Here is a 56,938-nt window from a genome sequence, read left to right as displayed (position 1 = left end):
CCACGTCCGGCTGCTGGGGACGGTGACGGACCCGTCGGCCGCCGGCCGGCTGCCGGAGGTCGGGGTGCTACACCTGGGGGCATGAGTGAAGATCTTCAGACCTTGCAGCGCCGGCTGGCCGACTTCGCGGCGGCCCGCGACTGGGAGCAGTACCACACGCCGAAGAACCTCGCCGCGGCGCTCAGCGTCGAGGCGGCCGAACTGGTCGAGATTTTCCAGTGGCTGACTCCGGAGCAGTCCGCCAAGATCATGACCGACCCGGCGTCCGCGGCGCGGGTCGAGGACGAAGTGGCGGATGTGCTGGCGTACTTGCTCCAGTTCTGCGGCGTCCTGGGCATCGACGCGGCGGCCGCGCTCGCCGCGAAGATCGAGCGCAATGAGGAACGATTCCCCGCGAATCGACCCAGCCGTCACTCTCCGGAGTGATGGATCTCGCAAACTCGCCTTAGTTGTCCACAGATTTGCGAATTACTCTAGCGCTTTCGGCGGTTCCAGTTCACTCTGGGTAGTGGCAGGTGTGCGCAAGGCAGTGGACGAGGGCGAGGGAAGGGGTCGTGCATGGATGCGGTGCGAATCATCGCGGCCAGTCGGCACGGTCTGGCCCAGGCGCGGACGGTCCAGGACATCGTCATAGAGGCGTGGCAGGCGCAGGCCCTGGCGGAGGCGGTCGGCAGCCTCCTGGCGATATCGGGACCGTTCGAGGTGCGGGCCAAGGCGCGGAGACTGGGCGAGGCAGGAGGCCGGTCGGGCGCAGCGGTGCTGTGTCCGGTACCGAGATCGTACGGCCCCAGGGCGGCCCAGCTGTCCGAAGTCCAGGACAGCAAGGTCGCGTTGACGGACCTGTGTGGCCTGCTGGCCGAGGTGTGCGAGGCACTGGTGAGCGTCGTCTGCGCGGCGGAGGAGGACGGGCTGTACTGGACCTGCGTGGAGGCGATGGACGCCGCCGACGAGTCCCGCGACCGAGCCGCCGCGATCCTGAAGCAACTCCTCGTCCGCGACCGCCCCCACGACCGCGACCTGGCCTGACGAGCAGCCGCTTGCCCACACCTGGGCGCATTGTTGGTGGGTGGTGGTGCGGGGGGTGAGGGGAGGGGAGGGGGAAGATGGGGGGATGGATCTGCGAATTTTCACCGAGCCTCAGCAAGGCGCCGACTACGACACCCTTCTCACCGTCGCCAAGGCCACCGAGGACCTCGGCTTCGACGCGTTCTTCCGGTCGGATCATTATCTGCGGATGGGCACGGTGGACGGGCTGCCCGGGCCCACCGACGCCTGGATCACGCTCGCCGGTCTCGCCCGCGAGACGAAGCGCATCCGCCTCGGCACGCTGATGACCGCCGGTACGTTCCGGCTGCCCGGCGTGCTCGCCATCCAGGTCGCCCAGGTGGACCAGATGTCCGGCGGCCGGGTCGAGCTGGGCCTGGGCGCGGGCTGGTTCGAGGAGGAGCACAAGGCGTACGGCATCCCGTTCCCCAAGGAGAAGTTCGCGCGGCTGGAGGAGCAGCTCGCGATCGTCACGGGACTGTGGGAGACGCCGGTCGGCGAGGAGTTCTCGTACGACGGGACGTACTACCAGCTCGAGAAGTCCCCGGCGCTGCCGAAGCCCGCGCAGCGCAAGGTGCCGGTGCTGGTCGGCGGGCACGGTGCGACGCGTACGCCGCGGCTGGCCGCGCGGTACGCCGACGAGTTCAACATCCCCTTCGCCTCCCTCGAGGACACCCGGCGGCAGTTCGGCCGGGTGCGGGCGGCGGCCGAGGCGGTCGGCCGCAAGGGCGACGACCTGGTGTACTCCAACGCGCTGGTCGCCTGCGTGGGCAAGGACGACGCCGAGGTGGCGCGCCGCGCCGCGGCCATCGGGCGGGACGTGGCGGAGCTGAAGGCGAACGGCCTGGCGGGTTCGCCGGCCGAGGTGGTCGACAAGATCGGCCGGTACGCGGAGGCCGGGGCCTCCCGCTTCTACCTCCAGCTGCTGGACCTCGACGACCTGGACCACCTGGAGATCATCTCCTCGCAGGTGCAGAGCCAGCTGAGCTGATCGCCGGTACCGGTACGGCGCCGGCTGAGCTGATCGCCGGTGCCAGTACGGAGCCGGCTGGGCTGATCGATGGAGGGCTGCGCGGTGCGGCCCTTGCCCCCAGGGGCCGCGCCGCACCCACCTTCCCCGATATCGAGTGATCATCGTCGAATCCGGCCAGGATGGAGGGATGGGATTCCATGTCGACTCAGAGGTCGGTCACCTCCGCCGGGTCATCCTGCACCGTCCCGACCTGGAGCTGAAGCGGCTCACCCCGTCCAACAAGGACGCGCTGCTCTTCGACGACGTGCTGTGGGTGCGGCGCGCGCGGGCCGAGCACGACGCCTTCGCCGACACCCTGCGCGACCGTGGCGTCGAGGTACACCTCTTCGGGGACCTGCTGGCGGAGAGCCTGCGCATCCCCGAGGCGCGGGCGCTGGTCCTGGACCGGGTCTTCGACGAGAAGGAGTACGGGCCGCTGGCCACCGACCATCTCCGGGCCGCGTTCGAGGAACTGCCGCTGGCGGAGCTGGTCGAGGCGCTGATCGGCGGGATGACCAAGCGGGAGTTCCTGGAGCGCAACCCCGAGCCGACGTCGGTGCGGTTCCACGTGATGGAGCTGGACGACTTCCTGCTGCCGCCGCTGCCGAACCACCTCTTCGCGCGGGACACCTCGGCGTGGGTGTACGACGGGGTGTCGGTGAACGCGATGCGCTGGCCCGCACGGCAGCGCGAGACGGTCCATTACGAGGCGATCTACCGGTACCACCCGCTCTTCACGCACGAACGTTTCCACGTGTGGTCCGAGGGCCAGGCGGCGTACCCGTCCACGATCGAGGGCGGCGACGTGCTGGTGATCGGCAATGGCGCGGTGCTGATCGGGATGAGCGAGCGGACCACGCCGCAGGCGGTGGAGATGCTGGCCCGCGGGCTGTTCGCGGCCGGATCCGCGCAGACGATCGTGGCGCTGGACATGCCCAAGCGGCGGGCCTTCATGCACCTGGACACGGTGATGACCATGGTGGACGGCGATACGTTCACTCAGTACGCGGGGCTCGGGATGCTGCGCTCGTACACGATCGAGCCGGGCGCCAGCGAGCAGGAGCTGAAGGTCACCGATCACCCGCCGGAGCACATGCACCGGGCGATCGCGGCGGCGCTCGGCCTGGACGGCGTGCGGGTGCTGACCGCGACGCAGGACGTGCACGCCGCGGAGCGCGAGCAGTGGGACGACGGCTGCAATGTGCTGGCCGTGGAGCCGGGCGTGGTGGTGGCGTACGAGCGGAACGTCACGACCAACACGTTTCTGCGGAAGCGCGGGATCGAGGTGATCACGATCCCGGGGAGCGAGCTGGGGAGGGGCCGCGGCGGGCCGCGCTGCATGAGCTGCCCGGTGGAGCGCGACGGGCTCGGGTGAGACCGCGGGCGGGCCAGGCGCGTGACCAATGGCTCGTTGTATAGGAATACGCGGCGTCGTATACACTTCCATAATTCGACCGCAAGGCCGTACCCGATACGACCGCAAGGCCGTACGTACCCGACCCCGTTCACCGCGACCTAGGAGCCTGCCATGGCGATTGACCTCACGGGCCGCCATTTCCTCAAGGAGCTGGACTTCACCGCCGAGGAGTTCCGCCACCTGATCGACCTCGCGGCGGAGCTGAAGGCCGCGAAGCGCGCGGGCACCGAGGAGCAGCGGCTCAAGGGCCGCAACATCGCCCTGATCTTCGAGAAGACCTCCACCCGTACCCGCTGCTCCTTCGAGGTCGCGGCCGCCGACCAGGGCGCCCACACCACGTACCTGGACCCCTCCGGCTCGCAGATCGGGCACAAGGAGTCCGTGAAGGACACCGCCCGCGTGCTCGGCCGGATGTTCGACGGGATCGAGTACCGCGGCAGCGCCCAGACGAACGTCGAGGAGCTGGCCGCGCACGCCGGCGTGCCGGTCTACAACGGCCTGACCGACGAGTGGCACCCCACCCAGATGCTCGCCGACGTGCTCACCATGATCGAGCACAGCCCTGGCCGCCCCCTGGAGGAGCTGACCTTCGCCTACCTCGGCGACGCCCGGTACAACATGGGCAACTCCTACCTGGTCACCGGCGCCCTGCTCGGCATGGACGTGCGCATCGTGGCGCCGAAGAAGCTGTGGCCCGAGGAGTCGGTGATCGCGAGTGCCCGGAAGCTCGCGGAGCAGAGCGGCGCTCGGCTGACCCTCACCGAGGACGTCACTGAAGGCGTGCGCGGCGCGGACTTCGTCGCCACCGACATCTGGGTGTCGATGGGCGAGCCGAAGGAGGTCTGGGACGAGCGGATCGCGCTGCTGAGCCCGTACGCCGTGACGATGGACGTGCTGCGCGCCACGGGCGAGGAGAACGTGAAGTTCCTGCACTGCCTGCCGGCCTTCCACGACCTCGGCACGGCCGTCGGCCGCGAGATCTACGCCCGGCACGGGCTGGAGTCGCTGGAGGTCACCGACGAGGTCTTCGAGTCGGCGCACTCGGTCGTCTTCGACGAGGCGGAGAACCGGATGCACACGATCAAGGCGGTCATGGTCGCGACGCTCGGCCGCTGACGGCAGCGAAAAACGCAGCGAAGACCGCAGCGAAGAGCGCATACAAATACGCCTCAATGGGCGATCATGCACCATTTCGGTTACCATCGAACCGAACTCAGGGGGACGGGCTCACCAGCCCGTCCCCTTCTCCGTGCCCGCCCACCCCCGCCGGGCACGTCGCACCACCAGGAAGAGAACCACCCCATGTCCGCGTCCGGACTGCGCATCAAGTCCCCCGACCTGCTCGTCGCCGAATCCGGCGCGGATCTCGAAGGCCACGGCCTCAAGCGCACCATGGGTCTCTTCCAGCTCGTGTGCTTCGGCGTCGGCGCGATCGTCGGTACGGGCATCTTCGTGGGCCTGTCGGACACCGTCGCCGAGGCCGGCCCCGCCGTCGTCGTCTCCTTCGTTCTGGCCGCCCTGACCTGCGTCTTCACCGCGTTCTCGTTCGCCGAGCTGGGCGGCGCGATCCCGGTCTCCGGCAGCTCGTACTCCTACGCGTACGCCACGCTCGGCGAGCGCACCGCCTTCCTCGTCGGCTGGTGCCTGCTGCTGGAGTACGGCGTGTCCGTCTCGGCGGTCGCGGTGGGCTGGGGCCAGTACCTCAACGAGCTGCTGGACAGCCTGGTCGGGCGGCAGTTGCCCGCCGCGCTGTCCGCGCCGCCCGGCGACGGCGGCATCGTCAACGTCCCCGCCGTCGTCGTCATGCTGCTCGCCGCCACGCTCCTCGTGCGCGGCATCCGGGAGAGCGCCCGCGCCACCGCCGCGATGGCCGTCCTGAAGATCGGCGTACTGATCCTCTTCTGCGTGATCGCCTTCACTGCCTTCAAGGACGGCAACCTCTCGCCCTTCGCCGCGCAGGGCGCCGCCGGCATCACCTCCGGCGCCTCGGTCGCGTTCTTCTCGTACATCGGCTTCGACGCGGTCACCACGGCGGGCGAGGAGGTCAGGAATCCGCGGCGGAACATCCCCGCAGCGATCCTGATCTGCATCGGCGTGGTCACCGTGCTGTACTGCCTGGTCGCGCTCGCCGCGATCGGCGCGCTCTCCGCCGACGACGTCGCCGACAAGCCCGCCGCGCTCTCCCTGATCGTCGACCGGGTCACCGGCTCGGCGCTGGGCGGCGGGATCATCGCCTTCGGCGCGGTGGTGGCCATCGCGTCGGTCGTCCTCGCGGTGATGTACGGCCAGACCCGCATCCTGATGTCCATGTCCCGGGACGGGCTGATCCCGCGGGTGTTCGAACGGATCTCGCCGAAGACGTCGACGCCGGTCCGGGGCACCTGGATCGTCGCGGTCGTCTTCGCGGTGCCGGCCGCGGTGGTGCCGCTGGACGTGGTCATGAATCTGACCACCATCGGGACCCTCGCGGTCATGGCCGTGGTCAACGTCTGCGTCATGCGGCTGCGCCGCACCCGCCCCGGGCTGCCGCGCCGATTCCGGGTGCCGCTCTTCCCGCTCAGCCCGCTGCTCGGGATCGCGTTCTGCCTGTACCTGATCTACGGCACGGGCCCGGCCACCTGGCTGCAGTTCGCCGCGTTTTTGGTGGTCGGCGCGCTGGTGTACGCGGTGTACGGGCGGCGGCATTCGCGGCTGGGGGACGCTGGGTCGAAATCCTTGGTGGACGTGACGCCGAAGGGGTGAACTGTCCCTGGCAAGGGCCCCTCCCTCTCCCCAACCACCGGCGGCAAGGCCCCTCCCCCACCTCCACCGCACTCTCCCGACCGTACCGCCGCTGACCGACAAGCCTCAGCCCCTGTGGACAACCTCCGCTTCAGGCCCTGTGGACAACCCCCACCTCAAGCCGATGGCTCCGCCGGAAGCCGGAACCACACCGCCTTCCCCTGTTCGGTCGGCCGGTAGCCGGAGTCCGCGCTGAGGGTGCGGATCAGCAGCAGCCCCCGGCCGCCCTCGTCCAGCAGATCCACCTCCGGGGGCGAGTCCTCGCCCAGCCCCTGGACCGGCGCCGGGTCGTTGTCGTGTACCTCGACGTGCTGGTGGCCGCTCGGCAGCAGCTCGATGACCAGCTCGATCGGCTTGTCTCCGGGGGTGTGCTCGACGGCGTTGGCCACCAGCTCGCCGGTGAGCAGCTCGGCCGTGTCGCTGTCCCCGGCCACCCGCATGTCCGTGAACGCCATCCGGATCAGGGCGCGCGCGATCGGTACCGCGGCAGTGGTGTGCGGCAGCGTGATCCGCCAGGACGGCGGGGCGGCTGGCTCCGACAAGATCCGTTTCCGTTCACGGGGACGTGATGTTGGGCGTGATGTCCTCCTATAAAGGTACGAATATCCGCTGCGAACGGCTCGTCACCGGCCGTAGCGACGCCGGAACGGACCGGCGGTTGCCTTATCGCGTACTCGTGACGGCGGTCACGCTTGCGTGATAACTTCCCGGGACGGGTAACGCCGGATACCGGCGGATACCGCCAGGCACCAGCCCTCCGGCTGAAGGGGGCACGACGCCCATGAGCCCGTTCACAGGTTCCGCGCACGCCACCGACGCATGGGAACACCTCCGCGTGACCAGGGAGGACGGGGTCGCCACCGTCACCCTCGCGCGCCCGGACACCCTCAACTCCCTCACCTTCGGCGCCTACGCCGACCTCCGCGACCTGCTCGCCGAACTCTCCCGCGAACGTGCCGTACGCGCCCTGGTCCTCGGCGGCGAGGGCCGCGGCTTCTGCTCCGGCGGCGACGTCGACGAGATCATCGGCGCCACGCTGGAGATGGACACCGGTCAGTTGCTGGACTTCAACCGGATGACCGGTCAGGTCGTACGGGCGCTGCGGGAATGCCCGTTCCCGGTGATCGCGGCCGTGCACGGCGTGGCCGCGGGGGCCGGCGCCGTCCTCGCGCTCGCCGCCGACTTCCGGGTCGCCGATCCCTCGGCGCGCTTCGCCTTCCTCTTCACCAAGGTCGGGCTCTCCGGCGGCGACATGGGCGCGGCCTATCTGCTGCCCCGCGTCGTCGGCCTCGGGCACGCCACCCGGCTGCTGATGCTGGGGGAGGCCGTGCGCGCCCCCGAAGCCGAGCGGATCGGGCTCATCAGCGAGCTGGCCGAGGAGGGCACGGCGCACGAGGCGGCCGCCGCGCTGGCCCGCCGGCTCGCGGCCGGCCCCGCGCTCGCCCACGCCCAGACCAAGGCGCTGCTCACCGCCGAGCTGGACATGCCGCTCGCGGCGGCCGTCGAGATGGACGCGGCGACCCAGGCGCTGCTGATGAACAGCTCCGACTACGCGGAGTTCCACGCGGCGTTCACCGCCAAGCGCAGCCCGAAGTGGCAGGGGAAATGAGCCCCGGGGGCGGGGCGCTGCCGGGCGGCCGGGTGGCCGTCATCGGGGGCGGTCCCGGCGGCCTGTACGCGGCGGTGCTGCTCAAGCGCCTGGATCCGGCCCGCGAGGTCACCGTCTGGGAGCGCAACGCGCCCGACGACACCTTCGGCTTCGGCGTGGTCCTCTCGGACGAGACCCTGGGCGGCATCGAACAGGCCGACCCGGTCGTCCACGAGGCGCTGCGCCGCGAGTACGTGCGCTGGGACGCCATCGACATCGCCCACCGCGGCCGCACCCTCACCTCCGGCGGCCACGGCTTCGCCGCCATCGGGCGCCGCCGCCTCCTCCAGTTGCTGCACGAGCGCTGCCGCGCGCTCGGTGTACGGCTGCGCTTCCGTACCGAGGCGCCGCCCGCCGCCGTCCTCGCCCGCGACCACGATCTGGTGATCGCCGCCGACGGTGTGCACAGCACCACCCGCGGCGCGCAGGCCGAGATCTTCCGCCCGCACCTGACCACGCACCGCTGCCGCTACATCTGGCTCTCCGCCGATCTCGCCTTCGACGCCTTCCGCTTCGACATCGCCGAGACGGCGCACGGGGTGCTGCAGTTGCACGGTTACCCCTACGGGGAGCGGGCGAGCACCGTCATCGTCGAGGCGCACGAGGACGTCTGGCGGCGGGCCGGCTGGGACGCCTGTCCGGTGGAGGAGTCCGTCGAGCAGTGCGCCAAGATTTTCGCGGACGCGCTGGGCGGCCGTCCGCTGCAGGGCAACAACTCCGCCTGGACAGCCTTCCGTACGGTCACGAACGCGCGCTGGTCGCACGGCAACATCGTGCTGCTCGGTGACGCCGCGCACACCGCGCACTTCTCCATCGGTTCCGGCACCAAGCTCGCCGTGGAGGACGCGCTCGCGCTCGCCGCCTGCCTCCAGGAGCACGCGGTACTCCCGGACGCGCTCGCCGCGTACGAGGCTGAGCGCCGGCCCGTCGTCGAGTCCACCCAGCGGGCGGCGCGCGCCAGCCTGGAGTGGTTCGAGAACCTCGCGCAGTACGTCGACCAGCCGCCCCGCCGCTTCGCCTTCAACCTGCTCACCCGCAGCCGCCGGGTCACCCACGGCAATCTCCGGCTGCGCGACCCCCGCTTCGTCGCCGCGGTCGAGGAGGAGGCCGGCGTGGCGCCCGGCACGCCGCCGATGTTCACGCCCTTCCGGCTCGCCGGACTCACCCTGCGCAACCGCGTCGTGGTCTCCCCGATGGACATGTACAGCGCCGACGCCGACGGCACGCCGGGCGACTTCCACCTCGTCCACCTCGGCGCCCGCGCCCTCGGCGGTGCCGGCCTGGTGATGACGGAGATGGTCTGCGTCAGCCGGCAGGGCCGCATTACGCCCGCGTGCACGGGGTTGTACGCGCCGGAGCACGAGGCCGCCTGGCGCCGGGTCACCGACTTCGTGCACGCCGGCGCGCCCGGCACCGCGATCGGCGTCCAGCTCGGCCACTCGGGCCGCAAAGGCTCGACCCGCCTGATGTGGGAGGGCATCGACCAGCCGCTGCCGGAGGGCAACTGGCCGCTCGTGGCCGCCTCCGCGCTTCCGTACCGGGAGGGCGTCAACCAGGTACCGCACGCGCTCACCGCCGAGGAGCTGGCCGGCGTGCGCGAGGACTTCGTCCGCGCCGCCGAGCGTGCCGCGCGCGCCGGCTTCGACCTGCTCGAACTGCACTGCGCACACGGCTATCTGCTCTCCGGCTTCCTCTCACCGCTCACCAACCACCGCACCGACGCCTACGGTGGCGACCTCGCCGCGCGGCTGCGCTTCCCGCTGGAGGTCTTCGACGCGGTACGCGCCGTCTGGCCGGCCGGGCGGCCCATGACGGTGCGGATCTCCGCCACCGACTGGGCGGCGGGCGGCACCACCGTCGAGGACGCGGTGGAGATCGCGCGGGCCTTCGCCGCGCACGGAGCCGACGCGATCGACGTCTCCACGGGGCAGGTGGTCGCTGACGAGCAGCCCGCGTTCGGACGCTCGTACCAGACGCCGTTCGCCGATCGCATCCGCAACGCGGTGCGAATCCCGGTGGTCGCGGTCGGCGCCATCTCCTCCTGGGACGACGTCAATTCGCTGATTCTCGCGGGGCGCGCCGACCTGTGCGCGCTGGCCCGGCCGCATCTCTACGACCCGAACTGGACCCTGCACGCCGCCGCGGAACAGGGGTATTCCGGCCCCGGTGCGCCCTGGCCCACGCCGTACCGGGCAGGCAGCCGCATCCCGCCGGCGGGCCGCACGGACGGCCCCAAACAGCGGTTGACGCTGGGCGGATGACGCGCCCGGCGGACGGACCGGGCGCCACACGGCCGGCACTTGCGACCGCTTCGGCCTGCCGTTCAGCCGATGGGGGCGCAGGTCACGGTGGCGGTGAAAACGGAGTCACCGTGGTGTTCGGCCCGCACCGCCACGCGAGGCAGGCCGGCCGCGTCCGGGGTCAGCGCCCTGGCACGTATCCAGCAGGGCACGTCCAGCTCGGCATAACGGACGAAGGAACAGTCCATTGCCACGGCTGTCGAGTGGCCGTGCCCGACGGTGGCGTACGCGGCCTGCCGCGCGGCCTCGACCAGCAGCATTCCCGGCACGTGGTCCACGGGGTGGTCGAAGAGCACCGGGTGCGTGGTGTCGGTCCGCAGCTGCCAGCGGCCGGCCTCACCGGTGGGGGAGAGCACCACGTCGGCCGTGCGGTCCCGGCCGACCAGCGCCGGGGAGACGGGCGCGGCCGGCGGGATCACGCGCGCGAGCGTGTGGTCGAGATCGGCGTACGAGCCGCGCAATCTCCGGTAGACGGCGGGGGCGTGGCAGGTGAAGGTGCACTCGACGCGTCCCAGGTGCCGGCCGTCCCGGATGGCGTCGAACGTCTGCCGCATGCCGGACAGCCGGCTGCCTCTCCGCACGATGTCGTGGTCGTTCACGTGTACTTCGACATCGGCGGGGGTGGCGGCGACCTCGAGGGCCTCGGGGTCGACGATGTACTGCATGCTTCCCCAGATCACCGGGTGGCCCAGTGGTATGCCGTGCCCGACGTGGTTCAGCAGGAGTCCGGCCTGCCGTACGGTCTCCACCAGCATCACCGGGTCGTGCATCCCGTGCGCGGGGCCGTAGAAGCTGTGGGCGCGCGGCCATTGGGCGTCGACGGTCCAGGCGCCGGGGCCTCTGCCGCGCCAGCCCGTGAGGAACACCTCGGTGACCGAGCTGCGATGGACGTACTCCCGCGGAACCGTGGTGGTAAGTGCTGCGGAGTACCCCGAAGGCGCGCCGGGTCTGCGGGGGGCGGAGTGCGGCACGGTCAGAACGACGGTCATGCGGATTCCCTCCCTGGGCGGGCGCGGGTTTGCGCCCGTACTCAGCGCCTGCGGCCCCAAGATACAAACCGTCTGGTTTGTTTTCTAGTGCTCCAGAGTGAATCTTTGGGCAGAAGTGTTACGTGTGACGGCGTAGAGATAAGGCCAGGGCTGTTTGCGGCCGTGCTGCATGAAGCGACGGGTGGCCCGGAACGACAGAAGACGGCGGCCAAGTGGCCGCCGTCGGAGGAGGGTCGTGGGTCGGTTCAGGCGGCGTGGCGTTCCCACCGGCCGCTGGGAGTCAGGTGGCTCAGGGCCCCCGGCGGGGCCAGGCCCGGGAGGATGTGCCGCCACAGCGAGGTGACGCGTTCATGCAGGTCGGCGCGGTTCGTGGTGGCCTGGGAGAAGAGCTGCACGCCCATGTACGAGGACACGACGAATTCCGCGGCCTTCGCCGGGTTCACCGCCGACAGCAACTCCCCGCGCTCGCGCGCCTCGGTGAACATCCGGGTCACGATCTCGATCCAGTCCTGGTACGGCACCAGCGGCTCGCGGCTGAAAGTGGTTTCCACCGCGATCCGGGTGCCGGCCTGAAGTACCGGGTCGTCCCGCAGCGCCTGCGCCACCTGATGGCTGAAGTCGATGACATCCTGCAACCGGGAGTCGCTGGGCGGCGGGACGAGCATCTCGGTCTGTTCCGCGATGACCGCGCGGGCCAGGGCGTCCTTGGACGGGAAGTGGAAGTACAGCGCGCCCTTGGTGACCTGGGCCCGGTGGATGATCTCCGCGATGGTGGCCGCTTCGTAGCCGCGCTCGCCGATGACCTGGGCCGCCGCCACGAGGACGGCCTGTCGAGTGCGCACTGCCCGTTCCTGCTTGGCCACCGGCGGTCCTCCGCGTTTTTCGTTCTGGGGCGCGTCCGCCTCCGGCGGATCTGGCCGAATTCTATTGACGCCGCAAACAATAATCCAACCAGACGGTATTGATCTGTGGTGGAGATTTGGGAAAGCTTCGTTCCGGTCGTACCGGTCATGAACGGTCGGCCCCTGAGTCCGGACGCGGCGCGTGCGTACGGGCCCTGCAACCGTCCGGCAGCCCTCTATCCCCAGGAGCCTCCCCCCATGGCCGCGCCCGTCCACCCCGCCACTCACCGCGAGATCCGCCTCGCCGCCCGCGCCGACGGCGCCCTGACACCGGATCACTTCACGGTGGCCGACACCCCGCTGCCGGTACCAGCCCCGGGCACGGTCCTGGTACGCAACCGGATCATGGCCGTGACCGCCGTGATGCGCACGATGATGACCGGGGCCGAACTGCCCATGCCCTCCTTCGTGCCGGGCCGGGCGCTGTGGGGCGCGGCGATCGGCGAGGTCGTCGAGGCGCCCGGCGGCGGCTTCGCGCCCGGCGACCTCGTCCGGCACGACCTGGGCTGGCGGGAGTACGCCCTGGTGGACGCGGCACGGGCGCACCGCATCGCCCCCGAGGCGCTGCCCGACCCGGCGGCGCACCTCTCGCAGGGCGCGACCGCCTGGGGCGCCCTGGTGCGCATCGCGCAGGTGCGGCCCGGCGACACGGTGTTCATCACCGGCGCGGCAGGCGGCGTCGGCAGCCTCGCGGGCCAGCTCGCCCGGCGCCTGGGGGCGCGCCGGGTCATCGGCTCCACCGGCTCCGAGAGCAAGGCCGAGTACCTGGTGAAGGAGCTGGGCTACGACGAGGTGGTGCTCCGCGGCGCCGGGCCGGTCGGCCCGCAGCTGCGCAAGGCGGCGCCCAACGGTATCGACGTCCTGCTGGACACGGTGGGCGGCGAGCAGCTCGCGGCGGCGCTCGAATCGGCCCGTACCGGCGCCCGGTTCGCGCTCGTGGGCGCGCTGTCGGCGCAGCTCGGGACGGGGGACGGGATCACGGCGCCGGTCGAGCTGGACGCCGGTCTGGTGGTCTCCCGGCGGGTCACGCTGCGCGGCTTCTCGGTACGCGATCACGCGGACCTCGCGCAGGAGTGGACCGAGGAGTTCGGGCGCGGGCTGCGCGACGGCACGCTGATCTTCGCGCACAGTCGGCTGCGCGGCCTGGACCAGGCCCCGGAGGCGCTGCGCGAACTCGTCCAGGGTGACCACACCGGGGCGGTGCTGGTCGAGCTGTGAACTCCGTGCGGCCCGCCGGGGGGCGGGCCGGGCGGCAGCCGTGGGGCCCGCCCTGACGGGTCCCTACGGCACAACGGGCGCTGCGGCCACCGGACCACCGGTGACCGCCGCGCCCGTACGACGACCGCTGCGGGCGGGTGCCCGGGCCGTCGGGTGCCCGGGCCGTCGGGTGACCGGTCCGTCGGGTGCGTACGACGGTCAAGTGCGTACGACGCTCAGCGCGGCGGCGTGCGGCGCGGCGCGAAGGCGGCCGGGTCGCGGCCCGCGGCGCCGCGCAGGGCGGGCTGGGGGACGGCGGCGCGCGGCCCGCCGGGCGGCCCGGCCCGCAGCGGGCGCCCCGCACCGGCACCGGCGGGCACCGTCCGGGGCGCGGGCACGAGCTGCCGCCACATGTCCGTCACGGCCTCCCGGCTCCACCACGTACGGTCCGCGTGGCCGAGCTCCAGCAGCCCGACCACCATCGTGGTCAGCGCCCGGGCGAGCCGCTGCGGGTCGGTGTCCGGGGGCAGCCGGCCCGCGGAGCGGTCGGCGGCGGCCTTCTCCAGGAACAACGTGCACCACCGACGGTGCAGCAGGGTGCCGGTGGGCGCGGGGTCGCTCTCCGGGCGGATCTGCAGCCCGGCGCGGACGACGACGTCCCGGTCCACCCGGTCCAGCAGGGCGGCGGCGAAGTCGCGGGACGCGCTCAGTACCGGGTCGGGCGCGCGCAGCAGTTGCTCCTCCAGCTCGCGCAGCGCGCCGAGCGCCTCGTCCCGTACGGCGAGGGTCAGCTCTTCCTTGGACTCGAAGTGGAAGTAGAGCGCGCCTTTGCTCAGTCTCGCGCGCCGGCTGATGTCGACCATGCCGGAGGCGGAGACGCCCTTGTCGATGAAGCTCTGGGCGGCCGAGCGGATGAGCGCCTGGCGGCTCTGGATCGCGCGGTGCTGCGTGGGCACTGTGTCCGTCCTGTCTCTCGTCCGGCTCGCGGGCTCGTGGAGCCGATCCGGCTCGCGGGCTCGGTGAGCCGAGGGCTCGGTGACGCGGGAGCCCAATGGCTCGATGGCTCACCTGGTTCTTGGTTCACGTGGTTCGATGCGGCGAAGGGTAGCGAGAAAAACCAACCATGCGGTTTCAATATCGTACGACCCGTCGGCGCCGGGCGCGGTAACCGGCCGATCCCTCGAAGCCGAGGTGGCCGAAGTGCGACCCCCATGATCGCCGCGCTGTGACGGTCGAAGCGCCGCTCGTCCCGGGTGTCACAGGCGTTGCAGTCGTGTACGCGTTGTGTGTGAGGTGTGGCTCAGCGCATTGACAAACAGCGCAGGCGGTTTTTAAATCTGCAAAGGCGAGCAACGAAACGCGTTGCCCTCCATGAAAGCCGTTATGACGCTTCCCCGCCAGGCCCCCGCGGTGTTGCGCACCGACGGAATCGCTTCACTCTTCACACATGCATCGGTTTAAGTTCCTCATCGCCGGTGGGAGTCCTGGACTCCGCCCGGCCCGTCAACGCATCGGAAGGTATCGAGCAATGCGCGATTCAGCGGACGTCGGCGAAGGCATCGGGGGGTCGCCGCGGGGCGGCGGTGCGGTCCCGATCCGGGCTGTCGTATTCGACCTGGACGGCACCCTCGCCGACACGCTGCCCGCCATTGGCCGGCTGCTCTCGAAGGTGGTCGCGGAGCAGGGGCGCCGGGTGACGCCCCGGCAGGCCGCGGCCGCGGTCGGCAAGCCGGCCCCTGCCGCCTTCGGGCAGCTGCTCGGCCGCCCCGAGACGGACGAGGCGGTGCTCACCGCGATGGGTCGCTACCGCGAACTCTTCGCCCATGAAGTGCTCCGCGAGGGCCCGCGCCTGCTGTTCCCCGGCGTCTCCGCCGGCCTGTCCGCGCTCCGCGCGCACGGCATCGAACTGGCCGTGGCCACCTCCAAGGTCGCGCGCAGCGCCGAGGCGCTGCTGGACGTGATGGGCATCCGCGACCTGGTCGGCCCGGTGATCTGCCACGACATGGTGCGGCGCGGCAAGCCGCACCCGGAGATGGCGCTGCGCGCCGTCTCGCAGCTCGGCGTCTCGCCGCGCGAGAGCGCGTACGTCGGTGACACCGTCGGCGACATGCGCATGGCCGTCACCGCCCACATGGCCCCGATCGCCGTCACCTACGGCGTGGGCCGCTTCGGGGAGCTGGCCGCGGTGGCCGGCACCCGGATGTGCAGCTCCTTCCGTGACGTGGTCGCCGCGGTGGCCGCCTCCCGCCCCCGCCCGGTCGAGATGGCCGCCGGGTACCACCGGATGCGCTGAGGCGCTCCGCTGTCCGTCACCACGGGGCCGTACCCCCGTCCGCCCCGTAGGACGCCCGCTCCGCACGACGTGCCTCGCGCGCGAACGCGCCGCCACACCGACGGCCGTTCCCCGCCCGTGCGCACGCCGGACCCCCCATGCGGAGGCCCGTCCCTCACCGGGGACCCAGCGCGCCCCGTTCACTCAGCACGCCGTGCGCGAACTCCGCGCCCGCCGCGTGCAGCCGGCGGTGCAGCCGGCCGAAGACCGCCGCCGCGCGGCCTCCGGGCCAGTCGTCGGGCAACAGCGCGGCGGGCAGGCCCGGATCGGCGTACGGCAGGCGCCGCCAGGCGTCCAGGGCCAGCAGATAGTCGTGGTACGCCGTCTCCGGCACCGTCCCGCGGCGGTGCGTCCAGCGCCGCAGCACCGGCTCGTGCGCGTCGAGGAACGCCCGGTGCCGCCCGGCGATCGCGGGCAGGTCCCACCAGCGCGCCACCGCCTCCACCGTCGGCGCGAACCCGGCGTGCGCGCCGGTGAAGAGGTCGACGTACGGATCGAGCTGGAGGCGCCGCAGTACGTGCCGGGTCTCCTCGTAGAGATGGCCCGGGGCGATCCATACGCCCGGAGCCGCGGTACCGAAGCCGAGCCGGGCCAGCCGGGAGCGCAGCAGGTGCCGCTTGTGCCGCTCCTCCTCGGGGACCGAGAACACCGCCAGCACCCAGCCGTCGCTCGCGCGCGCCGCGGGCCGCCCGTAGATCCGCCGGTCGCCGTCGGCCAGCAGCTCGCGCGCGTCCTCCGACAGCGCGTACCCGGCGGCGCCCGCCGGCGTGCGCGCGGGCACCAGCAGCTCGCGGCGCTTGAGCCGGGAGACCGCCGAGCGCACCGACGGCGGGTCCACGCCCACCACGCCCAGCAGCGTGATCAGCGCGGCCACCGGCACCGGCCCCAGCGGTTGCCCCTTCGCGTCGCGTCCGTACGCGCCGTAGAAGGTGACGATCAGGGACCGTGGGGTGCGCTGCGGCTGGGGGTCACTCACGCCGTCACTCTAAAGGGGCACCCTGCAGAGGTGCCCGCAGCCGGAAGCGCTGGAGTTTGCCGGTCGGCGTCCGGGGAAGCGCGTCGTGGAAGACGATCTCGCGCGGGCACTTGTACGGCGCGATCTCGGCCTTGGTGAACTCCCGCAGCGCGGCGACGGTTTCCTCCGAACGGGGGAGGTCCGGGCCGAGCACCACATGGGCGACCACGACCTGTCCGCGTTCCGCGTCGAAGCGGCCCACCACGGCCGCCTCGGTCACCGCCGGGTGCCGCAGCAGCGCCTCCTCGACCTCGGGCCCGGCGATGTTGTACCCGGCCGAGATGATCATGTCGTCGGCGCGTGCGACATAGCGGAAGTAGCCGTCCGGCTCGCGCACATAGGTGTCGCCGGTGAGGTTCCAGCCGTCCCGTACGTACTCGAGCTGGCGCGGGTCGGCGAGGTAGCGGCAGCCGGTCGGGCCGCGCACGGCCAGCAGCCCCGGCTCGCCGTCCGGCACCGGCCGGCCCGCCGCGTCCACCACCCGCGCCTCGTACCCGGGCACCGGCACTCCGGTGGCCCCGGGACGGGCGGCCTCGTCGGCGGCCGAGAGGAAGATGTGCAGCAGCTCCGTCGCGCCGATGCCGTTGATGAGCCGCAGGCCGGTCGCGGCGTGCCAGGCGTGCCAGGTGGCCGCCGGGAGGTTCTCGCCCGCCGAGACGCAGCGGCGCAGCGACGTGACGTCGTACCCGGCCAGTTCGGGCAGCATCGCGCGGTAGGCGGTGGGCGCGGTGAACAGGACGGAGACGCGGTGGGCCGCGATGTCCCGCAGCAGAGCGCGCGAGCCGCCCCCTTCGGTGAGCAGCGCGCTGGCCCCGGCCCGCAGCGGGAAGATCACCAGGCCGCCGAGGCCGAAGGTGAAGCCCAGCGGCGGACTGCCCGCGAAGACGTCGTCCGGCACGGGGCGCAGCACGTGTGCCGAGAAGGTGTCGGCGATGGCGAGCACGTCCCGGTGGAAGTGCATGCAGCCCTTGGGGCGCCCGGTGGTGCCGGAGGTGAACGCGATCAGCGCGACATCGTCGGCGGAGGTGTCCACCGCCGTGTACTCGGCGGGCTTGCCCGCGGCCCGGCGCAGCAGGTCGTCGGGTGCCTCGCCGCCGTAGGTGATGACCGCCGGACCGGGGAGCGGGGCCTTGGACAGATCGTCCACCGACCGTACGTCGCACAGCGCGTGGCGGATACGCGCGAGGTCGCAGATGGTGGCCAGCTCGTGGGCGCGCTGCGCGGCCGGTACGGTCACCGCCACCGCGCCCGCCTTCATGACCGCCAGCCAGCACGCGGCGAGAGCGGGGGAGTTCGGCCCGCGCAGCAGTACGCGCGTGCCGGGCCGCACGCCGAGGTCGTCGCTCAGTACGTGCGCGACGCGGTTGACACGTTCGCGCAGCTCTTCGTACGTCCAGACCGTTCCGCCGCCGTCGCGCAGGGCGGGCCGCTCCGCGCCGAACCGGTGCAGTGAGCCGTCCAGCAGCTCGATACCGCAGTTGAGGCGGGCGGGATACCCCAGATCGCTGAGATGCGGCCACTGCTGGGGTGGTGGGAGATGGTCGTGGGCGAAGGTGTCGGCGTGGGCCGATGGCTGTAGGTCCATGACGCATGCGCCCCCTCGTGACGCTCAGCCGTGGTGTCCGAGGGCCGCCGGGGACTGCCGTACGGACGGTTCGCCAGCGTAACGTGTTCGTGACGGCAGTCAACAGACCGCGATAAAGCAGACCGTGATGGAACAGACGCGACCGAGCAGACCGCGATAAAGCAGACCGCGACAAGGGAGCCGCCCTGTGACCGCATTCGCGCTGGACGCCGGCGACGAGACCTGGTGTGCCGAACTCCGGGCCCTGACCGCCGCGCAGCTGCGCCCGCTCGCCGAGAAGGGCGAGCCGGGCCGGGTCAACCGCCCGCTGGTGGCCGCGCTCGGCGAACTGGGGCTGCTGCGCCGGCTGTTCCCCGAGGGCGGCACCGTCCGCGCCCTGGACCTGTGCCTGCTGCGGGAGTCGCTGGCCCAGGAGTGCACGGAGGCGGAGACCGCGCTCGCGCTCCAGGGGCTCGGTGCCTATCCTGTACTGCAGTCCGGTACCGAGGAGCAGCGGGCGCGCTGGCTGCCGGAGGTCACCGCCGGGCGCGCGGTCGCCGCCTTCGCGCTCAGCGAGCCCGGCGCGGGCTCCGACGCGGCGGCGCTCACCCTGGCCGCCGAGCCGGACGGCCCAAGCGGCAGCGGCTGGCGGCTCACCGGCGAGAAGTGCTGGATCTCCAACGCGCCCGAGGCCGACTTCGCCACCGTCTTCGCACGCACCGGCGAGGCCCCGGGCGCCCGCGGCGTCACCGCCTTCCTCGTCCCCGCCGACCGGCCGGGGCTGAGCGGCGAGCACCTCGAGATGCTCAGCCCGCACCCCATCGGCACCCTCGTCTTCGACGGCGTCCCCGTCACCCGCGCCGACGTCCTGGGCGAGCCCGGCCGCGGCTTCGGTGTCGCGATGCGCACCCTGAATCTCTTCCGGCCCAGCGTCGGCGCCTTCGCCGTCGGCATGGCCCAGGCGGCGCTGGACGCGGCCCTGGAACACGCCGCCACCCGCACCGCCTTCGGAGGACCGCTGAAGGACCTGCAGTCCGTCTCCCACCGCCTCGCCGACCTCGCCACCCGGATCGAGGCGGCCCGGCTGCTGGTGTACGCGGCGGCCGCGGCCTACGACGCGGGCGCGCCCGGCATCGCCAAGCGCGCCGCCATGGCCAAGCTGCTCGCCACCGAGACCGCCCAGGAGGCCGTCGACGCCGCCGTACAGATCCACGGCGCCCGAGCCCTGCGCCGCGGCCACCTGCTGGAACACCTCTACCGGGAGGTGCGCGCGCCGCGCATCTACGAGGGCGCGACGGAGGTGCAGCGCACGATCATCGCGCGGGAGCTGTACCGCTGACGGGCGCCCCGCCGTCGGACACCCCGCCACCGGCCCCGCCGTCCTCCAGTCCCGCGTCCGCCGCCGCCACCGCGGCCCGCTCGGCTGTCAGATCCAGCGACCGGCAGGCCATCAAGTACACCCCGGCCGAGACCGGCAGACCGATCAGCATCGTGAGGTCCGCGCCGCCCACCCACGCGGCGCCCGGCCCCCGGAGGTCGCCGATCTCCGCGAACGGCAGCATCGACAGGAACCCGACCCCGTACGCGAGCAGCCCGCGCCCGCTCCACCGCCCGTACATCCCGCGCGGGTTGAAGATCTCCCGGATCGAGTAGTGGCCGCGCCGCACCACGTAGAAGTCGACCAGGTTGCGCCCCGCGCATGACGGTCTCCGTGATGCGCGAACTCCTGGTCGACTTCGTACGCCGGGAGCTGGTGGCCGGGATCCCGGCCGTACGGTAGAGTTGATCTTGAGCTTGCCGCCGGGACGACCGGTGACGGGCCAGGCGTTGGTGGTCCAAGGAAAGACGCCCCGCTTCCTGCGGGGAGATGCAGGTGCAAGGCCTGCCCAGCGCTCACCACGAACCCCGGTCTCCGCACGGAGACCGGGGTTCTTCTGTTGCCCTGACGGGGGACGACGCCCCCCCCGCCAGGGACCTGTCGTCAGATGTCCCGGAAGATTTCGATCTGGGCGCCCAGGGTGTTGAGGCGCTCGGCGAGGTCTTCGTAGCCGCGATTGATGACGTAGACGTTGCGGAGTACGGACGTGCCCTCGGCGGCCATCATCGCCAGGAGGACGACGACGGCGGGGCGCAGGGCCGGCGGGCACATCATTTCCGCCGAGCGCCAGCGGGTCGGGCCGTCGACCAGGACGCGGTGCGGGTCGAGCAGCTTGACCCCCGCGCCGAGGCGGTTGAGGTCCGTCAGGTAGATCGCGCGGTTGTCGTACACCCAGTCGTGGATCAGGGTCTGGCCCTGGGCGCTGGCCGCGATGGCCGCGAAGAACGGCACGTTGTCGATGTTCAGGCCGGGGAACGGCATCGGGTGGATCTTGTCGAGCGGGGCGCTCAGTTTGGACGGGCGCACGGTGAGGTCGATCAGGCGGGTACGGCCGTTGTCGGCGGTGTACTCGGCGCTGCGGGTGTGGTCGAGGCCCATCTCCTCCAGGACCGCGAGCTCGATCTCCAGGAATTCGACCGGGACGCGACGGATCGTCAGCTCGGACTCGGTGACGACCGCGGCGGCCAGCAGGCTCATCGCCTCGACCGGGTCCTCCGACGGCGCGTAGTCCACATCCCGCTCGATGTGCGTGACGCCGTGCACGGTGAGGGTGGTGGTGCCGATGCCCTCGACCCGCACGCCGAGCTGCTCCAGGAAGAAGCACAGGTCCTGAACCATGTAGTTGGAGGAGGCGTTGCGGATGACGGTGACGCCGTCGTGCCGGGCGGCGGCGAGCAGCGCGTTCTCCGTCACGGTGTCGCCGCGCTCGGTCAGCACGATCGCGCGCTTGGGTGCCACGGCCCGGTCGACATGCGCGTGGTACGTGCCCTCGGTGGCGGTGACTTCGAGGCCGAAGTGGCGCAGCGCGGTCATGTGCGGGGTGACCGTACGGGTACCGAGGTCGCAGCCGCCCGCGTACGGGATCTTGAAGTGGTCCATGCGGTGCAGCAGCGGACCGAGGAACATGATGACGCTGCGGGTGCGGCGGGCCGCCTCGGTGTCCATCGAGTCGAGGTCCAGCTCGGCGGGCGGGACGACCTCCAGGTCGTTCCCGTCGTTGATCCAGCGCGTGCGGACGCCGATCGAGCCCAGCACTTCGAGGATGCGGTAGACCTCCTCGATCCGGGCGACGCGGCGCAGCGTGGTGCGGCCGGCGTTCAGCAGCGTGGCGCAGAGCAGGGCCACGCAGGCGTTCTTGCTCGTCTTGACGTCAATGCTGCCGGAGAGGCGGCGGCCGCCGACGACGCGGAGATGCATGGGACCCGCGTACCCCAGGGAGACGATTTCACTGTCCAGCGCCTCGCCGATCCGGGCGATCATCTCAAGGCTGATGTTCTGATTACCGCGTTCGATGCGGTTGACCGCGCTCTGGCTTGTGCCGAGCGCCTCCGCGAGCTGCGTCTGTGTCCAGCCTCGGTGCTGCCGGGCGTCACGGATGAGCTTGCCGATGCGTACGAGGTAGTCGTCTGCCATGAGGAGAACGGTATCTCAGATATGAGATCGATGTTCAACTGTCGATTGTTCTACTACTATGCGAACAATAGGCCGTACGGCGGCAGCGCCACGGTGGCGGACAGAGGGGAGGCGGCACCCGGACATGGCCGGTCACTGGGGCATTACCGCAGGACATGGCGGCGGCACGGTGGACGCGCGCAAGGGTCCGGGTGTGCGCCGGGTGATCGTCGCGATCGCACCCTTCCCGGTGGCCGCCGCCGTCGTCGCAATGGCGTACGGCACGCTCGCCGGGCGGCTGCCCGGCACGCTGGCCACACACTTCCGCGCCGACGGGCGCGCCGACGGCTTCACGACGGCCGGCGGCTTCCTCGCCGTCGCGCTCGGCACGCTTCTCGCGTTCGGCGCCGTTTTCGGGCTTCTCGTCCTCGCGCCGACGGCTGGACGGCGTACCGGGTCCGCGCGGCGTGCGGGGGACGGGGATCGTACGGACGGCGTACCGGCCATGGCCCGCCTCCGCACGGCCGGTTCCTTCATCGCCGTCGGCTACGGGCTCGCGGGACTGCTGGGGTACGTCTTCGTGCGGACGCTGTACGCCAACGCGGCGGCCGGCGGCGATCACCCCGCCGCCCGGCTCCCGCTCTGGCAGGTCGCCGCGGCCCTCGGCGTCGGCGTGGTGGCCGGCCTGCTCGGGCGGCTGCTGGCGGGGAAGGACACGCCGCTGCCGGACGGCGGGGTGCGCGGCGGCGCGCCCCGGCTGCCCCTCGCCGACTCCGAGGTCGCCGGCTGGTCCCGGACCGTCAGCTCGCCGGTCATGTACGTCCTGGGGTGCGCGCTCCTCCTCGGGGGCCTGATCGCGGGCCCGGCCACTGGATGGAGCGCGGTGCCGGGCCTGCTCTGCGGCGGGCTGCTGGTTCTCGCGCTCGCCGGACTGCGGGTGACCGCCGACCGGCACGGCCTGACGGTGACCCCGCCCCTCCTCCCGTACCCCCGTATGCGCATCCCCCTGGCCCGCATACGGGAGGCCGACAGCCGCAAGGTCGCCCCGCTGCGCGACTTCGGCGGCTGGGGCTACCGGATGCGGCCCGGCCGCAGCGGCTTCGTGCTCCGCTCCGGCGAGGCGCTGTCGCTGCGGCTGGCGAGCGGGAAGGAGTTCGTGGTGACGGTCGGCGACGCGGCGACCGCGGCGGCGCTGCTGAACACCCTGGTCGACCGCTCGGAGGCCGCGGAGGGCGGTACGGAGGGCGGCGCGGACGGCCGTGCGAACGGCGACGCCGACAGCCACGCCGACGGCCCGGAAGGCACCGCCTGATGCTCGTCCGCATCGACCCCGCGTCCTCCGTGCCGCTCGGCGACCAGGTCGCCGCCTCCGTGCGCGGCGCCATCGCCGACGGCTCCGTGGGCGCCGGGGAGCGCCTCCCCGCCGCCCGCGCCCTAGCCGCCTCCCTCGGCGTCAACGTCCACACCGTCCTCCGCGGCTACCAGCGCCTGAAGGAGGAGGGCCTGATCGAACTGCGGCGCGGCCGCGGCGCGGTGGTCACCGGCGCCGCGTCCCCCGCCCGCGCCCGCCTCACCGACGCCGCAGCCGGCCTGATCGAGCAGGCTCGCGCCCTCGGCCTCACGGACGAGGAGATCGTCTCCCTGGTCCGTACGGGCCTGGACAGGCCGCTCGGTACGGGCTGACCGCCCATCAGGTCGACCCCCTACCAGGTCGGCCCCGCCACCTGCCGGGTCGTCACATTGATCCGGTTGAAGAGGTTGGTCAGGCCGACCATGAGGATGATCGACGCGAGCTGCTTCTCGTCGAAGTGCTCGGCGGCCGCGTTCCAGATCTCGTCCGGCACCGGGTCCGGCTGGTCTGCGAGCCGGGTGGCGGCCTCGGAGAGGGCCAGCGCGGCGCGTTCGGCCTCGGTGAAGAACGGCGCGTCGCGCCAGGCCGCCACCGCGAAGAGCCGCTCGTCGGTCTCGCCCGCCTTCTTCGCGTTGAGCGCGCCGCCCACCACGCAGTAACCGCAGCCGTTGATCTGGCTCGCCCGCAGGTGCACCAGCTCCAGCGTCGTCTGCGGTACACCGCCCGACCCGGCCGCCTTCAGGAGCTGCTGCACGGCCGCCGTGGCCTCGGGAAAGATGGTCGCGGGGTTCTGCATCCGTGCCTGCATGATCGCTCTCCTCGTGATCGGTTTTCCGTGCTTCACCCCTACGACGGGAGCGGGCCGCGAGATGTGACATGCCGACCGAGGAGTCCGCGGAAGATTTCCCGCACTCTCTGTACCTACCAGTATGTATGCTGCCCTCATGAGCACTGCGAACGGCCCGTCGGCCGGCACCTCGGAACGCCTCATCGAAAGCACCCGCGAACTGCTGTGGGAGCGCGGCTACGTCGGTACGAGCCCCAAGGCGATCCTGCAGCGCGCCAACGCCGGCCAGGGCAGCATGTACCACCACTTCACCGGCAAGCCGGACCTCGCGCTGGCCGCCATCCGGCGCACCGCCGAGGAGATGCGGGCCGAGGTGGCGCGGCTGCTCGACGGGCCCGGCACCGCGCCGGACCGGGTCGGCGCCTACCTGCGCCGCGAGCGCGACGTCCTCAAGGGCTGCCCGGTCGGCCGGCTCACCCAGGACCCGGACGTGATGGCCGACCCGGTGCTGCGCGCGCCGGTCGACGAGACCTTCGACTGGCTGCGCGGCCGGATCGCGGAGGTACTGGCCGAGGGTCAGGAGCGCGGCGAGCTGGACGCGGCGCTGGACCCGGCCGCCACGGCCGCGACCGTGGTCGCGGTGGTCCAGGGCGGCTACGTCCTCGCCCGCGCCGCCGGCACACCGGACGCCTTCGACCAGGCCGTCACGGGCGCGCTCACGCTGCTCACCGCGCACGCCACCCGGAGCCGCTGATGTACGCGGCGCAGTACGAGATCACCCTGCCCGCCGCTTACGACATGGGCATCATCCGCAAGCGGGTGGCCGACCACGGGCACCTGCTCGACGACCGCGCTGGGCTGGACCTGAAGGCGTACCTGATCCGCGAGCGCGGCGCCGACGGCTCGCCGGTCAACCAGTACGCGCCCTTCTACCTCTGGCAGGACGTCGGCGCGATGAGCCACTTCCTCCTCGGCGGAGGCGGCTTCCAGGGGATCATCCGCGACTTCGGCCGCCCGGCCGTGCGGCACTGGACCGGCGTGGCCACCCTGGCGGGCCCCGCCCGCGAGACACCCCCGCGCGCCGCCTCCCGCCGCCTGACCGCCCTCCCTCCCGACCCCGACCCGGACGGCACGGGCCTGGGTCTCTCCCGCCTCATCGAGCGCGAAACCGAAGCCCTGCGCACCCTGGCCCGCCGCCCCGACGTCCACACGGCAGCCCTCGCCGTCGACCCGTACCACTGGCACCTGATGCGCTTCGTCCTCTGGACGGACACCGTCCCCGCCGACGAGGACGCGACCGAACGCTACGAGGTCCTTCACTTGTCGACCCCGCTCGCCGCCTAGTCCCTCCGGATGAAGCGGACGATGACGGGCATGCGGGCAGGGCGGAGCATGACCGCGCGGCGGCGATGTATTAGAGTTATCTCGACATCGAGATATCTGCCGAGAGGCGTACCGCTGCCGCGCTAGTAAGGCTCCCCTAACTAAGTCTTACCTTAGCTGATCGGCTGGGGCCGGTGACGGCAGGATCGTGGTGGTACGCGCGAATTCATGCATGAAGGAGACTGTCGTGTCGGCGAACAGCTTCGACGCCCGCAGCACCCTGCAGGTGGGCGACGAGTCGTACGAGATCTTCCGGCTGGACAAGGTGGAGGGCTCCGCCCGCCTGCCGTACAGCCTGAAGGTGCTGCTGGAGAACCTGCTCCGCACCGAGGACGGCGCGAACATCACCGCCGACCACATCCGGGCGCTGGGCAACTGGGACTCGCAGGCCCAGCCCAACGAGGAGATCCAGTTCACGCCGGCCCGCGTGATCATGCAGGACTTCACGGGCGTGCCCTGCGTCGTGGACCTCGCCACCATGCGTGAGGCCGTCAAGGAGCTCGGCGGCGACCCGGCGAAGATCAACCCGCTGGCCCCGGCCGAGCTGGTCATCGACCACTCCGTCATCGCCGACAAGTTCGGCACCAACGACGCGTTCGCGCAGAACGTCGAGCTGGAGTACGGCCGCAACAAGGAGCGCTACCAGTTCCTGCGCTGGGGCCAGACCGCCTTCGACGAGTTCAAGGTCGTCCCGCCCGGCACCGGCATCGTCCACCAGGTGAACATCGAGCACCTGGCCCGTACGGTCATGGTCCGCAACGGCCAGGCGTACCCCGACACCCTCGTCGGCACCGACTCGCACACCACGATGGTCAACGGCCTGGGCGTCCTGGGCTGGGGCGTCGGCGGCATCGAGGCCGAGGCCGCGATGCTCGGCCAGCCGGTCTCCATGCTGATCCCGCGCGTGGTCGGCTTCAAGCTGACCGGCGAGCTGAAGCCGGGCACCACCGCCACCGACCTGGTGCTGACCATCACCGAGATGCTGCGCAAGCACGGTGTCGTCGGCAAGTTCGTGGAGTTCTACGGTGAGGGCGTCGCCGCCACCTCGCTCGCGAACCGCGCCACCATCGGCAACATGTCGCCGGAGTTCGGCTCCACCGCCGCGATCTTCCCGATCGACGACGAGACGCTGAACTACCTCAAGCTCACCGGCCGCAGCGAGCAGCAGGTCGCGCTGGTCGAGGCGTACGCCAAGGAGCAGGGCCTCTGGCTGGACCCGGCCGCCGAGCCGGACTTCTCCGAGAAGCTGGAGCTGGACCTCTCGACGGTCGTCCCGTCGATCGCCGGCCCGAAGCGCCCGCAGGACCGCATCGTCCTCGCCGAGGCCGCGAAGCAGTTCGCCACCGACGTGCGCAACTACGTCGGCGACGACGAGGAGGCCGGCAAGGAGTCCTTCCCGGCCTCCGACGCCCCGGCCCGCGACCACAACGGCGCGCCGACCAAGCCGACCCAGGTCGTCGCCGCCGACGGCTCGGTCTTCGAGATCGACCACGGCGCCGTCACCGTCGCCGCGATCACCTCCTGCACCAACACCTCGAACCCCTACGTCATGGTCGCCGCGGCGCTCGTGGCCAAGAAGGCGGTCGAGAAGGGCCTGACCCGCAAGCCGTGGGTCAAGACCACCCTCGCCCCGGGCTCGAAGGTCGTCACCGACTACTTCGACAAGGCCGGCCTGACCCCGTACCTGGACAAGCTGGGCTTCAACCTGGTCGGTTACGGCTGCACCACCTGCATCGGCAACTCCGGTCCGCTGGACGAGGAGATCTCGAAGGCGATCAACGAGGCTGACCTCGCCGTCACCTCGGTGCTCTCCGGCAACCGCAACTTCGAGGGCCGGATCAACCCCGACGTCAAGATGAACTACCTGGCGTCCCCGCCGCTGGTCGTCGCGTACGCCATCGCCGGCTCCATGAAGGTGAACATCACCGAGGAGGCCATCGGCAACGACACCGAGGGCAACCCGGTCTACCTCAAGGACATCTGGCCCACCGAGGCCGAGGTCAACGACGTCGTGGCCAACGCCATCGGCGAGGACATGTTCAACAAGTCCTACCAGGACGTCTTCGCGGGTGACGCCCAGTGGCAGGCGCTGTCGATCCCGACCGGCAACACCTTCGAGTGGGACGCCGAGTCCACCTACGTCCGCAAGCCCCCGTACTTCGAGGGCATGACGATGGAGACCACCCCGGTCGAGGACATCGCGGGCGCCCGCGTCCTGGCCAAGCTGGGCGACTCGGTCACCACCGACCACATCTCCCCGGCCGGTGCGATCAAGGCCGACACCCCGGCCGGCAAGTACCTCACCGAGCACGGCGTCGAGCGTCGCGACTTCAACTCCTACGGCTCCCGCCGTGGTAACCACGAGGTCATGATCCGCGGCACGTTCGCCAACATCCGCCTGCGCAACCAGATCGCGCCGGGCACCGAGGGCGGCTTCACCCGCGACTTCACCCAGGCCGACGGCCCGGTGTCGTTCATCTACGACGCCTCGCAGAACTACCAGGCCGCCGGCATCCCGCTGGTCATCCTGGCGGGCAAGGAGTACGGCTCCGGCTCCTCCCGCGACTGGGCCGCCAAGGGCACCGCGCTGCTCGGCGTCAAGGCCGTCATCGCCGAGTCCTACGAGCGCATCCACCGCTCGAACCTGATCGGCATGGGCGTCCTGCCCCTGCAGTTCCCCGAGGGCGCCACCGCGCAGTCCCTGGGCCTGACCGGCGAGGAGACCTTCTCCATCACCGGCATCACCGCCCTGAACGACGGCGGCATCCCGGAGACCGTGAAGGTCAAGGCCGGCGACGTCGAGTTCGACGCCAAGGTCCGCATCGACACCCCCGGCGAGGCCGACTACTACCGCAACGGCGGCATCATGCAGTACGTGCTGCGCTCGCTCATTCGTAAGTAAGCACAGCCGGAAGTAAGCGGCCCGATCCGCGAGTGAGCGGAGACCGGCAGCGGCAGGAAGGGCCGCACCCCTCGGGGTGCGGCCCTTCCGCGTGTCCGGCGTGTACCACGGAAGGGCCCGGTGGGGCGGGTATGCGGGGCCGCTCGGGGTGATCATGAGGCCGGGGGAGTGGTGTCGGGGCGTACCGGGTGAGAAGGCGGCGGGACGCGGTACGTCTTGCGTCGTCCTTATTTTCCTGCTGACAGGAGACTCACATGCGCAGGTTCATCGGCCGGTCCGTCGTGGCCGCAATGCTCGCGACGGCGGTCGTCCTCCCGGTCTCGGGCGTGGCCCAGGCCGCCCCGAAGGCGTCGTCGGTCGTGACGGCCGACTGCAAGTGCAAGAAGAAGAGCGACCGCCGGGACGACCACCACGGCTGGTGGGGCCACGGCCTGCTCAGCAGCCTGCTCGACGCTCTCCTCTGAGCCGTCCGGCAGCCGCACAGGGCCGCACCGTCCGTTCGCGGGCGGCGCGGCCCCGGCCTGTGGCGCACGGTGCGGTCAGGAGATCAGTTCGATCTCGGCGAGGGTGGCCCGGCCGGCCGGGACCAGCCGGTAGTGCCGGTACGTGCCCGGCCGCTCGACCGAGAAGGCCCGGGTCTGCTTGTCCCACGCGAAGGACTCCGCGGAGCGGCGGTCGACGGTCGTCCACTGGCGGCCGTCCTGAGAGCCCTCCAGGGTCCAGCCGGCCGGCGCGTTCTCCTTGGCCGAGGAGGTCAGCGTGTACGACGTGACGCGGGCCGCCTTCGTGAGGCCGGCGGCCGCCGTCCCGAAGGACGCCGAGGTGTCCGAGGTGTTGTCGAAGAGCGCCGAGCCGTCCGGCGCGGTCACGTCACCGGCCGGGGACGGGACCCTGTCGTCCTGGGTGATCGAGGTGGGCGCCGCGTGCGCGCCGGTGCCCCAGCGGGAGGGCTCCGGGCCCATGGTGAAGTCCAGGGTGCCGCCGCGGGCGAGTACGGAGTGCGGGAGCGCCGTGGAGGTCCAGGGCTTGCCGTTGACCCGCAGGCCCTGCACATAGACGTTCCGGGCGCTGTTCTCCGGGGCGTTGATGACCAGGTCGCGGCCGTTCTCCAGGTGGACGGTGGCCTTCGTGAAGAGCGGCGAGCCGATCGCGTACTCGGGCTGTCCCATCACCAGCGGGTAGAAGCCGAGGGCGCTGAAGACGTACCAGGCGGACATCTCGCCGTTGTCCTCGTCGCCCGGGTAGCCCTGGCCGATCTCGCTGCCGAGGTAGAGCCGGGAGAGCACCTCGCGGACCTTCTCCTGGGTCTTCCACGGCTGTCCGGCCGCGTCGTAGGCGTACGCGATGTGGTGGGACGGCTGGTTGCTGTGGCCGTACATACCCATCCGGGTGTCGCGGGCCTCGGTCATCTCGTGGATCACGTTGCCGTAGCTGCCCGCGAACTCCTTGGTACCGGTCTCGGGCGTGGCGAAGTACGTGTCGAGCTTCTTCGCCAGGCCCGCGCGGCCGCCGTAGAGGTTGGCGAGGCCCTTCAGGTCCTGCGGCGCGGTGAAGGCGAAGGACCAGCCGTTGGTCTCGGTGTAGTCGTGGCCCCAGACGCGCGGGTCGTACGTGTCCGGCGTGAGCCGCCAGTTGCCCTGCTCGTCCTTGCCCTGGAAGAAGCCGACCCTGTCGTCGAAGAGCTTGACGTAGTCCTGCGCCCGGTTCAGAAAGTACGCCGACTCCTCCTTGTAGCGCTTCTCGTGGGTCTTCTTGTAGAGCGCCTGGCCCATCCGGGCGATGCCGAAGTCGTTGAGGTAGCCCTCCAGGGCCCAGGACATGCCCTCGCGGGTCTTGGTGGAGGTGTACCCGAGGAACGGCGAGGTGTTCATGCCCTTGCGGCCGACGCCGGGGCTGGGCGGCGCGACGGTGGCGTTCTTCAGCGCCGCCTCGTACGCCGCCTTCGCGTCGAAGCGCACACCCTTGGCGTACGCGTCGGCGAACGCCACGTCGGAGCTGGTGCCGGTCATCAGGTCGGCGTAGCCGGGCGAGGACCAGCGGGAGATCCAGCCGCCGTCCTTGTACTGCTGGACGAAGCCGTCGGCCAGCTCGCCGGCCAGCTTCGGGGTGAGGAAGGAGTACGCGGGCCAGGTGGTCCGGTAGGTGTCCCAGAAGCCGTTGTTGACGTGGACCTGGCCGTCGACGATCTTCGAGCCGGTGTGGGTGGGGGTGTCCGGGCCGGTCGCGGGGGAGAAGGGGCTGGCGTAGCGGACCTTGCCGTCCACCTTCTCCGAGCCGGAGTTGGGGTAGAGGTAGAGCCGGTACAGGCTGGAGTAGAGCGTCGTGAGCTGGTCGCGGCTCGCGCCCTCGACCTCGATGCGGCCGAGGATGTCGTCCCAGGCTGAACGGGCCCCGTCCCGTACGGACGCGAAGGACGCGCTCTCCGGGACCTCCTGACGGAGGTTCTCCTTGGCCTGGTCGACGCTGATCAGGGACGTGGCGATGCGCATCGTGACCGTGCGGTCGGCGCCGGGCTCGAAGCGGAGATAGCCGGTGACGTCGGGGCCGCCGCCTCCGGAGAGCTTGCCGCCGGCGGTGACCGGCGCGTCGAACGCGGCATACACGAAGAGGCGCGTGGCTCCCGTGGACAGCCCGCTCTTGACGTCGGAGAAGCCCGTGACCACGCCGTTCTCGGTGTCGAGCGTCAGACCGCCCTTGTTGTTGACGTTGTCGAAGATCAGGCTCGCGTTTTCACCCGGAAAGGTGAACTTCATCATCGCGGCGTGGTCGGTGGGCGCGATCTCGGTCTTCAGCCCGTTGTCGAAGGTGACGCCGTAATAGTGCGGCTTCGCCGTCTCGCGGGAGTGGTGGAAGGGGAGCGCGCGGGCGGTGCGGGAGGCGTTGGGGGTGCCGGCGGCCGCGGACGGCATCACCTGGAAGGTCTGCCGGTCGCCCATCCAGGGGCTGGGTTCGTGGCTGGCGGCGAACGCCTGGAGGGTGGGGAGGTTGTCGGCGTTGTTCTTGCGCGCGTATTCGTAAAGCCAGTCCTGGGAGCCGGCGTTGGTGACCGGGGTCCAGAAGTTGAAGCCGTTGGGGACGGCGGTCGCGGGGAAGGTGTTGCCGCGCGAGAAGCTGCCGCTGGAGTTCGTGCCGCGGGTGGTCGAGGCGTAGTCGGAGAGGTGCGCGAGGCGCTTCTCGGGCGCCTTGGGCGCGAGCGTCAGATCGTCGAGCCAGCCGCGGAAGGTGCCGGTGCCCCGGGGCGTGTCGTACGCGATAAGGATGCGGTCGACCGTCTTTCCGGCGGCCACCGCTCCGATACTCGACTCGCGGTGGTTCCACTGATTGACGTAGAGCGTCCTGGCGGCGCCCTGGCCCTGCGGCGTCAGCGGAGCGCCGTACTGATCGGCCGGCTTCAGGTCGCTGAGATAACTCCCGTCGGTGAAGGCGAGATCGACGGAGACCTGGGTGGCGCGGTAGTCACGGGCCGATCCGGCCATTTCCGGGAAGAGCTTGTAGGAGAGGGCGGTGTCGCGATCGACCTGGACGTCGACGTCGAAGACCTTGTTGTACGCATAGCCGTGGCCGTCGGCGGTGTGGCTGCCGCCGTAGCGCAGTGCGTGCGTACCCGTGAAGCCCGCGTTCTGCTTCGCCGTGGGGGAGTCGGTGGGACCGGTGTCGACGTGGCTGGTCATGCCGGGTGCCGTGCCGCTCTCCGGACGGACGCCGGCGGCCTTGGGGGCGCCGTCGGGGCCCGTTTCGGCGGTGTCCCGCCAGTCCGGTGCCGGCTCGCCGGACTCGAACGAGGAGCTGAATTCCTGGGCTGTGCCCGGTGGTGCGTGTGGTGCGGAGGGCGCGGCCACGGCCGCGCCGTGTGCCGTCACGATCAGGAGGGCTGCGGCCGTCAGGGCGACAGGCCGGTTGATCCCACGCAGGTGTCTGAGCCGCACGCGAGCTTCTCCACTCATCTGACATCGCTCAACTGACATCGTTGTCATTCCGGCATTGCAGAGATAACCAACAACCGTGCGGCCTTTGGTGTCAAGGGAGCCGGGAGAGGTGGCGGGAATGGACCCCGACCGATCCGCGCATGTCGGCGTGCATGTCGGAGAGGTCTCAACTCGGGAAAGACTGGCGGCAAAAGCTGCATTTGATCTTGCCCCGCTCGCGTGAAGTGGACTATACCTGTCGGCGTCCGAATGGCTGTGCGCTTCGAGCCGTCCGGATCCGGGGGACCAGCGGGGAATCACACGTTTCCCTGCGTATCTCTAGCGCGCCCGGTGCACATCCCGTACAACTCAGCTTCATCTGACCCGCGGTGCCGGGGTGGCTCCGGTACACCGCCTGAGTCCTGGAAGAAGGCGAGGACTTGAGCATGGGATCCACCTCAGAAACCAGCCGTCGCGATCTGATCAAGCGGTCCGTGGCGCTCGGAGTGTTCGCCGTCCCGACGATGAGCGTGCTCGCCTCGTGCGCGAGCGGTGGTGACAGCGGCGGCGGTGACAAGGTCGACAAGGGCACCAAGTCCGCGAAGAACCCGCTCGCCGTCAATGAGAGCGCGGCTTTGGACGTGGTCATCTTCGACGGCGGCTTCGGCGACAAATACGCCAAGGACGCCGAGGCGCAGTACGCGGTCGCCCATCCCAAGACCAAGGGAAAGATCAAGCACGCCTCCACGCAGAAGATCCAGTCCACGCTGCAGCCCCGCTTCAACGGCGGCAATCCGCCCGACCTGGTCGACAACTCCGGTGCGGAACAGATGGATTTCAGCACCCTGGTCGGCAAGGACCAGCTCACGGACCTCACGCCGCTGCTCGACGCCCCCTCGATCGACGACCCGAGCAAGAAGGTGCGCGACACGCTGCGCCCCGGCGTCGTGGAAATGGGCCAGTTCGGCGGCTCGGAGATCTGGACCCTGTACTACGCCTACACGGTCTACGGCGTCTGGTATTCCAAGACCAACCTCAAGAAGCTGGACGCGGAGTACCCGGAGAACTGGGACGACATGCTCGCGCTCTGCGCGAAGGCGAAGAAGAAGGGCATCGCCGGCTGGACGTACCCGGGCAAGTACCCGTACTACGTGCCGTTCAGCCTGTACCCCTTCATCGCGAAGATCGGCGGCGCCGAGGTGCTCCGCCGGATCGACAACCTGGAGCCGGGCGCGTGGAAGGACCCGGCGGTGCGCGCCGCGTTCGAGGCGTACTACGAGCTGTACAAGAAGGGGTACATCCTCAAGGGCAGCCCCGGCCTTGACCACCTGCAGTCGCAGAAGGCATGGGCCGAGGGCAAGGCGCTGTTCATCCCCAATGGCTCCTGGGTGGAGAACGAGTCCGGCAAGCAGATCGAGGCGGCCGGCAACTTCGACCTCGCCGTGGGCGCTCCGTCCAGCCTGAACTCCTCCGACAAGATGCCGTTCGGCACCCTCTGGGCCTCCGGCGGCGAGCCGTTCATCGTGCCCAAGCAGGCGAAGAACGCCGAGGGCGGCATGGAGCTGCTGCGCATCATGCTCAGCGAGAAGTCCTCCAAGAACTTCACGAAGCAGGTCTCCTCGCTCACCTCGCTCAACGGCGGTACCGAGGGACTTTCCCTGCCGCCGGGCCTGGCGTCCGCGCAGCAGGCCCTGGCGAAGGCCGGCAAGAACGTCCTCAACCCCCGGCTGCAGGACTGGTACGTGGCCCTGCAGAAGGAGAAGATCGGCGTCGGCTGCATCGGCGAGATGATGGCCGGCCGGCTGACCCCGGCCGAGGCCATCAACAAGATCCAGAAGTACGCGGACGAGACCCGCAAGGACTCCAGCGTGAAGAAGTACAAGCGCTGACCGACGAATTCGCTGTGTCACCAGCGGCAGCCGCCGCAGGACAAGAACGGGATCGTACGTCATGCAGCACGGTAAATACCGTTTCATCGCCGGGTTCCTGATCCTTCCGCTGGCCATCTACGCGGTCTTCGTGATCTCCCCGTTCGTGCAGGCGATTTACTACTCCTTCACGGACTGGACGGGTCTGAGTTCCGATTTCGGGATGGTCGGGTTCGACAACTACGCACGGCTCTTCCAGGACGGCGTGTTCTGGTCCGCGGTGGGCAACAGTGTGACCCTGCTTCTGCTGCTGCCGGTGGTGACGATTTCGCTGGCGCTGTTCTTCGCGTTCATGCTCAACGTCGGTGGCCGCCGCACGAAGAAGGCGGTCATCGGCGGGGTGCGCGGCTCCGGCACGTACAAGATTCTCTATTTCTTCCCGCAGGTGCTGTCGGTGCCGATCGTGGCCCTGCTGTTCCAGTTCGCGTACAACCCGGAGAGCGGCGCCATCAATTCGCTGCTCTCCGCGGTCGGCCTGGACTCCGTCCAGCCGGACTGGCTGGGCGACCCGCAGCTCGCGCTGTGGTGCGTGATGGCCGCCATGGTGTGGGCCAACGTCGGTTTCTACGTGGTCCTCTTCTCCGCCGGAATGAGCTCCATTCCCAAGGATTTCTACGAGGCCGCGCTGCTGGACGGCGCGGGCCGCGCGAACACGTTCTTCCGCATCACCCTGCCGCTGCTCTGGGACACCGTGCAGACCGGCTGGATCTACATGGGAATCCTGGCCCTGGACGTGTCGGCCTTCGCGTTCGTGCAGATCATGAGCGTCGGCCCGGGCGGCCCGGACTACTCGACGGAAGTACTGCCGCTGTACGTCTACCAGAAGACCTTCCGTGACGGTCAGGCCGGCTACGCCACCGCGATCGGCGTCTCGCTGCTCATCGTCACCCTGATCTTCGCGGCCGTCGTCATGCGGCTGGGCCGTCGAGAGCGACTGGAGTTCTGATGACCGCACAGACCGATCCCCCTGAGCTCCAGGGCGTCACGAAGGGTTCCCCGCAGGACCTCGCGCAGGGGGGCGGTACGGGCGGCGCGGCGCCGGAGCCGCTCGCGCCGGCCGGCCGCTGGGCGGGCCGGGGCAAGAAGAGCAGCGAGGGCGGCGTCCTGAACGTCTTCTCGCACGGCGTGCTGGTCATCTGGGGCGTCCTCGTCACCATGCCGCTGCTGTGGGCCGTGGTCAGCTCCTTCAAGGACGACTCGGAGATCTTCGGCTCGCCGTGGGGACTGCCCTCCGCGCTGCACTTCGAGAACTGGGCGCGGGCCTGGGAAAAGGCCAACATGGCCCAGTACTTCGGCAACTCGCTGATCGTGGTGGGCGGTTCGCTGGTCGGCACGATGCTGCTCGGCTCGATGGCCGCCTACGTACTCGCCCGCTTCGAGTTCCCCGGGAACCGCTTCATCTACTTCCTGTTCGTCGGCGGCATGGGCTTCCCGGTGATCCTGGCGCTGGTGCCGCTGTTCTTCGTCATGAAGAACATGGCGCTGCTGGACACGTACCACGGCCTGATCCTGGTCTACATCGCCTATTCGCTGCCGTTCACCGTCTTCTTCCTCAGCGGGTTCTTCCGCACGCTGCCGTCCTCGGTGGCCGAGGCCGCGCTCATCGACGGCGCCTCGCACGCGCGGACGTTCTTCCAGGTCATGCTGCCGATGGCCAAGCCCGGCCTGATCAGCGTCGGCATCTTCAACTTCCTGGGGCAGTGGAACCAGTACCTGCTGCCCACGGTCCTCAACGTCGGCGACCCCGACAAGAAGGTGCTGACCCAGGGCCTGGTCGCGCTGGCCGTCAGCCAGGGGTACAAGGGCGACTGGTCCGGGCTGTTCGCGGGCCTGACCATCGCGATGCTGCCGGTGCTCGCGGCGTACATCGTCTTCCAGCGCCAGGTGGTCGCGGGGCTGACCGCGGGGGCGGTGAAGTAGCGGGCGCGCAACCCGCGCAGGACATGGGGCCTTCCGTCGCCGGGCGACGGGAGGCCCCGGGGTGTGTCCACACACCGAGTCGGCCGTCGTGCGTGGATATCCGCCCCACAGCGGTCGAGGACTTGACGGGAGCGGACCCGGGCGGCTCAGCTTAGATTCACATGTTGGAGACAAGCCGGGCCCCATTGCTGTGGCCCGGCCGGCGGGCGGTCGTCGTGCCGCCCGCGGCAGGCGGGAGTGGATGAGTCGATGGAGACTCCGGGGTCGCAGTCCTCGCTGCACCGGGCCAATCTTGAGCGGGTCGTGCGTGCCGTACGGATGGCGGGATCGCTCACCCAGGCGGAGATCGCCCGGACCACCGGGCTGTCGGCGGCTACGGTCTCCAACATCGTGCGGGAGCTGAAGGACGGCGGGACCGTCGAGGTCACGCCCACCTCCGCGGGCGGCCGCCGGGCCCGCTCCGTCTCGCTCTCCGGCGACGCGGGCGTCGTGGTCGGCGTCGACTTCGGCCACAGCCACCTGCGGGTCGCGGTCGGCAACCTCGCGCACCAGGTGCTCGCCGAGGAGTCCGAGCCGATCGACGTGGACGCCTCGGCCGCCGAGGGCTTCGACCGGGCCGAGCAGCTCGTCAGCCGGCTGGTGGAGACCACCGGCATCGACCGGTCCAAGGTCGTCGGGGTGGGCCTCGGCGTGCCGGGCCCGATCGACGTGGTCTCCGGGACGCTCGGCTCGACCGCGATCCTGCCGGGCTGGTCCGGCACGAACCCCGGCGAAGAGCTGTCGGAGCGGCTCGGCGTGCCGGTGCACGTCGACAACGACGCCAACCTCGGCGCGCTCGGCGAGCTGGTGTGGGGCGCCGGACGGGGCGCCGCCGACCTCGCGTACATCAAGGTGGCCACCGGCGTCGGCGCCGGGCTGGTGATCAGCGGACAGATCTACCGCGGACCGGGCGGCACGGCGGGCGAGATCGGGCACATCACGCTGGACGAGTCGGGGCCGGTGTGCCGCTGCGGCAACCGCGGCTGCCTGGAGACCTTCGCCTCGGCCCGGTACGTGCTGCCGCTCCTCCAGCCGAGTCACGGCCCGGACCTGACCATGCCGGGCGTCGTCCAGCTCGCGCGCGACGGCGACCCGGGCTGCCGCCGGGTCATCGCGGACGTCGGCCGGCACATCGGCAGCGGCGTGGCGAACCTGTGCAACCTGCTGAATCCGAGCCGGGTGGTGCTCGGCGGCGACCTCGCGGAGGCCGGGGAGCTGGTGCTCGCGCCGATCCGCGAGTCGGTGTCGCGGTACGCCATTCCCAGCGCGGCGCGTCAGCTCGGTGTCGTACCGGGCACGCTGGGCGGCCGGGCCGAGGTGCTGGGCGCGCTGGCACTGGTACTCAGCGAGATGGGGGACTCCACGCTGCTGGACGGCACGGTCGCCGCGGACGCTCCCGCCATTGCCTGACCCGCGACCCGCCACTGTCTGAAGCGAAAGAGGCGCCCCGCCGCTGGTGGGGCGCACTCTGAGTTCACATTGCTAACGGATGGCACCGTTGTCATCTCGTTAAGGATTTACTCCTTGACGCCCTGCGAGCGGCCGAGTTGACTCCAAGCACCTCGGCCGCAAGGACGCGGCCATGTCAGGGAGGGCCATCCCCATGAACGCATTTGTGCGTCGCGTCGTCATAGCCACCACCGCGGTCTCCATGGCCGCGACCGTGGCCGCCTGTGGCAAGGCCGGCAGCGGTGACGACAGCGGTGGTGACAAGAAGACCATCGGTCTCTTGCTGCCGGAGAACAAGACCACGCGCTACGAGACCTTCGACCGCCCCTTCATGGAGGCGAAGATCAAGGAGCTCTGCGCGGACTGCACGGTGAAGTACAACAACGCCGCGCAGGAGACCGAGACGCAGAAGAAGCAGTTCGACGCGCTGATCACGCAGGGCGTCAAGGTCATCATCCTGGACGCGGTCGACTTCAAGGCGACCAAGTCCTGGGTGAACCAGGCCGCCAAGAAGGGCGTAAAGGTCGTCGCGTACGACCGCCTCGCCGAGGGCGACATTTCGGCATACGTGTCCTACGACAACGAGAAGATCGGCCGCCTCCAGGGCGAGGGCCTGGTCAAGGCCCTGGGCAGCGACGCCAAGAACGCCAACGTTGTCATGATCAACGGCTCGCCGACCGACCCGAACGCCCCCTTCTTCAAGAAGGGCGCGCACACGGTCCTTGACAAGCAGGTCAAGAAGATCGTCTACGAGCAGGACATCCCGGACTGGTCGCCGGACGAGGCCAACAAGAAGATGAACTCGGCGATCGACGCGCTCGGCAAGGACGGCTTCCAGGGCGTCTACTCCGCCAACGACGGCATGGCCGGCGGCATCCTCACCGCGCTGAAGCAGCGGAACGTCGACGTCCCCGTCGGCGGCCAGGACGCCGAGCTGGCCGGTCTGCAGCGGATCCTGAAGGGCGAGCAGTCCTTCACCATCTACAAGCAGATCAAGCCGCAGGCCGAGACCACCGCCGAGGTCGCGGTCAAGCTCCTCAAGGGCGAGAAGCTCGGCTCCCTCACCCCGGACAAGGTCGACAGCCTCAGCGGCGAGGTCAAGGGCATCCCGGCGAAGCTGTACGACGCGCAGATCGTGACCAAGGACGACATCCAGGACACGATCATCAAGGACAAGGTCTACAAGGCGAGCCAGCTCTGCACCGCGGACTACAAGAAGGCGTGCGAGGAAGCCGGCATCAAGTAACCCCCTCGGACGGCCCGCGCCCACGAGAGGCGCGGGCCGCCGGGCAGCCTCGTACGCACCATTCCCGCCCGACAGGCGGCGAAGGAGATGATTCACGTGTCCGCTGCGCCCGTGCTGGCGTTGCGCTCGGTCTCCAAGCGGTTCGGCGCCGTCCAGGCGCTCACGGACGTCACGCTGGAAATCGAAGCCGGTGAGGTGGTCGCCCTGGTCGGCGACAACGGCGCCGGCAAGTCGACCCTCGTCAAGACCATCGCCGGGGTCCATCCCATCGACGAAGGCACCATCGAGTGGGAGGGTCGTCCGGTCCGCATCAACCGGCCGCACGACGCCCAGGAGCTCGGCGTCGCCACCGTCTACCAGGACCTCGCGCTCTGCGACAACCTCGATGTCGTCGCCAACCTCTTCCTCGGCAGCGAGCTGCGCCGCGCCTCCGTGCTCGACGAGATCGCCATGGAGAAGCGCGCCAAGGAGCTGCTGGACACCCTGTCCATCCGCATCCCCAGCGTCCGCATCCCCGTCGCGGCGCTCTCCGGCGGCCAGCGCCAGGTCGTCGCCATCGCCCGCGCGCTGATCGGCGACCCCAAGGTCGTCATCCTCGACGAGCCGACCGCGGCGCTCGGCGTCGAGCAGACCGCGCAGGTCCTCGACCTCGTCGAGCGGCTCCGCGAGCGCGGCCACGGCGTGATCCTGATCAGCCACAACATGGCCGACGTACAGGCCGTCGCGGACCGCGTCGCGGTGCTGCGCCTCGGCCGCAACAACGGCGTCTTCCCCGTGGCGGACACCTCCCACGAAGAGATCATCGCCGCGATCACCGGCGCCTCGGACAACGCCGTCACGCGCCGCAAGGCCCGCACGGACCAGGTGAAGAAGGAGCAGGGCGCGTCATGAGCAGCGACCTCACCAAGAGCGACGCGGGCGCCACGCCGGAGCAGCCGGTGGAGAAGAGTGCCGTCCCGGCCGCGGTCGTCGACCCCCGGCTGCTCGTCCGCGAGCAGGGCTTCAAGGGGTACTGGACCGACTTCACCCGGCGGATGCGCGGCGGCGAGCTGGGCTCGCTCCCGGTCGTCCTCGGCCTGATCGTCATCGCGGTCGTCTTCCAGCTCCAGACCAGCAGCTTCCTGTCCGCCGGCTCCCTCGCGAACATCGGCGTCTACACCTCCGGCCTCGGCATCATGGCCGTCGGCATCGTCTTCGTCCTGCTGCTGGGCGAGATCGACCTCTCGGTCGGCTCGGTGGCCGGCGTGGGCGCTGCGGTCTGGGCCGTGCTCAGCGTGACGAACGGCCTGAACGACTGGCTGTCCGTCCTGCTCGCCGTCGTCTGCGGTCTGCTGATCGGCGCGCTGCACGGCTTCTTCTTCGCCAAGATCGGCGTGCCCGCCTTCGTGGTCACCCTGGCCGGCTTCCTCGGCTGGAGCGGCCTGCAGATCTGGATGATGGGCAAGGAAGGCTCCATCAACACGCCGGACGACAGCGTGGTCGCCTACCTCACGGGCTACTACTTCGAGGACAAGGCGGCGGCGTACGGGCTGGCGCTGGTCGCGGTCCTGGCGTACGCGGGCTCGCTGCTGATGGACACCAGGCGGCGCAAGGCCGCCGGGCTGCCCTCGCGGCCGCTGAGCGAGGTGGGCCTGCGTACCGCCGCGGTCGCGGTGATCGCCTTCGTCGTCGCGTACGTGCTCAACGAGCCGGCCGGCGCGCGCGGCCTGCCGCTCGCCCTGGTGCTCTTCCTGGCCGTCCTGGTCATCGCCGACTTCGTGGTCCGCCGTACGAGCTACGGCCGGCAGATCTTCGCGGTCGGCGGCAACGCGGAGGCCGCGCGCCGGGCCGGTATCAATGTCGACAAGATCCGGATCACGGTCTTCGCGATCTCCGGGATGCTCGCGGCCTTCGGCGGGCTCTTCATCGCCAGCCTCTCCGGCGGCGCCACGAAGAACCTCGGCGCGGGCAACACGCTGATGAACGTGATCGCCGCCGCGGTCATCGGCGGCACCAGCCTCTTCGGCGGCCGCGGCAAGATCTGGTCCGCGCTGCTGGGCATGCTGGTCATCCAGTCCATCCAGCAGGGCCTGAACCTGCTGGGCATGGCCAGCGAGATCCAGTACATGATCACCGGCGCGGTCCTGCTGGCCGCCGTCGTGATCGACTCGGTCTCCCGCCGCACGCAGAAAACGGCCGGACGGACCTGACACGCCCGGCCTGCCCTGTGGCCCCTGCCCGGTTCCCTGCGGGCAGGGGCCATATGCGTGACATTCCTCGCATGGCCCGCGCGCAGCCGCGGCGCGCGGAACATTAGACTCGTCTGATCGGCAAGCTCGATCAGCTCGGACCGGTAGCGAAGGTCCGGAAAACAGCTCGACGCACAAGGAGGCACGGGTGGCGCTGCTGACCCGTATCAGGGGACCGCGCGATCTGGACCGGCTCGGCCCGGAGCAGCTCGAGCAGCTCGCGGGAGAGATCCGGACGTTCCTCGTCGACGCCGTCTCCAAGACCGGCGGACACCTCGGCCCGAACCTCGGCGTGGTCGAGCTGACCATCGCCCTGCACCGCGTCTTCCACTCGCCCCAGGACCGGGTCCTCTTCGACACCGGCCACCAGTCCTACGTCCACAAGCTGCTGACCGGCCGCCAGGACTTCTCGAAGCTGCGCGCCAAGGGCGGCCTGTCCGGCTACCCCTCGCGCGCCGAGTCCGAGCACGACGTCATCGAGAACAGCCACGCCTCCACGGTGCTCGGCTGGGCCGACGGGCTGGCCAAGGCCAACCAGGTGCGCGGCAACGACGACCACGTCGTCGCGGTGATCGGTGACGGCGCGCTCACCGGCGGCATGGCCTGGGAGGCGCTGAACAACATCGCGGTCGCCAAGGACCGCCCGCTGGTCATCGTCGTCAACGACAACGAGCGCTCCTACTCCCCGACCATCGGCGGCCTGGCCGATCACCTCGCCACCCTCCGTACGACCGATGGTTACGAGCGCTTCCTCGCCCGCGGCAAGGAGATCCTGGACCGCACCCCGGTCGTCGGGAAGCCGGTCTACGACGCGCTGCACGGCGCCAAGAAGGGCCTGAAGGACCTCGTCGCCCCCCAGGGCATGTTCGAGGACCTCGGCCTGAAGTACGTCGGCCCGATCGACGGCCACGACATGGAGGCGCTGGAGTCCGCGCTGCAGCGCGCGAAGCGCTTCGGCGGCCCGGTCATCGTGCACTGCCTCACCGAGAAGGGCCGCGGCTACAAGCCCGCCGAGCAGGACGAGGCCGACCGCTTCCACGGCATCGGCGTCATCCACCCCGACACCGGTCTGCCGGTGTCGTCCGGCGGCGCCGACTGGACCTCGGTGTTCGGCGAGGAGATGGTCAAGCTCGGCCGCGAGCGCAAGGACATCGTCGCGATCACCGCGGCGATGCTGCAGCCGGTCGGCCTGAAGAAGTTCGCCGAGGCGTTCCCCGAGCGGATCTACGACGTGGGCATCGCCGAGCAGCACGGCGCGGTCTCCGCCGCCGGCCTGGCGACCGGCGGCCTGCACCCGGTCTTCGCGCTGTACGCGACGTTCCTCAACCGCGCCTTCGACCAGGTCCTGATGGACGTGGCGCTGCACAAGTGCGGCGTCACCTTCGTCCTGGACCGCTCGGGTGTCACCGGTACCGACGGCGCCTCGCACAACGGCATGTGGGACATGTCGCTGCTGCAGGTCGTCCCCGGCCTGCGGATCGCCGCGCCGCGCGACGCCGACCAGGTACGCGCCCAGCTGCGCGAGGCCGTCGAGGTCGACGACGCGCCGACCGTGGTGCGCTACTCCAAGGGCGCGGTCGGCCCGGCCGTCGAGGCCGTGGGCCGGATCGGCGGCATGGACGTGCTGCGCGCGCCGGCCGAGGGCGTCAAGAAGCCCGACGTGCTGCTCGTCTCCGTCGGCGCGCTCGCCCCGATGTGCCTGGAGATCGCCGACCTGCTGGACAAGCAGGGCATCTCCACGACCGTCGTCGACCCGCGCTGGGTCAAGCCGGTCGACGAGGCCCTGCCGGGCCTGGCCGACCGGCACCGCGTCGTGGTCACGGTCGAGGACAACATCCGCTCCGGCGGCGTCGGTTCCGCGGTCGCGCAGGCGCTGCGGGACGCGGGCGTGGACGTGCCGTTGCGCGACTTCGGCATCCCGGAGAAGTTCCTCGACCACGCGTCGCGCAAGGAGATCATGGCGGAGATCGGTCTCACCGCGCCGGACATCGCCCGCCAGGTCACCGGCCTGGTCGCGAAGATCGACGGCCGCTACGAGGACACCGAGGACGCGTCGGCCGCCGAGCCGGCCCAGGTCGCCCAGGACTGACCGGTACGACGCCGGACGGGACCGGTTCGCACTCCTCCGGGTGCGTGCCGGTCCCTCCGCATATCGAGTGATCTGTGGCGCCTTCGGGCACGCCGTCAGTGTCTGTTCCCCGCTATTGCCGAGACTCGGTCAGTTGGGGATTCATAGACGGTCGCCCGGAGGTTCGCCCATGAGCAGTTCGTTGCCGGAGCAGGAGGGCCGCCGCCGCGGCCTTTTCCGTACCAAGACGGTCGAGGAGTCGATCCGCGACACCGAGGAGCCCGAGCACGCGCTCAAGAAGTCACTGTCCGCGCTGGATCTCACGGTCTTCGGCGTCGGGGTGATCATCGGCACCGGCATCTTCGTCCTCACCGGCAAGATCGCCAAGGAGACGGCGGGCCCGGCGGTCGCGCTCTCCTTCATCGTCGCCGGTGTGGTCTGCGCGCTGGCCGCCCTCTGCTACGCCGAGTTCGCCTCCACCGTCCCGGTCGCCGGCTCCGCGTACACCTTCTCCTACGCCTCGCTGGGCGAGTTCCCCGCCTGGATCATCGGCTGGGACCTGGTCCTGGAGCTGGCGCTGGCCTGTGCCGTGGTGTCCGTGGGCTGGTCCGGTTACATCCGCTCGCTGCTGGACTCCGCGGGCGTACAGCTCCCGCAGGGCCTCTCCGGTACCCACGAGGGGCAGTTCGGCTTCGACCTGCTGGCCTGCCTCCTCGTGCTCGTCCTGACGGCCATTCTGGTCGCGGGCATGAAGCTGTCCTCGCGGGTGACCGCGGTGGTCGTGGGCGTCAAGGTCACCGTCGTACTGATCGTCATCGCGGTCGGCGCGTTCTTCATCAACGGCTCGAACTACGAGCCGTTCGTACCGGAGTCCGTGCCCAGCGAGGGCGGCAGCGGCTGGCAGGCGCCGCTGGTCCAGCTCATGTTCGGCTTCACCCCGGCGAGTTTCGGGGCGATGGGCGTCTTCGCGGCCGCCGCCGTGGTCTTCTTCGCCTTCATCGGCTTCGACATCGTCGCCACCGCCGCCGAGGAGGCCCGCAATCCGCAGCGCGACGTGCCGCGCGGCATCCTCGGCTCGCTGATCATCTGCACGGTCCTCTACGTCGCCGTGTCCATCGTCGTCACCGGCATGCAGAAGTACAGCAAGCTGTCCACGGACGCGCCGCTCGCCGACGCCTTCAAGGACATCGGACACCCCTTCTGGGCCGGACTGATCAGCTTCGGCGCGGCCGTCGGCCTCACCTCGGTCAGCATGATCCTGCTGCTCGGCCAGAGCCGGGTCTTCTTCGCGATGAGCCGCGACGGGCTGCTGCCCCGGGTGTTCTCCACGGTCCACCCGCGCTTCGGTACGCCCTACCGGTCCACGATCGCGCTCGGCGTGGTGGTCGCCGTGGTGGCCGGGTTCACCTCCATCGACGTGCTGGCCGAGCTGGTCAACATCGGCACCCTGTTCGCCTTCGTCGTGGTGGCCCTGGGCGTGATCATTCTGCGCCGCACCCGCCCCGACCTGCCGCGTTCCTTCCGCACCCCGCTGGTGCCGCTGGTGCCGGTGCTGTCGGTGCTGGCGTCCCTGTGGCTGATGGTCAATCTGACGGCGGAGACCTGGCTGCGGTTCGCGATCTGGATGGTCGTCGGACTCGCCTTCTACTTCGTGTACGGGCGGTCGCACAGCCGGATGGGGCGCCGCGGCTGACGGCTCCTCATCTGCCGTACGCCCGGCGGCCGCCGGTGCCGGCCGGGCGTACGGTACGGGGGCCCGTCACCCGGGCGCCCAGCGCCTCCACCCGCGCCCGCAGCCCCCGGTCGGCCGTCACGACCACGCACGGCCGCCCCTCGGGCCGGGCCGCGACCAGTTCGACGATGCGGTCGTCGCCGCTGCCGTCGGCCGACTCGACCCGTACGCCGTCGACGCTGGCCACCCCGCGCGCCGCGCCCTCCACGACGAGCACCAGCTCCACCGGCGGATCCGCGAGGCCGGGCAGCCCGCTCTCGCCGTACGCCACGAGGCCGTCGCGCAGCCGCTCGGCCGCGCCCCGCCGGTCGTGCCACCAACCGTCGGGCACCGAGCCGACGACGTTCGCGCCGTCGACGATGAGGGTCGTTGTCGCTGTCATGCATTCATCGTGGCACTCCACGGACGCCCTGGAGATCGACTTCCGCGAATCGACAACCTGGGGTTGACGCTCGCACCATCGTCAACCTACCGTTGACGCATGGCAGATTCCGTGGAACCCGTACGCAGCACGCACCCGGTGCGCCTCGACGACCTGATCGACGCCATCAAGAAGGTGCACACCGACGCCCTCGACCAGCTCACCGACGCGGTACTGGCCGCCGACCACCTCGGCGACGTGGCCGACCACCTGATCGGGCACTTCGTGGACCAGGCCCGCCGCTCCGGCGCGTCCTGGACGGACATCGGCAAGAGCATGGGCGTCACCAAGCAGGCCGCCCAGAAGCGCTTCGTCCCGAAGGGCCCCGCTACCTCGGACCTCGACCCGAACGAGGGCTTTGGCCGCTTTACGCCGCGCGCCCGCAACGTCGTCGTCACCTCCCAGAACGAGACGAAGGCAGCAGGCCACACCGAGATCCGGACCGGCCACCTGATTCTCGGCCTCCTCGCCGAGCCCGAGGGGCTCGCCATGAAGGCGATCGCCGCCCAGGGCACCACGCCCGAGGCCCTGCGCGAGGCCGTCACCGCCGCCCTGCCGCCGGCCACGGGCGGCGACGTCCCCGCCCTCATCCCGTTCGACGCCGCGGCCAAGAAGGCCCTGGAGCTGACCTTCCGCGAGGCCCTGCGCCTCGGTCACAACTACATCGGCACCGAGCACGTGCTGCTCGCCCTGCTGGAACAGGAGGACGGCGAGGGCGTACTGACCGGCCTGGGCATCACCAAGGAGGCCACCGAGGAATGGGTCACGGAGGCCCTGGAGGCCATCGTGGCGCCCCACGAGGCCGAATGACGGCGGGGCGGCCTCACGGCCGCCCTCAGCTCACCGGTGCTGCACCGGAGGGCAGTAGCCGGTCTTCTCGCCGATGGTGTTGATCTCGGCGTTGGACCGGGAGTCGTCCGCGTAGTTGATCTGGTTGGTGCAGCTCACGTCGGGCTTCTTGGGAGTACCCGACGGCGTGCTGCCCTTCTGCGGCGCCGGGCAGTGGCCGGTCTCCGCACCGATGGAGTTGATCTCGGCGTTGGGCCTCGGGTCGCCCGCGTAGTCGATCTGGTCCGTGCACCGCGCGTCGGACTTCGTGGCGGTGGCCGACGGTGTGCCCTCGGTGGCGCTCCGGGAGGTCTTGTCCGTGGCGGTGTCCGTGGCAGTGGGGGACTGCGTGGCGTGCGCGGAGGGAGACGAGGCCGAGGCCGAGGGGGCGGACGAGGCGTCGGCGCCGCTCTCCTGGCAGGCCGTGAGGCCGAGCGCGGCGACGGTGATCACCATGGCGGCGGCGGCCTTGCGGACGTGGCGGAGGGTGGTGCGGTGCAGCATGTTCGTCCCCGTTCTCTGTTCTCGACGTGGTGTCCGGTGCGTGAGAACAAGACTTCCGTCCGCTGCTGGTGATCCACCGCCGTACGGCTAACGTCTCGCTAACGCCCCCGCGCACACAGAACTGCCCCGGCACCACTGAGGGATGGTGCCGGGGCAGTTCGCCCGTGGGGGCGTGTGCGGCCGCGTTACGCGGGCACGCTCGCGACGCCCGGGGCCAGGAACTTCTTGCCGTTCACGCGCTCGGAGACGCCCGCACGGTCCAGGTACGGCGTGATGCCGCCCAGGTGGAAGGGCCAGCCCGCGCCGGTGATCAGGCACAGGTCGATGTCCTGCGCCTCAGCGACGACGCCCTCGTCCAGCATCAGGCCGATCTCCTGCGCGACGGCGTCCAGGACGCGGTCGCGGGTCTGCTCCTCGGTGAGGACGGTGTCGCCCTGCTGGAGGAGGGCCGCGACCTCCGGGTCCAGCTCGGGCGCGCCCGAGTCGTACACGTAGAAGCCGCGCTTGCCGGCGTCCACGACGGCCTTCAGGTTCGGCGAGACCTTGAAGCGCTCCGGGAAGGCGCGGTTCAGGGTCTCCGAGACGTGCAGGCCGATGGCCGGGCCGACCAGCTCCAGCAGGACCAGCGGCGACATCGGCAGGCCGAGCGGCTCGACCGCCTTCTCGGCGACGGCGACCGGGGTGCCCTCGTCGATGACGTTCTGGATCTCGCCCATGAAGCGGGTCAGGATGCGGTTCACGACGAAGGCGGGCGCGTCCTTGCACAGGACGGCCGTCTTCTTCAGCGACTTGGCGACCGAGAAGGCCGTCGCCAGCGACGCGTCGTCGGTCTTCTCACCGCGCACGATCTCCAGCAGCGGCAGGATCGCGACCGGGTTGAAGAAGTGGAAGCCCACGACCCGCTCGGGGTGCTTGAGCTTCGACGCCATCTCCGAGACGGAGAGCGAGGAGGTGTTGGTCGCGAGGATGGCGTGCGCCGGGGCGACCGCCTCGACCTCCGCGAACACCTGCTGCTTGACGCCCATCTCCTCGAACACGGCCTCGATGATGAAGTCCGCGTCCGCGAAGCCGTCCGCCTTGTCCAGGACGCCGGTGACCAGGCCCTTGAGGCGGTTCGCCTTGTCCTGGTTGACGCGGCCCTTGAGCAGCAGCTTGTCGATCTCGCCGTGGACGTACTCGACGCCCTTGTCGATCCGGGCCTGGTCGATGTCGGTCAGGACGACCGGCACCTCCAGGCGGCGCGCGAAGAGCAGCGCGAGCTGAGAGGCCATCAGGCCCGCGCCGACCACGCCGACCTTGGTGACCGGGCGGGCCAGCTTCTTGTCCGGCGCACCGGCCGGGCGCTTGGCGCGCTTCTGCACCAGGTTGAACGAGTAGATGCCGCTGCGCAGCTCGCCGCCCATGATCAGGTCCGCGAGGGCCTGGTCCTCGGCGTCGAAGCCCTGGCGCAGGTCGCCGTTCTTGGCCTTGGCGATGATGTCCAGCGCGCGGTACGCGGCCGGGGCGGCGCCGTGCACCTTGCCGTCGGCGATGGCCTTGCCGCGCGCCACGGCCTGGTCCCAGGCGTCGCCGCGGTCCAGCTCGGCCCGTACGACCTCGGTCTCGCCCTTGAGGACGGACGCGGTCCAGATCAGCGACTGCTCCAGGAAGTCCGCGCCCTCGAAGAGCGCGTCGGCGATCCCCAGGTCGTAGATCTGCTGGCCCTTGAGCTGCTTGTTCTGGTTGAGCGAGTTCTCGATGATGACGCTCACGGCACGGTCGGCGCCGATCAGGTTCGGCAGCAGCACGCAGCCGCCCCAGCCGGGCACCAGGCCGAGGAAGACCTCGGGCAGCGAGAAGGCCGGCACGGCCTTCGACACGGTCCGGTAGCTGCAGTGCAGACCGACCTCGACGCCGCCGCCCATGGCCGCGCCGTTGTAGTACGCGAAGGTCGGTACGGCGAGCGCGGACAGCCGCTTGAAGACGTCGTGGCCGCCCTTGCCGATGGCGAGCGCGTCCTCGTGCTTCTTCAGCAGCTCGACGCCCTTGAGGTCGGCGCCGACGGCGAAGATGAACGGCTTGCCGGTGATGCCGACGCCGACGATCTCGCCGTCCGCGGCCTCCTTCTCGACCTGGTCGATGGCGACGTTGAGGTTCGCCAGCGACTGGGGCCCGAAGGTGGTCGGCTTGGTGTGGTCGAAGCCGTTGTCCAGCGTGATGAGCGCGAAGCGGCCCGCGCCCTGCGGGAGGTCGAGGTGGCGTACGTGCGCCTGGGTCACGACCTCGTCGGGGAAGAGCTCGGCCGCGCCCTTCAGAAGCTCTGCGGTAGTAGTCACTTGTTCCCCTCGAAGTGCGGGTTCTCCCAGATCACGGTGCCACCCATGCCGAAGCCGACACACATGGTGGTGATGCCGTAGCGGACGTGCGGCTGCTCCTCGAACTGCCGCGCGAGCTGCGTCATCAGACGCACACCGGAGGAGGCCAGCGGGTGGCCGAACGCGATGGCGCCGCCGTACTGGTTCACGCGCGGGTCGTCATCGGCGATGCCGTAGTGGTCAAGAAGCGACAGCACCTGAACGGCGAACGCCTCATTGATCTCGAAGAGACCGATGTCATCGATCGTCAGACCGGCCTTGGCCAGCGCCTTCTCGGTCGCCGGGACCGGGCCGATGCCCATGACCTCCGGCTCGACACCGGCGAACGCGTAGTCCACCAGGCGCATCTTGACCGGCAGGCCCAGCTCGCGCGCCACGTCTTCAGCGGCGATCAGCGAGGCGGTGGCACCGTCGTTCAGACCGGCCGCGTTACCGGCCGTCACCCGGCCGTGCGGGCGGAACGGGGTCTTCAGGCTCGCCAGGTTCTCCAGGGTCGTGCCCGGACGCATCGGCTCGTCGGCCGTGGCCAGGCCCCAACCGGTCTCGCCGGCCTCGGCGTTGGTGCGGCGGACCGAGACGGGCACCAGGTCGGCCTGGATCTTCCCGTCCGCGTACGCCTTGGCGGCCTTCTCCTGGCTGCGCACGGCGTACTCGTCGGCGCGCTGCTTGGTGATGTGCGGCAGGCGGTCGTGCAGGTTCTCCGCCGTCATGCCCATGAAGAGGGCGGACTGGTCGACCAGCTTCTCGCTGACGAACCGCGGGTTCGGGTCGACGCCCTCGCCCATGGGGTGGCGGCCCATGTGCTCGACGCCGCCGGCCAGGGCGATGTCGTACGCGCCGAAGGACACGCCGCCCGCGATGGACGTCACGGCGGTCATCGCACCCGCACACATCCGGTCGATCGAGAAGCCGGGTACGGACTGCGGCAGACCGGCCAGAATTCCGGCGGTACGGCCCAGGGTCAGGCCCTGGTCACCGATCTGGGTCGTCGCGGCGAGCGCGACCTCGTCGATGCGGGCCGGATCCAGATCCGGGTTGCGGCGCAGCAGCTCCCGGATGCACTTGACGACCAGGTCGTCGGCGCGGGTCTCGTGGTAGATGCCCTTCGGGCCCGCCTTGCCGAACGGGGTGCGGACGCCGTCGACGAAGACGACGTCCCTAGCGGTACGAGGCACGTTGGCTCTCCTCCAGGTGCGGGGTGGCACTGCTGCGGGGCGCACTCATGGCGCGCTGCCCACCGTCATGCTACTTGCGGGTAACCAACCTGCCCAGCCCCCTCGGCCGGAGCGGCGAACGTCACATTCACCTCCTGCTACTCGGGAGGTGTCCTGGGGCTTGGCGCGATTCGGGTGGCTTCGGCCGGTCTTCGCTGCGTCGCGGACGTAAGGGGACGTACCGCCCCTACTCTGCCCCCATGGATACGAAGCGAAGCGGAACGCTCGCGTACGGGAATCGCACGGCGCGGCTGCGCGCGGCCGGTCTGGTGTGTGCCGTGGCCGTGGCGGGCGCTCTGGTCACCGGCTGCGGCGACGACAAGGGCGGCGGGGGCAGTTCCTCGTCCCCGTCGGAGTCCGGCGGCGGCAAGTCCGCCGCCGCCTCGCCGAGCGGGAGCGGCAAGCTCACCGAGGACCAGACCCAGCGCAAGGCCCTCATCCCGAAGGCGAAGATCACCTATGACAAGGCGCTGTCGGCCGCCACCGGCGCCGTGTCCGGCTCCAAGCCGGTCAAGGCCGAGCTGAAGCGCGGGACGGGCGGCAAGCCGGTCTGGGAGACCGAGGTCGCCACCACCGACGGCACCAAGAGCATGGTCACCGTCGACGCGGTCTCCGGGAAGGCGGCCAAGCCCCGGGCCGACAGCGACGAGGACAGCGACGACAAGGCGAAGCTCGCCGGCTGGCTGAAGAAGGCCAAGGTCACCGCCCAGGAGGCGGCCCAGGTGGCCACCGGCAAGAAGAAGGGCACGGTCAGCTCGATCGAGCTGGACGACAACGACCAGGGCAAGGAGATCTGGTCCGTCGATGTCGTCACCGAGAGCGACTGGAACAAGACGACGTACGACATCGACGCGGCCGACAAGAAGGTGCTCCGCACCCACGTCGACACGGACTGAGCGAATTCAAGCCCGTCGGGGCGAAAACGCCGGACGGGCCGGCACACCACCGGCCCGTCCGGCGGCTTTCCCGCCCGGCAAGATCCAGGCCCGGCAAGATCCAGGCCCGCAAAATCCAGCCCATCCCGGCAAAATCCAGCCCGTCCGGCGTTTGAGGACAAAGACGCCCGGCAGGCGTCAGCCCGCAGCCGAGGTACTCAGCGCCTCCACCAGCAGGGGGGTCACCAGCTCGACCTGCCAGGGCCGAGCCCCGTACCCGGCCAGCGCCTCGGAAACCGCCGACGCAGCCGGCTCCGGGGGCTCCCAGCAAACCCTCCGCACCGTGTCCGGCGTGATCAGGTTCTCCTGCGGCAGACGCAGCTCCTCGGCGAGCGCCGTCACCGCCGTACGGGCCGCGGACAGCCGGGCAGCGGCCGCCGGGTCCTTGTCGGCCCAGGCCCGCGGCGGCGGAGGACCGTTCAGCGGCTGGCCGGGCTGCGGCAGCTCGGACTCGGGCAGCGCCCGCGCCCGGTCGATCGCCGCCTGCCACTGCTCGAGCTGCCGGCGGCCCATGCGGTGCCCGAAGCCGGGCAGCGCGGCGAGCGCGTGCGCGTTCGGCGGGACGTTCAGCGCGGCCTCCACGATCGCCGCGTCCCCCAGCACCTTGCCCGGCGAGACGTCGCGCTTCTGCGCGACCCGGTCGCGGGCCGTCCACAGCTCCCGTACGACCGCCATCTGCCGCCGTCGCCGCACCTTGTGCATGCCGGACGTGCGGCGCCAGGGGTCCTTGCGGGGCGGCGCCGGCGGGGCAGCGGCGATTGCCGCGAACTCCTGCCGGGCCCAGTCCAGCTTCCCCTGCCGGTCCAGCTCCTCCTCCAGCGCGTCCCGCAGGTCGACCAGCAGCTCCACGTCCAGCGCCGCATACCGGAGCCAGGGCTCGGGCAGCGGGCGGGTGGACCAGTCCACCGCGGAGTGGCCCTTCTCCAGCGCGTAGCCGAGGACGTTCTCCACCATCGCGCCGAGGCCGACGCGGGCGAAGCCGGCCAGCCGTCCGGCCAGCTCGGTGTCGAAGAGCGAGGCGGGAAGCATCCCTATGTCGCGCAGGCAGGGCAGGTCCTGGGTCGCCGCGTGCAGCACCCACTCGGCGTCGGCGATGGCCTCGCCCAGCGCGCTCAGATCGGGGCAGGCGACCGGGTCGATCAGGACACTGCCGGCCCCTTCACGGCGTAGCTGCACCAGGTAGGCGCGCTGGCCGTAGCGGTACCCGGAGGCCCGCTCGGCGTCCACGGCGACCGGGCCGCTGCCTGCGGCGAAGGCCGCGACGACCTGCGCGAGGTCCTCGTCGGTCGCGGTCACGGGCGGGATGCCCTCGCGGGGTTCGAGAAGCGGAACCGGCGCCGGCCGGGGGTCTTCCGTTGCGTCCCCGGGGGTTCGCAGTGTCGAGTCTTCTGCGGTCTTTTGGGCGTCGGTCACCAGTCAAGGGTATCGGTGTATGCACCACGTCCGCCGAGGGAACGTTCCCTCGACGGACGCTGTGCCGGTGTAAAGGCTCGATGGATGGGGCGGGCGGGCGGCCGGGCGGCCTCAACGGGCGGTCCCGGCGCTCAGTGGATGATCCCGGTACGCAGCGCGACGGCGACCATGCCGGCCCGGTCGCCCGTGCCGAGTTTGCGAGCGATGCGGGCGAGGTGGCTCTTGACCGTGAGGGCCGAGAGTCCCATCGAGACGCCGATGGCCTTGTTCGACTGGCCTTCGGCGACCAGTCTCAGGACCTCGACCTCGCGCCCCGAGAGCTCGCGGTAGCCGCCGGGGTGGCCGGGGGCGCCGGGCGGGCGGCGGTGCATGCGGGCCGCGCCCGCGCCGATGGGGGCGGCGCCGGGACGGCCCGGGATGCCGAGGTTGGTACGGGTACCGGTGACGACGTAGCCCTTGACGCCGCCGGCGAGGGCATTGCGCACCGCGCCGATGTCGTCGGCGGCGGAGAGCGCGAGGCCGTTGGGCCAGCCGGCCGCCCGGGTCTCGGACAGCAGGGTGAGGCCGGAGCCGTCGGGAAGATGGACGTCGGCCACGCAGATGTCGCGCGGGTTGCCGACGCGGGGGCGGGCCTCCGCGATGGACGACGCCTCGATCACGTCGCGTACTCCGAGGGCCCACAGGTGGCGGGTGACGGTGGAGCGGACGCGCGGGTCGGCCACGACGACCATGGCCGTCGGCTTGTTCGGGCGGTAGGCGACCAGGCTCGAAGGTTGCTCGAGGAGAACAGACACCGGGCCTCCTGGGGAGTGGCGGGGACGGAAGCCGGCTTCAGGGGAGTGAGCCGGAGTGCTCCCGTGTTTGAAGGGTCATAGACCTCTTCGGCAGTAATCCGGCCGGACTTTAGAGTTTGATCACGATTTAGTTTGGGCAATTCGGGCAAATCGGATGGGTGATCGAGGTCGGGACGGCACGCGAACGCCGCGCGGGCCGCCCCTTCGGAGGGGGCGGCCCGCACGGTTTCAGGGTCCCTGTACCAACAGAAGAAAACGAGATCAGCGAAGCTGCGGTCCCCGCCGCTGCGGCAGCGGCACGACGCCGCCCCGCCCCGACGGCTCCACCGGCGCCGGCGGCAGCCCCGCCACCTGGCACAGCAGATCGCACCAGGCCGTCAGGTGCGCCCCGATGTCCCGCACCCCGCGCGGCCCCTCGGCCGGCGTCCAGGAAGCCCGCAGTTCGAGCTGGGTGTCCGGCGGCCGGTCGCCGATGCCGCCGAAGTAGTACGAGCCCGCACGCGTGACCGTGCCGCTCGGCTCGCCGTACGGCACGCCACGCGCCTCCAGTGCCCCGGTCAGCCAGGACCAGCACACGTCCGGCAACAGCGGATCGGTGGCCAGCTCCGGCTCCAGCTCCGCGCGGGCCAGCGTCACCACCCGGAAGGTGCCGTGCCACGCGTCGTGCCCGGCCGGGTCGTGCAGTAGTACGAGCCGCCCGTCGGCCAGATCCGTATCGCCCTCCGCGTCCCGCTCGACCACCGTTGCCTCCAGCGCGTGCGCGAACGGCGCGAGCCGTTTGGGCGCGGGCATCGGCGCGATCTCGATCTCGGATCGCAACCGGGCCGCATGGAGGGCCTCGACCGCCTGACGGAAGGCGATCGGGGTCTCGTCCGCGCTGTCCGCGAGGTGTTCCTGAGCCGCTGCCATGCTGGGAAGGTTAGGCGCAATGCCGTGTTCATATGCGGAGGACACCCGGTGGGCGGGTCGCCCGTTCGGAGGTGTCCCACGGCACGTGCGAAGATTCGGTGCGTGAGTGCCGACGACGTTTCCCACGCTCTCCACTCCGAACGAGCTTCCGACCGAGCAGGGGAGACCCCGATGACGGGCCAGCAGCCGACCGCCTCCTTCGCGCCGGAGAGCGCGCGGGACTCCGCGTTCCTCAAGGCGTGCCGCCGGGAGCCGGTCCCGCACACGCCGGTGTGGTTCATGCGCCAGGCCGGGCGCTCACTGCCGGAGTACCGCAAGGTCCGCGAGGGCATCGCGATGCTCGACTCCTGCATGCGGCCCGAGCTGGTCACCGAGATCACGTTGCAGCCGGTCCGCCGGCACAACGTGGACGCGGCGATCTACTTCAGCGACATCGTCGTCCCGCTCAAGGCCATCGGCATCGACCTGGACATCAAGCCCGGCGTCGGTCCGGTCGTCGAGCGGCCGATCCGCAGCCGCGCCGACCTGGAGCGGCTGCGCGACCTCACGCCCGAGGACGTCTCGTACGTCACCGAAGCGGTCCGCATGCTCGTCGGCGAGCTGGGCTCCACCCCGCTCATCGGCTTCGCGGGCGCGCCCTTCACCCTCGCCAGCTACCTCGTCGAGGGCGGCCCGTCCCGCAACCACGAGCACACCAAGGCGCTCATGTACGGCGACCCGCAGCTCTGGGCCGACCTGCTGGACCGCCTCGCCGAGATCACCGCGGCCTTCCTGAAGGTGCAGATCGAGGCCGGCGCCAGCGCCGTGCAGCTCTTCGACTCCTGGGTCGGCGCGCTCGCCCCGGCCGACTACCGCCGCTCGGTCATGCCGGCCTCCGCGAAGGTCTTCGAGGCGGTCGCGGGGTACGGCGTACCGCGTATCCACTTCGGCGTCGGCACGGGCGAGCTCCTCGGCCTCATGGGCGAGGCGGGCGCGGACGTCGTGGGCGCCGACTGGCGGGTGCCGCTGGACGAGGCAGCGCGCCGGGTCGGCCCCGGCAAGGCGATCCAGGGCAACATCGACCCGGCCGTGCTCTTCGCCCCGCGCGAGGCGGTGGAGACCAAGGCCCGCGAGGTACTGGACGCCGCCGCCGGGCTGGAGGGGCACATCTTCAACCTCGGCCACGGCGTGCTCCCGAACACCGAGCCCGAGGCGCTGACCCGCCTGGTCGAGTACGTCCACGAGCAGACGGCGCGCTGAGGCGCGGCGGGGCGTCGGCCGCACGGCGGGCGCCCCGGCTCCTCTACTGCGGCGCGGCGTCCGCCCGTACCGCCTGTACGGCCTTGCGCGCCGCGACCAGTACGGGGTCCCAGACCGGTGAGAACGGCGGCGCATACCCCAGGTCGAGCGCCGTCATCTGTTCGACCGTCATCTTGGCCGTCAGCGCCACCGCCGCGATGTCCACCCGCTTCGCCGCGCCCTCCCGCCCGACGATCTGCATGCCCAGCAGCCGCCCCGAGAGCCGCTCGGCGAGCATCTTCACCGTCATCGGCGCGGCGTTCGGGAAGTACCCCACCCGGCTCGTCGACTCGATCGTGACGGCCACGTACTGCAGCCCCACCGCCCGCGCGTCCTTCTCGCGCAGCCCGGTACGCGCGATTTCCAGGTCGCAGACCTTGCTGACCGCCGTGCCGACCACGCCGGGGAAGGTCGCGTAACCGCCGCCCACGCCCGAGCCGATGACCTGGCCGTGCTTGTTGGCGTGGGTCCCGAGCGCGATGTGCCGGTCCCGCCCGGAGACGAGGTCCAGCACCTCCACACAGTCGCCGCCCGCCCAGATGTCCTCGTAACCGCGCACTCGCATCGCGAGGTCGGTGAGGATCCCGCCGGACGCGCCCAGCGGCAGCCCGGCCGCCTCGGCGAGCGTGGTCTCCGGCCGTACGCCCAGCCCGAGCACCACCACGTCCGCCGGGTACTCCTTCTCCGGGGTCACCACCGCACAGGCCCGGCCGTCGTCCCCGGTGCGGATCTCCGTCACCTCGGCGCCGTTGACCATCTCGATGCCCAGTCCGGTCATCGCGTCGTGCACCAGGCAGCCCATGTCCGGGTCCAGCGTGGACATCGGCTCCGAGCCGCGGTTGACGACCGTGACCTCGTACCCGCGCTGGATCAGCGCCTCGGCCATCTCCACGCCGATGTACCCGGCGCCCACCACGACCGCGCGCCGCCCCTCGGTACGGGCCAGCGTGTCCAGCAGCGCCTGCCCGTCGTCCAGGGTCTGCACGCCGTGCACGCCCGGCGCGTCGATGCCCGGCAGCGGCGGCCGGACCGGCGTCGCGCCGGTCGCGAGCACGAGCTTGTCGTACTCCGTCCACTCCTCCGTGCCGGTGTCGAGATCGCGCGAACGCACCCGCCGCTTCTCGACATCGAGCTCCGTGACCTCCGTCCGCATCCGCAGATCGATGTCCCGCTCCCGGTGCTGCGCGGCCGTCCGCGCCACCAGCGCGTCCCGCTCGTCCACCACCCCGCCCACCCAGTACGGAATGCCGCAGGCCGAGTACGACGTGAAGTGCCCGCGCTCGAAAGCGACGATCTCCAGCTCCTCGGGCTTGCGCAGCCTGCGGGCCTGGGAGGCGGCGGACATCCCCGTCGCGTCCCCGCCGACGACCACCAGCCGCTCCGGTCGCTCAGCCATTGCCGGCTCCCTCCTCGCTCCGCGGACGCACCCGCGCCCGGCACCGGAAAGGCTACGACCCACGGCCCCCGCCACCCGGCGCCCGCGCCGCTGTCACGCCTGTGTCACAGCACTGTGTCCGGTGTTGGCAGAGATGTCCCTGGGTTGCGAAGATGTCTGCGCAAACAGCCGTCCAGCCCGGCAGGGGGAGCCTGATGAAGTTCGACATGGGAGCGCAGACGCTGTCGACGCTGCAGTCGAAGTCGCGTGGGTCGAGTGAGGAT

Annotated in this window: 48 protein-coding genes (1 of these 48 cut by a window edge); 30 read left to right on the top strand and 18 right to left on the bottom strand. The window is 70.8% G+C overall.

The features are described 5' to 3' along the window. The 7 genes from IG84_RS0131715 to IG84_RS0131685 all read left to right on the top strand — a co-directional run. Positions 1-85 carry the final stretch of an AAA family ATPase gene (locus IG84_RS0131715; RefSeq protein ID WP_245659671.1) on the top strand. It extends 1,244 nt beyond the left edge of the window, so the window shows 85 of its 1,329 coding nt (coding positions 1,245-1,329); the start codon falls outside the window, past its left edge; the stop codon is at positions 83-85. Beyond that, on the top strand, positions 82-426 hold the full coding sequence (locus IG84_RS0131710) for a nucleotide pyrophosphohydrolase (RefSeq protein WP_031064819.1): 345 nt from the start codon (positions 82-84) through the stop codon (positions 424-426). The genes IG84_RS0131715 and IG84_RS0131710 overlap by 4 nt, the downstream gene beginning before the upstream one ends. A 132-nt stretch (positions 427-558) precedes the next feature. Continuing rightward, a complete protein-coding gene (locus IG84_RS0131705) occupies positions 559-1,026 on the top strand; it encodes a DUF6099 family protein (RefSeq protein ID WP_031064817.1) in 468 nt (155 codons plus the stop codon). An 85-nt stretch (positions 1,027-1,111) separates the two neighbouring features. Beyond that, positions 1,112-2,035 carry an LLM class F420-dependent oxidoreductase gene (locus tag IG84_RS0131700; protein WP_031064815.1) on the top strand — a complete coding sequence of 308 codons (924 nt, stop codon included), beginning with the start codon at positions 1,112-1,114 and terminating at the stop codon, positions 2,033-2,035. Between the two features lie 169 nt (positions 2,036-2,204). Further along, on the top strand, positions 2,205-3,431 hold the full coding sequence (locus tag IG84_RS0131695) for an arginine deiminase (protein ID WP_031064812.1): 1,227 nt from the start codon (positions 2,205-2,207) through the stop codon (positions 3,429-3,431). A 153-nt stretch (positions 3,432-3,584) separates the two neighbouring features. After that, positions 3,585-4,589, top strand: a complete 1,005-nt coding sequence (gene argF, locus IG84_RS0131690; RefSeq protein WP_031064807.1) for an ornithine carbamoyltransferase — start codon at positions 3,585-3,587, stop codon at positions 4,587-4,589. A 186-nt stretch (positions 4,590-4,775) separates the two neighbouring features. Continuing rightward, positions 4,776-6,215, top strand: a complete 1,440-nt coding sequence (locus IG84_RS0131685; RefSeq protein WP_031064805.1) for an amino acid permease — start codon at positions 4,776-4,778, stop codon at positions 6,213-6,215. Positions 6,216-6,370: 155 nt separating this feature from the next. Here IG84_RS0131685 and IG84_RS0131680 read toward each other — a convergent pair whose 3' ends face one another. Then, a complete protein-coding gene (locus IG84_RS0131680) occupies positions 6,371-6,796 on the bottom strand; it encodes an ATP-binding protein (protein ID WP_245659670.1) in 426 nt (141 codons plus the stop codon). A 239-nt stretch (positions 6,797-7,035) separates the two neighbouring features. Here IG84_RS0131680 and IG84_RS0131675 point away from each other — a divergent pair, with 239 nt between their 5' ends. Both IG84_RS0131675 and IG84_RS0131670 read left to right on the top strand, forming a co-directional pair. Continuing rightward, on the top strand, positions 7,036-7,863 hold the full coding sequence (locus tag IG84_RS0131675; RefSeq protein WP_031064799.1) for an enoyl-CoA hydratase family protein: 828 nt from the start codon (positions 7,036-7,038) through the stop codon (positions 7,861-7,863). Next, on the top strand, positions 7,860-10,163 hold the full coding sequence (locus tag IG84_RS0131670) for a bifunctional salicylyl-CoA 5-hydroxylase/oxidoreductase (protein ID WP_031064794.1): 2,304 nt from the start codon (positions 7,860-7,862) through the stop codon (positions 10,161-10,163). The genes IG84_RS0131675 and IG84_RS0131670 overlap by 4 nt, the downstream gene beginning before the upstream one ends. Positions 10,164-10,225: 62 nt before the next feature. Here the strand turns inward: IG84_RS0131670 and IG84_RS0131665 are convergent, their stop codons facing one another. Both IG84_RS0131665 and IG84_RS0131660 read right to left on the bottom strand, forming a co-directional pair. Then, positions 10,226-11,191: a ScbA/BarX family gamma-butyrolactone biosynthesis protein gene (locus IG84_RS0131665; protein ID WP_037801070.1), complete on the bottom strand. Its 966-nt coding sequence runs from the start codon at positions 11,189-11,191 to the stop codon at positions 10,226-10,228. 245 nt (positions 11,192-11,436) lie between these two features. Beyond that, positions 11,437-12,033: a ScbR family autoregulator-binding transcription factor gene (locus tag IG84_RS0131660; protein WP_245659669.1), complete on the bottom strand. Its 597-nt coding sequence runs from the start codon at positions 12,031-12,033 to the stop codon at positions 11,437-11,439. A 258-nt stretch (positions 12,034-12,291) separates the two neighbouring features. On the opposite strand from IG84_RS0131660, the gene IG84_RS0131655 reads away from it, so the two are divergent. After that, positions 12,292-13,311, top strand: a complete 1,020-nt coding sequence (locus tag IG84_RS0131655; protein WP_031064787.1) for an MDR family NADP-dependent oxidoreductase — start codon at positions 12,292-12,294, stop codon at positions 13,309-13,311. A 215-nt stretch (positions 13,312-13,526) separates the two neighbouring features. Here the strand turns inward: IG84_RS0131655 and IG84_RS0131650 are convergent, their stop codons facing one another. Continuing rightward, the gene (locus IG84_RS0131650; protein WP_063761882.1) at positions 13,527-14,246 is read right to left on the bottom strand and encodes a TetR/AcrR family transcriptional regulator; all 720 of its coding nucleotides are present in this window, start codon (positions 14,244-14,246) and stop codon (positions 13,527-13,529) included. Positions 14,247-14,818: 572 nt separating this feature from the next. On the opposite strand from IG84_RS0131650, the gene IG84_RS0131645 reads away from it, so the two are divergent. Continuing rightward, positions 14,819-15,583 (top strand): HAD family hydrolase, encoded by a 765-nt coding sequence (locus tag IG84_RS0131645; protein WP_078649626.1) that lies wholly within the window; start codon positions 14,819-14,821, stop codon positions 15,581-15,583. A 154-nt stretch (positions 15,584-15,737) separates the two neighbouring features. Here IG84_RS0131645 and IG84_RS0131640 read toward each other — a convergent pair whose 3' ends face one another. Both IG84_RS0131640 and IG84_RS0131635 read right to left on the bottom strand, forming a co-directional pair. Beyond that, the gene (locus IG84_RS0131640) at positions 15,738-16,598 is read right to left on the bottom strand and encodes a PaaX family transcriptional regulator (protein ID WP_031064778.1); all 861 of its coding nucleotides are present in this window, start codon (positions 16,596-16,598) and stop codon (positions 15,738-15,740) included. Between the two features lie 4 nt (positions 16,599-16,602). Next, a complete protein-coding gene (locus tag IG84_RS0131635; protein WP_031064775.1) occupies positions 16,603-18,222 on the bottom strand; it encodes an AMP-binding protein in 1,620 nt (539 codons plus the stop codon). Between the two features lie 187 nt (positions 18,223-18,409). Here IG84_RS0131635 and IG84_RS0131630 point away from each other — a divergent pair, with 187 nt between their 5' ends. After that, complete coding sequence (locus IG84_RS0131630; protein WP_031064773.1) at positions 18,410-19,540, top strand: acyl-CoA dehydrogenase family protein; 1,131 nt, start codon at positions 18,410-18,412, stop codon at positions 19,538-19,540. Here the strand turns inward: IG84_RS0131630 and IG84_RS0131625 are convergent. Together IG84_RS0131625 and IG84_RS0131615 are read right to left on the bottom strand one after the other, a co-directional pair. Then, on the bottom strand, positions 19,515-19,868 hold the full coding sequence (locus IG84_RS0131625) for a hypothetical protein (protein ID WP_031064771.1): 354 nt from the start codon (positions 19,866-19,868) through the stop codon (positions 19,515-19,517). The two genes, IG84_RS0131630 and IG84_RS0131625, sit on opposite strands and share 26 nt — an antisense overlap. A 314-nt stretch (positions 19,869-20,182) precedes the next feature. Beyond that, positions 20,183-21,712, bottom strand: a complete 1,530-nt coding sequence (locus tag IG84_RS0131615) for a helix-turn-helix domain-containing protein (protein WP_031064769.1) — start codon at positions 21,710-21,712, stop codon at positions 20,183-20,185. Positions 21,713-21,836: 124 nt separating this feature from the next. Between IG84_RS0131615 and IG84_RS0131610 the strand changes: the two genes are divergently transcribed. Together IG84_RS0131610 and IG84_RS0131605 are read left to right on the top strand one after the other, a co-directional pair. Then, on the top strand, positions 21,837-23,003 hold the full coding sequence (locus IG84_RS0131610) for a DUF1648 domain-containing protein (protein ID WP_157848986.1): 1,167 nt from the start codon (positions 21,837-21,839) through the stop codon (positions 23,001-23,003). Continuing rightward, positions 23,003-23,374, top strand: coding sequence for a GntR family transcriptional regulator (locus IG84_RS0131605; protein WP_031064765.1), 372 nt, complete (start codon positions 23,003-23,005; stop codon positions 23,372-23,374). Before IG84_RS0131610 ends, IG84_RS0131605 begins: the two co-directional genes overlap by 1 nt. 20 nt (positions 23,375-23,394) lie before the next feature. Here IG84_RS0131605 and IG84_RS0131600 read toward each other — a convergent pair whose 3' ends face one another. Beyond that, positions 23,395-23,850 (bottom strand): carboxymuconolactone decarboxylase family protein, encoded by a 456-nt coding sequence (locus tag IG84_RS0131600; protein ID WP_031064762.1) that lies wholly within the window; start codon positions 23,848-23,850, stop codon positions 23,395-23,397. Positions 23,851-23,971: 121 nt separating this feature from the next. Here IG84_RS0131600 and IG84_RS0131595 point away from each other — a divergent pair, with 121 nt between their 5' ends. From IG84_RS0131595 to IG84_RS0131580, 4 genes are all read left to right on the top strand, one after another. Continuing rightward, a complete protein-coding gene (locus IG84_RS0131595; protein WP_078649624.1) occupies positions 23,972-24,583 on the top strand; it encodes a TetR/AcrR family transcriptional regulator in 612 nt (203 codons plus the stop codon). After that, entirely contained in the window at positions 24,583-25,173 is a 591-nt protein-coding gene (locus IG84_RS0131590) for a DUF4865 family protein (protein ID WP_031064758.1), read from the top strand. The genes IG84_RS0131595 and IG84_RS0131590 overlap by 1 nt, the downstream gene beginning before the upstream one ends. A 226-nt stretch (positions 25,174-25,399) precedes the next feature. Next, on the top strand, positions 25,400-28,114 hold the full coding sequence (gene acnA, locus IG84_RS0131585; RefSeq protein ID WP_031064756.1) for an aconitate hydratase AcnA: 2,715 nt from the start codon (positions 25,400-25,402) through the stop codon (positions 28,112-28,114). 254 nt (positions 28,115-28,368) lie between these two features. Beyond that, positions 28,369-28,578: a hypothetical protein gene (locus IG84_RS0131580; RefSeq protein ID WP_031064752.1), complete on the top strand. Its 210-nt coding sequence runs from the start codon at positions 28,369-28,371 to the stop codon at positions 28,576-28,578. A gap of 75 nt (positions 28,579-28,653) precedes the next feature. On the opposite strand, the gene IG84_RS0131575 is transcribed toward IG84_RS0131580, so the two are convergent. Then, positions 28,654-32,058: a GH92 family glycosyl hydrolase gene (locus IG84_RS0131575; protein WP_078649622.1), complete on the bottom strand. Its 3,405-nt coding sequence runs from the start codon at positions 32,056-32,058 to the stop codon at positions 28,654-28,656. Between the two features lie 407 nt (positions 32,059-32,465). Between IG84_RS0131575 and ngcE the strand changes: the two genes are divergently transcribed. The 9 genes from ngcE (at position 32,466) to IG84_RS0131530 (ending at position 44,590) form a co-directional block, all read left to right on the top strand. Beyond that, positions 32,466-33,908: an N-acetylglucosamine/diacetylchitobiose ABC transporter substrate-binding protein gene (ngcE, locus tag IG84_RS0131570; protein WP_031064746.1), complete on the top strand. Its 1,443-nt coding sequence runs from the start codon at positions 32,466-32,468 to the stop codon at positions 33,906-33,908. A gap of 61 nt (positions 33,909-33,969) precedes the next feature. Next, the gene (locus IG84_RS0131565) at positions 33,970-34,893 is read left to right on the top strand and encodes a carbohydrate ABC transporter permease (protein WP_031064743.1); all 924 of its coding nucleotides are present in this window, start codon (positions 33,970-33,972) and stop codon (positions 34,891-34,893) included. Continuing rightward, complete coding sequence (locus IG84_RS0131560; protein ID WP_031064741.1) at positions 34,893-35,867, top strand: carbohydrate ABC transporter permease; 975 nt, start codon at positions 34,893-34,895, stop codon at positions 35,865-35,867. Before IG84_RS0131565 ends, IG84_RS0131560 begins: the two co-directional genes overlap by 1 nt. Positions 35,868-36,116: 249 nt before the next feature. After that, the gene (locus IG84_RS0131555; protein ID WP_031064738.1) at positions 36,117-37,316 is read left to right on the top strand and encodes an ROK family transcriptional regulator; all 1,200 of its coding nucleotides are present in this window, start codon (positions 36,117-36,119) and stop codon (positions 37,314-37,316) included. A 193-nt stretch (positions 37,317-37,509) separates the two neighbouring features. Further along, a complete protein-coding gene (locus IG84_RS0131550; RefSeq protein ID WP_031064736.1) occupies positions 37,510-38,601 on the top strand; it encodes a sugar ABC transporter substrate-binding protein in 1,092 nt (363 codons plus the stop codon). Positions 38,602-38,688: 87 nt separating this feature from the next. Next, on the top strand, positions 38,689-39,492 hold the full coding sequence (locus IG84_RS0131545) for an ATP-binding cassette domain-containing protein (protein ID WP_030261182.1): 804 nt from the start codon (positions 38,689-38,691) through the stop codon (positions 39,490-39,492). Beyond that, on the top strand, positions 39,489-40,790 hold the full coding sequence (locus IG84_RS0131540) for a sugar ABC transporter permease (protein ID WP_031064733.1): 1,302 nt from the start codon (positions 39,489-39,491) through the stop codon (positions 40,788-40,790). The genes IG84_RS0131545 and IG84_RS0131540 overlap by 4 nt, the downstream gene beginning before the upstream one ends. Before the next feature lie 187 nt (positions 40,791-40,977). After that, positions 40,978-42,918 carry a 1-deoxy-D-xylulose-5-phosphate synthase gene (gene dxs / locus IG84_RS0131535; protein ID WP_031064731.1) on the top strand — a complete coding sequence of 647 codons (1,941 nt, stop codon included), beginning with the start codon at positions 40,978-40,980 and terminating at the stop codon, positions 42,916-42,918. 169 nt (positions 42,919-43,087) lie between these two features. Beyond that, positions 43,088-44,590, top strand: a complete 1,503-nt coding sequence (locus tag IG84_RS0131530) for an amino acid permease (RefSeq protein ID WP_051862675.1) — start codon at positions 43,088-43,090, stop codon at positions 44,588-44,590. 7 nt (positions 44,591-44,597) lie between these two features. On the opposite strand, the gene IG84_RS0131525 is transcribed toward IG84_RS0131530, so the two are convergent. Beyond that, positions 44,598-45,011, bottom strand: coding sequence for a PIN domain-containing protein (locus IG84_RS0131525; protein WP_031064723.1), 414 nt, complete (start codon positions 45,009-45,011; stop codon positions 44,598-44,600). A gap of 99 nt (positions 45,012-45,110) precedes the next feature. Between IG84_RS0131525 and IG84_RS0131520 the strand changes: the two genes are divergently transcribed. Continuing rightward, positions 45,111-45,860 (top strand): Clp protease N-terminal domain-containing protein, encoded by a 750-nt coding sequence (locus IG84_RS0131520; protein WP_031064721.1) that lies wholly within the window; start codon positions 45,111-45,113, stop codon positions 45,858-45,860. A gap of 30 nt (positions 45,861-45,890) precedes the next feature. Here IG84_RS0131520 and IG84_RS0131515 read toward each other — a convergent pair whose 3' ends face one another. The 3 genes from IG84_RS0131515 to IG84_RS0131505 all read right to left on the bottom strand — a co-directional run bounded on the left by IG84_RS0131515 (position 45,891) and on the right by IG84_RS0131505 (position 49,911). Beyond that, a complete protein-coding gene (locus IG84_RS0131515; RefSeq protein ID WP_031064718.1) occupies positions 45,891-46,382 on the bottom strand; it encodes a hypothetical protein in 492 nt (163 codons plus the stop codon). A gap of 185 nt (positions 46,383-46,567) precedes the next feature. Continuing rightward, positions 46,568-48,697, bottom strand: coding sequence for a 3-hydroxyacyl-CoA dehydrogenase NAD-binding domain-containing protein (locus IG84_RS0131510; RefSeq protein ID WP_031064715.1), 2,130 nt, complete (start codon positions 48,695-48,697; stop codon positions 46,568-46,570). Beyond that, the gene (locus tag IG84_RS0131505) at positions 48,694-49,911 is read right to left on the bottom strand and encodes a thiolase family protein (RefSeq protein WP_031064712.1); all 1,218 of its coding nucleotides are present in this window, start codon (positions 49,909-49,911) and stop codon (positions 48,694-48,696) included. The genes IG84_RS0131510 and IG84_RS0131505 overlap by 4 nt, the downstream gene beginning before the upstream one ends. Before the next feature lie 239 nt (positions 49,912-50,150). Here IG84_RS0131505 and IG84_RS0131500 point away from each other — a divergent pair, with 239 nt between their 5' ends. Continuing rightward, complete coding sequence (locus IG84_RS0131500) at positions 50,151-50,846, top strand: PepSY domain-containing protein (protein ID WP_063761881.1); 696 nt, start codon at positions 50,151-50,153, stop codon at positions 50,844-50,846. 177 nt (positions 50,847-51,023) lie between these two features. On the opposite strand, the gene IG84_RS0131495 is transcribed toward IG84_RS0131500, so the two are convergent. The 3 genes from IG84_RS0131495 to IG84_RS0131485 form a co-directional block, all read right to left on the bottom strand. Further along, positions 51,024-52,298 carry a ribonuclease D gene (locus IG84_RS0131495; protein WP_078649620.1) on the bottom strand — a complete coding sequence of 425 codons (1,275 nt, stop codon included), beginning with the start codon at positions 52,296-52,298 and terminating at the stop codon, positions 51,024-51,026. A gap of 131 nt (positions 52,299-52,429) precedes the next feature. After that, a complete protein-coding gene (locus tag IG84_RS0131490) occupies positions 52,430-53,092 on the bottom strand; it encodes a response regulator transcription factor (RefSeq protein ID WP_030261220.1) in 663 nt (220 codons plus the stop codon). Positions 53,093-53,353: 261 nt separating this feature from the next. Beyond that, complete coding sequence (locus IG84_RS0131485; protein ID WP_031064702.1) at positions 53,354-54,001, bottom strand: DUF3000 domain-containing protein; 648 nt, start codon at positions 53,999-54,001, stop codon at positions 53,354-53,356. Between the two features lie 171 nt (positions 54,002-54,172). Between IG84_RS0131485 and hemE the strand changes: the two genes are divergently transcribed. Next, complete coding sequence (hemE, locus tag IG84_RS0131480) at positions 54,173-55,240, top strand: uroporphyrinogen decarboxylase (RefSeq protein ID WP_031064699.1); 1,068 nt, start codon at positions 54,173-54,175, stop codon at positions 55,238-55,240. Positions 55,241-55,283: 43 nt separating this feature from the next. Here hemE and IG84_RS0131475 read toward each other — a convergent pair whose 3' ends face one another. Next, positions 55,284-56,675 carry an FAD-dependent oxidoreductase gene (locus tag IG84_RS0131475; RefSeq protein ID WP_031064696.1) on the bottom strand — a complete coding sequence of 464 codons (1,392 nt, stop codon included), beginning with the start codon at positions 56,673-56,675 and terminating at the stop codon, positions 55,284-55,286. Positions 56,676-56,938: the final 263 nt, after the last annotated feature.

Source organism: Streptomyces ochraceiscleroticus, from assembly GCF_000720485.1.
GTDB classification, from domain to species: Bacteria; Actinomycetota; Actinomycetes; order Streptomycetales; family Streptomycetaceae; genus Streptomyces; species Streptomyces ochraceiscleroticus.
The sequence above is the reverse complement of the archived record's forward strand: the minus strand, read 5'-3'. Positions and strand labels throughout refer to the sequence as shown.

What these genes read in the sequence shown, in the direction of transcription:
- IG84_RS0131710 (WP_031064819.1), top strand. Translation starts at nt 82, where the DNA reads ATGAGTGAAGATCTTCAGACCTTGCAGCGCCGGCTGGCCGACTTCGCG.
- IG84_RS0131705 (WP_031064817.1), top strand. Translation starts at nt 559, where the DNA reads ATGGATGCGGTGCGAATCATCGCGGCCAGTCGGCACGGTCTGGCCCAG.
- IG84_RS0131700 (WP_031064815.1), top strand. Translation starts at nt 1,112, where the DNA reads ATGGATCTGCGAATTTTCACCGAGCCTCAGCAAGGCGCCGACTACGAC.
- IG84_RS0131695 (WP_031064812.1), top strand. Translation starts at nt 2,205, where the DNA reads ATGGGATTCCATGTCGACTCAGAGGTCGGTCACCTCCGCCGGGTCATC.
- argF (WP_031064807.1), top strand. Translation starts at nt 3,585, where the DNA reads ATGGCGATTGACCTCACGGGCCGCCATTTCCTCAAGGAGCTGGACTTC.
- IG84_RS0131685 (WP_031064805.1), top strand. Translation starts at nt 4,776, where the DNA reads ATGTCCGCGTCCGGACTGCGCATCAAGTCCCCCGACCTGCTCGTCGCC.
- IG84_RS0131675 (WP_031064799.1), top strand. Translation starts at nt 7,036, where the DNA reads ATGAGCCCGTTCACAGGTTCCGCGCACGCCACCGACGCATGGGAACAC.
- IG84_RS0131670 (WP_031064794.1), top strand. Translation starts at nt 7,860, where the DNA reads ATGAGCCCCGGGGGCGGGGCGCTGCCGGGCGGCCGGGTGGCCGTCATC.
- IG84_RS0131665 (WP_037801070.1), bottom strand. Translation starts at nt 11,191, where the DNA reads ATGACCGTCGTTCTGACCGTGCCGCACTCCGCCCCCCGCAGACCCGGC.
- IG84_RS0131655 (WP_031064787.1), top strand. Translation starts at nt 12,292, where the DNA reads ATGGCCGCGCCCGTCCACCCCGCCACTCACCGCGAGATCCGCCTCGCC.
- IG84_RS0131645 (WP_078649626.1), top strand. Translation starts at nt 14,819, where the DNA reads ATGCGCGATTCAGCGGACGTCGGCGAAGGCATCGGGGGGTCGCCGCGG.
- IG84_RS0131635 (WP_031064775.1), bottom strand. Translation starts at nt 18,222, where the DNA reads ATGGACCTACAGCCATCGGCCCACGCCGACACCTTCGCCCACGACCAT.
- IG84_RS0131615 (WP_031064769.1), bottom strand. Translation starts at nt 21,712, where the DNA reads ATGGCAGACGACTACCTCGTACGCATCGGCAAGCTCATCCGTGACGCC.
- IG84_RS0131610 (WP_157848986.1), top strand. Translation starts at nt 21,837, where the DNA reads ATGGCCGGTCACTGGGGCATTACCGCAGGACATGGCGGCGGCACGGTG.
- IG84_RS0131605 (WP_031064765.1), top strand. Translation starts at nt 23,003, where the DNA reads ATGCTCGTCCGCATCGACCCCGCGTCCTCCGTGCCGCTCGGCGACCAG.
- IG84_RS0131600 (WP_031064762.1), bottom strand. Translation starts at nt 23,850, where the DNA reads ATGCAGGCACGGATGCAGAACCCCGCGACCATCTTTCCCGAGGCCACG.
- IG84_RS0131595 (WP_078649624.1), top strand. Translation starts at nt 23,972, where the DNA reads ATGTATGCTGCCCTCATGAGCACTGCGAACGGCCCGTCGGCCGGCACC.
- IG84_RS0131590 (WP_031064758.1), top strand. Translation starts at nt 24,583, where the DNA reads ATGTACGCGGCGCAGTACGAGATCACCCTGCCCGCCGCTTACGACATG.
- IG84_RS0131580 (WP_031064752.1), top strand. Translation starts at nt 28,369, where the DNA reads ATGCGCAGGTTCATCGGCCGGTCCGTCGTGGCCGCAATGCTCGCGACG.
- IG84_RS0131575 (WP_078649622.1), bottom strand. Translation starts at nt 32,058, where the DNA reads ATGAGTGGAGAAGCTCGCGTGCGGCTCAGACACCTGCGTGGGATCAAC.
- ngcE (WP_031064746.1), top strand. Translation starts at nt 32,466, where the DNA reads ATGGGATCCACCTCAGAAACCAGCCGTCGCGATCTGATCAAGCGGTCC.
- IG84_RS0131565 (WP_031064743.1), top strand. Translation starts at nt 33,970, where the DNA reads ATGCAGCACGGTAAATACCGTTTCATCGCCGGGTTCCTGATCCTTCCG.
- IG84_RS0131560 (WP_031064741.1), top strand. Translation starts at nt 34,893, where the DNA reads ATGACCGCACAGACCGATCCCCCTGAGCTCCAGGGCGTCACGAAGGGT.
- IG84_RS0131555 (WP_031064738.1), top strand. Translation starts at nt 36,117, where the DNA reads ATGGAGACTCCGGGGTCGCAGTCCTCGCTGCACCGGGCCAATCTTGAG.
- IG84_RS0131550 (WP_031064736.1), top strand. Translation starts at nt 37,510, where the DNA reads ATGAACGCATTTGTGCGTCGCGTCGTCATAGCCACCACCGCGGTCTCC.
- IG84_RS0131545 (WP_030261182.1), top strand. Translation starts at nt 38,689, where the DNA reads ATGATTCACGTGTCCGCTGCGCCCGTGCTGGCGTTGCGCTCGGTCTCC.
- IG84_RS0131540 (WP_031064733.1), top strand. Translation starts at nt 39,489, where the DNA reads ATGAGCAGCGACCTCACCAAGAGCGACGCGGGCGCCACGCCGGAGCAG.
- IG84_RS0131530 (WP_051862675.1), top strand. Translation starts at nt 43,088, where the DNA reads ATGAGCAGTTCGTTGCCGGAGCAGGAGGGCCGCCGCCGCGGCCTTTTC.
- IG84_RS0131525 (WP_031064723.1), bottom strand. Translation starts at nt 45,011, where the DNA reads ATGACAGCGACAACGACCCTCATCGTCGACGGCGCGAACGTCGTCGGC.
- IG84_RS0131520 (WP_031064721.1), top strand. Translation starts at nt 45,111, where the DNA reads ATGGCAGATTCCGTGGAACCCGTACGCAGCACGCACCCGGTGCGCCTC.
- IG84_RS0131515 (WP_031064718.1), bottom strand. Translation starts at nt 46,382, where the DNA reads ATGCTGCACCGCACCACCCTCCGCCACGTCCGCAAGGCCGCCGCCGCC.
- IG84_RS0131500 (WP_063761881.1), top strand. Translation starts at nt 50,151, where the DNA reads ATGGATACGAAGCGAAGCGGAACGCTCGCGTACGGGAATCGCACGGCG.
- IG84_RS0131485 (WP_031064702.1), bottom strand. Translation starts at nt 54,001, where the DNA reads ATGGCAGCGGCTCAGGAACACCTCGCGGACAGCGCGGACGAGACCCCG.
- hemE (WP_031064699.1), top strand. Translation starts at nt 54,173, where the DNA reads ATGACGGGCCAGCAGCCGACCGCCTCCTTCGCGCCGGAGAGCGCGCGG.
- IG84_RS0131475 (WP_031064696.1), bottom strand. Translation starts at nt 56,675, where the DNA reads ATGGCTGAGCGACCGGAGCGGCTGGTGGTCGTCGGCGGGGACGCGACG.